Genomic DNA, 57,671 nt, shown 5'->3' with positions numbered 1-57,671 from the left:
CGGGCGGCAGGACCTCTCCACCGCGGCCGTCCGGATCCAGGCGCAGCTGCGGGAGGACCTGCGGCACGCCCGGTTCGGCGGCGTCGAGGTGCAGCGCGAGCTGGCCCGCCGCCGGGACGGCGTCCAGGCCAGGATGCCCGTGGTGTTCACCAGCCTGCTGCGCGAGCAGGACAGCTTCGGCGCGCTCGAGGGCGTGGTGTTCCGGACCGGCTACGCCGTCTCCCAGACGCCCCAGGTCTACCTGGACAACCAGGTGATGGTGGTCGGCAGCGACCTGGTGGTCAGCTGGGACGCCGTCGCGGAGATGTTCCCCGACGGCGTGCTCGACGACATGTTCGCCGCCTACCTCGACCTGCTGGAGCGGATCGCCGAGCAGGACGCCCCGGCTCCCGCCGCTCCGCCGCGGCGTCAGCTCGACGTCCGGGCGGCGGTGAACGCCACCCGGGGCGCGTTCCCGCAGGAGCTCATCCACACCGCGTTCGACCGCCAGGTCGCCGCCCGCGGCGACGCCCCGGCCGTGATCACCGCGGAGCGCACCCTGGGCTACCGCGAACTCGACCGCAGGGCCAACCAGATCGCCCACCGGCTGCGCGGACTCGGCGCCGCGCCGAACACCCTGGTCGCCGTCGTCATGCACAAGGGCTGGGAGCAGGTGGCCGCCGTGCTGGGGGTGGTCCGCTCGGGCGCGGCCTACCTGCCGGTGGACGCGGGCCTGCCGCCGGAGCGGACGGCCCAGCTGATCGCGGCGGGCCGCGCCACGGTGGTGCTCACCCAGCCCGGGGTGCGGCCGCCCGAGGGCGTCACCGCCCTGGTGGTCGGCCCGCAGCCGTGGCCGGATGTGCCGGACGTGCCGGTCAAGGCCCCGTCCACCACTCCGGAGGACCTCGCGTACGTGATCTTCACCTCGGGCTCGACCGGACGGCCCAAGGGCGTGATGATCAGTCACCGCAGTGCGGTGAACACGCTGGACGACGTCACCACCCGGTTCGCGGTCACCCGGCGGGACCGGGTCCTCGGACTGTCGGCGCTGAACTTCGACCTGTCGGTCTACGACGTGTTCGGGGTGCTCGGCGCGGGCGGCGCGCTGGTGCTCCCGGCACCCGGTGAGTCCCGTGACCCCGGCCGCTGGGCCGAGCTGGCCGACGAGCACGGGGTGACGCTGTGGAACACCGTCCCGGCCCTGCTCGAACTGCTGGTGGAGCACTGCGAGGGGCAGCACGGCCCGTTCCCGGCGTCGCTCAGGCTCGCCCTGCTCAGCGGCGACTGGATCCCCGTGTCGCTGCCCGGGCGGGTGTCCGCGCTCGGTGCCGCGGGACGGCCGGCGCTGGTCGGCCTCGGCGGTGCGACCGAGGCCGCGATCTGGTCGATCCACCACCCGATCGACCAGGTGGACCCGGCGTGGCGGAGCATCCCGTACGGCACGCCGCTGCGGAACCAGACCTTCCACGTACTGGACGCCGACCTGGCCGCGAAGCCGGACCACGTGACCGGTGAGCTGTACATCGGCGGTGCCGGCGTGGCCGAGGGGTACTGGGCCGACCCCGAGCGCACCGCGGAGCGCTTCCTCACCCACCCGCGCACCGGCGAACGCCTCTACCGGACGGGCGACCTGGGCCGCTACCGGCCCGACGGCTCGATCGAGTTCCTCGGCCGGGACGACTTCCAGGTCAAGATCGGCGGCCACCGGATCGAACTCGGCGAGATCGAGGTCGTGCTCGGCCACCACCCCGCGGTGCGGTCGACGGTCGTGGTGGCCAAGGACGCCAGGCGGCTGGTCGCCTACGTGGTCCCCGAGCCCGGCGGCGACGTCGCCGAGGACGAACTGCGCGACCACCTCGCCGCCAAGCTGCCCTCGTACATGGTGCCCTCGGCCTTCGTCGCGCTGGACGCCCTGCCGCTGGGCCCGAACGGAAAGCTCGACCGTGCCGCGCTGCCCGAACCGGCCGCCGCCGCCGACGACTTCGAGCCGCCCGCGACCGAGGTGGAGCGGGTGCTGGCCGGGGCCTGGGCCGCGGTGCTGCCCGGCCGGCGGATCGGCCGGCACGACGACTTCTTCTCGCTCGGCGGCGACTCGCTGCTCGGCGTCCGGGCGGTGGCCAAGGCCGCCGAGCACGGGTTGCACCTGACGCTCAGGGACTTCTACGGGCATCCGACGATCGCCGAACAGGCCAAGGCGGTGAGGGAGTTGCCGGCCACGACGGCACCGCAGTCGACGGTCACCGGACGGGTCGGCCTCTCACCCAGCCAACGCTGGTTCTTCGAGCAGGAGTTCACCGCCGCCGACCACTGGAACGGCATGTGGCCGGTCTTCCGTCTGGACCGCCCGCTCGATACCGCCCTGCTCGAGGAGGCCCTCGTCCTGGTGCTCGGCCACCACGACGGCCTGCGCGCCCAGTACCTGAAGGACGACCGGGGCTGGCACGCCCGGTTCCCCGAACGGGTGGCCGAGGACGCCGCCCGGGTCGAGACGGTGGACCTGCGGACGGTCCCGGACGGCGAGCTGGAGCAGGCGATCAGCCGTCACGTCGACCGCCGCAACAGCAGTCTCGACCTGGCCACCGGCAGGACCGTCCGGCTGACCTGTTTCGACCTCGGTCCGGACCGCGGCCCCCGGCTGCTGATCAGCGCCCACTGGCTGGTCATGGACTACTACTCCTCGCGGGTGTTCTACGAGGACCTGCGCACCGCCTACTTCGCCCTGGAGCGGGGCGAGGGGCCGGTCCTGCCGGCCAAGACCGCCTCGCTGCCCCAGTGCATCGGGCAGCTCGACGCCTATGCGGCGAGCGAGGAGCTCGCCGCCGAACTGCCGTACTGGACCGAGATCGCCGAGCTGCCGCCCACGACGCTGCCGGTCGACCACCGAAGGGGACCCAACGTCCAGTCCTCGGCGGTACGCCACTTCGTCGAGATCACCGGCGACACCGCAGCCGCACTGGTCACCGGGCTCCCGCGCCGGCGCGGCGTGGAGGTCCGCGAGGTGCTGCTCACCGCGCTGGTCCGGGCGGTCACGGCCTGGACCGGACGGCCCGACCTGGTGGTCGAGCTGGAGGGGCACGGCCGCCAGCAGGCGTTCGACCCGCTGGACACCTCGCGCACCGTCGCGCGCTTCTCCACCCTGTCGCCGGTGCTGCTGCGCCCGGGCGGGCTCACCGAGGTCCGGGACCAGGTGCGCGCGGTCCCGCACCGCGGCGTCGGGTACGGGGTGCTGCGCCACCTGCACCCCGACCCCGAGGTCAGGGCGCGGCTGGCCGGTGTGCCGGCCCCGGAGATCGGGTTCAACTTCTGGGGCGACGTCAGCGAGTACTTCACCGGCGACGCCCGTCCGGTGGTCGAGTCGTTCGGCCACCACCGCAGCGGCCTCGGCGCCCGGCCCAGGGTGCTCGACGTGATGGCCCTCACCTCCGGCGGGGAGCTGCGGATGGTGTGGACCTACAGCAGCAACCTGCACACCGAGGCGACGGTGCGGGCGCTCGCCGACCGGGTCACCGAGGAGCTGCACGCACTGGCGAAGGACGCCGGATGAACGGGGGAGGAGAGACCATGGCCCATCCGCGGCCCGAGGACCTGTTCGACGCGGTGACCGTGCCCGAGGCGCTGGAGCGGGCCGCCGGCACGACACGCGGGATCACCGTGGTGGACCGCGACCTCGGCGAGACCCCGCTGCCGTACGCGCTGCTGGCAGCCTCGGCCCGCCGGGTGGCGGCCGGGCTGGCCAGGGCGGGGGTCGGCAAGGGCGACCGGGTGGCACTGGTGTCGTCCACCTCGCCGGGGTTCCTGCTCAGCCTGTTCGGCGTGTGGCGGGCGGGGGCCGTCCCGGTGATCCTGCCGCTGCCGCACCGGATCTCCGACCTGCCGGAGATCGTCGCCGAGATCAACCGGCGGCTGGACCACGTGGACGCCCGCGTGGTGGTGGTCGCCGACGCCTTCGCGGCCTTCGTCTCCGACCGGATCGGTGCGGACCGGCCGGTGCTGACCTGCGGCCGGCTGGCGGCGGAGCGGGAGGAGACCACCGAGCCGATCCCGGTAGGCCCCGACGACCTGGCGTACCTCCAGTTCACCTCGGGCACCACCGGCCTGCCGCGCGCGGTGGCGCTGACGCACCGTCAGATGCTCACCAATGCCGCGGTGTGCTGCGAGCGGCTGCTGCTGGAGCGCGACCGCAGCGTGCACGTGAGCTGGCTGCCGCTGTACCACGACATGGGCCTGATCTCCACGCTCGCGGCCATGGCCTACCGGATCACCCTGGTGCTGCAGCCGCCGGAGGCGTTCCTCTCCCGGCCGGACTCCTGGGTGGACGCGCTCTCCCGCTACCGGGCCACCAGCACGGTCGCCCCGAACTTCGCCTACGGTCTGGCCGCCCGCAGCATGCGGCTGCGACCGCGCGAGCTCGACCTGTCCCGGCTGCAGGTCTGCGGCGACGGCGCGGAGCCGATCCGGGCCGCGACCCTGGAGAAGTTCGTCGAGGCCGGTGCCGCCCACGGGCTCAGGCCCGAGGCGGTCACACCGATGTACGGGCTCGCCGAGGCCACCCTCGCGGTCGCGATGGGGACGGTGACCGAGCCGCTGCACTGGGACCACGTCTCCCGGGAGGAACTCCAGGCGGGCGGCGTCGCACGTCCGGTCCCCCCGGACGCGCCCGACGCCAGGGCGCTGGCGGTCTGCGGCCACCCGGTGCCCGGCGTCCTGGTCGAGATCACGGACGAGCGGGGGCGGCCGCTGGGCGAGCGGGAGGTCGGTGAGATCTGCGTGCGGAGCCCCGCGCTGATGCAGGGCTACTGGCGGGACCCGCAGGCGACCGCCGAGACCATGCGCGACGGCTGGCTGCGGACCGGTGATCTCGGCTACCGCACACCGCAGGGCCTGGTGGTCTGCGGCCGGATCAAGGACATGATCATCGTGGCCGGGCGCAACCTCTACCCCGAGGACTACGAGCACGTCGCGGCGAAGGTCGACGGCGTCCGGCCCGCGTGCGCGGCCTTCGCGCTGCCCGACACCGAGCGGATGATCGTCGCGGTGGAGCCGGCCAAGGGCGTCGCGGACCACGCGGACCTCGCCAGGCAGGTCATGACGCGGCTGCGGGAACAGCTGGGCCACGCCCCGGACAAGGTCGTGGTGCTGGGCAAGGACGCGATCCCGCGGACGTCCTCCGGCAAGGTCCAGCGCGGCCGCTGCCGGGAGCGCTACCTGACGGGGGAGCAGACCGTGCTGGCTGAACTGTCCCGCTGAGCCTGGCCCGGCGGTGCTCCCCGGGGGCACCGCCGGGCCGACCGCGTCCGCGACCGGCCCGGGCCCTCTCAGCGGCGCCGGGTGACCACCAGGCGCGCGCCCCGCTCGGGGACCAGCGTGACATGGTGGGCCTTCTGCGCCTCGGGCTGCGGCCGGTCCGGCCGGATGTCGTACCGCAGCAGCACCTCGCGCAGCGCGACGGTCGCCTCCAGCAGGGCGAATCCGGCGCCGATGCAGCGGCGGGCACCCCCGCCGAACGGGATCCAGGTGTGCGCGGGCGGCTGGTCCTCCAGGAAGCGCTCGGGGCGGAAGACGTCCGGCTGGTCGTGGTAGGCCGGGTCCGACTGGACCATGCCGATGGCGGGCATCACGGTGGCACCGGCGGGCAGGCGGTAGCCGCCGACCGTCATCGGCTCGGTCAGCTGCCTGGCCACCTCGTACACCACCGGCTTGAGCCGCAGCGCCTCCTTGGCGACCGCGGTCAGGTAGGCGTCGTCGCCCTCGTCCGCCGCCTGCCGGGCCCGGCCCAACTGCTCGGGCTGCCGGACCAGTTCGTGCAGGGCCCAGGCCAGGCCGGTGGCGGTGGTCTCGTGCCCGGCGAGCAGCAAGGTGATCAGTTGGTCCCGCAGCTCGGCGTCGGTGAAGCCGCCGCCCTCCTCCGCCCGGGCGGCCTGCAGGAGCCGGGAGAGGACGTCGGTGCGGCTGTGCAGGTCCTCGGCGCCGCGCCGCTCGGTGATCTCGGCGTAGAGCAGCTCGTCGAGCTGCCGCTGGAAGGAGACGTGCCGGCGCCAGGGGCCGAAGCGCTGGAGGGCCGGGTAGGGCAGGCCCAGCAGGGTGACCGGGCCGATGTCCGCGATGCCGCGCACCAGCGGGCGCATCCTGGCCAGCCGGGCCTCCTCGGTGACGCCGAACACCACCTGGAGGATCACCTCCAGGGTCAGCGCCTGCATCCGCCGGTGTGCGCTGAACGGCTGCCCCACCGGCCAGCGTTCGACCTCGGCCCGGGTCAGTTCACCGACCATGTCCTGGTAGCCGCGCAGCGCCGCACCGGTGAACGCGGGCATCAACAGGCGCCGTGCCCGGCGGTGTTCGTCCTCGTCGATGAGCAGGACCGAGTGGTCGCCCAGCGCGGGGCCCATGATCGCGTTGCCCTCGCCGGCGTGCAGGACCTCGACCGGACCGCCGAAGACGGTCTTGATGTCCTCCTGCCGGGTGAGGATCACCAGATGGCGGGTCGGTGTGGTGAGCCTGAGGGTGAAGACGTCCCCGTACCGGCGCCGGAGCAGCGGGAAGAGCCGGTGGCGGTACTGCGCGAACAGGACGGTCTGGAGCACCGCGGGAAGTCGCAGACCCGGTGGCCGCGTTGTCCTCGCGATCTCGGGCGAGCGGGCGGCGGACGAAAGATCGGCAATGTCGCTGGACAAAGCGGAATCCCCCCGTAGTCAATTCTTGCCGGTCCTGCGAGTTCGGGGACAGCTCGCCCCTGATTAACATAGCAGTCCAGGCCGACCGGGCTCCAGTGCGTTTTCCGCACGTCCGTGAACAATGGGACGGAAGGAACGGGCCGAGTGGTCTGCGGCTGTGCTGTATTCGATGCCGAACTACCGATTCGGCGGCCCCCGGCGCGCGTCGGCCGCCGGGGGGCGGGCCGCCGGGGTTGTGTCCAAGGTGTGTGCAGGACAAGGACGTTGACCACTGTGCGGACGTCCCGTCAAGAACGCGTGAGCTCCGGCTGGGTGGGCGCCACCGGGCGACAGTGGCGTGGATCACACGTGCGAAAAGACGGGTGTGCGCCGCGCCCGACGTGGCTAGCATCAGGTGTATGGAATGCCCCCTCGGGGGGTCTGCACGGTGCTGCCGCACATGGTCGTGCAATTGTCGGTTTCGTCTGAATTGCTGCGGGCCGGCGGTGGCCTGCATTTGTCGATGGCACGTTGGCCAGCCGGTTCCCGCGCCCGTGAGGTGCACCGGCTCCGGTTCTCGAGAAGCGCGGCAAGAGCGTGAGAAACCTGCGAATTCTTCTGGTCGATAATTATGACTCCTACACGTGGAACCTCTACCAGCTGATCTGGAAGGTGGCCGGTGTGCCGCCGGTCGTGGTGCGGAACGACGAGACCACGGCCGGGGAGCTGCTCCGGCGGGGCTTCACCCACGTGGTGATCTCGCCGGGGCCCGGCACCGCCGCCAGGGAGGCGGACTTCGGCCTCTGCCGGGAACTGCTGGCCCGGGTGGCCGTGCCCTGCCTCGGGGTCTGCCTCGGACACCAGGGGATCGCCCTGGCCTTCCGCGGGACGGTCCGGCACGCGCCGGAGGTCGTCCACGGCCGGACCAGCCCGATCACCCACACCGGGACCGGCGTCTTCGCCGGACTCCCGCAGGGATTCCGCGCGGTGCGCTACCACTCGCTCGCGGTCGCCGAGCCGCTGCCGCCCGAACTGGTCGCCACCGCCTGGTCGGAGACCGGCGTGATCATGGGGCTGGCGCACCGTCACCGGCCGCTGCACGGCGTGCAGTTCCACCCGGAGTCGGTGGAGAGCGAGTACGGCGAGCAGCTGATCGCGAACTTCCTCGCGGTGGCCCCCGCCGCTTCGGCCGCCGCCGCGCAGGCTCCACCCGCCCCGCGCCACGGCACCCTGCGCTGGCGGCAGTTGGACGTCGAATTGTCGGCCGAGGAGCTCTATCTGCGGGCCTTCGCCGACCGCCGGTACAGCCTCTGGCTCGACAGCTCCCGCAGCGCGTACGGGATGGGCCGCTACAGCTACCTGGCGGCCTGCGACGGGGAGAGCCGCCAGGTGCTGCGGGCCTACGCGGGTGCGAACGTGGTCGAGGAGGAGACCGCGCACCGCGTCCGGCGCAGCCCCGGGACGGTGTTCGAGCGGCTGCGGAGCGGGCTGGCGCGGACACCGGTCGCGGCCGGCGCCTCACCGGTCCCGTTCGCCGGGGGCTACGCCGGCTACCTGGGCTACGGCATCAAGGGCAGCGTCGGCATCGGGAAGGCGGGCAGCGGTGAGCGGCCGGACGCCGAGCTGCTGCGGATCGACCGCTTCGCGGCGTTCGACCACGAGACCGGACGGCGCTACCTGGTGACGGTGGGCCTGTCCGAGGCGGAGCACGAGGAGTGGTGCGCGGAGATCACCACCCTGGCCCGCCGCCCACCGGCGCCCCGCCCGCGGCCGGCCGGCCGACCGGCCGAACTCGGTTCGGCCGTGGGCCGGGAGACCTACCTGCGGCACTTCGAGGCGGTTCAGCGGTGGCTGAACGACGGTGAGTCCTACGAGGCCTGCTACACCTACCAGATCACCGGTACCAGCGACACCGATCCGCTGGACACCTACCGGCGGCTGCGGGCGGCCAGTCCCGCCCCGTACGCCGCCTACCTCAGGCTGGGCGAGCGGTCGGTGCTGAGCTCCTCGCCGGAGCGGTTCGTCACCGTCGCCGACGGCGGATGGGTGGAGACCAAGCCGATCAAGGGCACGGCGGCGCGCCACCCGGACCCGGAGGCGGACGAGGCGGCCCGGCGGGCCCTGGAGACGGACCCGAAGATCCGCAGCGAGAACCTGATGATCGCGGACCTGCTCCGCAACGACCTCGGCCAGGTCTGCGAGCCGGGCACGGTCCACGTTCCCAGGCTGATGGCCGCCGAATCCTACGCCACCGTCCACCAGTTGGTGACCACGGTCCGGGGCAGGCTGCGGGCCGGCCACGACGCGGTGGACTGCGTCCGGGCGCTCTTCCCCGGCGGCTCGATGACCGGCGCTCCGAAGCGGCGGACCGTGGAACTGCTCGACGCCCTGGAGCCGGAGGAGCGCGGCGTGTACTCCGGCTGCCTCGGTTTCTTCGGCTTCGACGGCCGGGCCGACCAGAGCATCGTCATCCGCACCATCGTCCGGGAGGGCGACCGGGTGCGGATCGGGGTCGGCGGCGCGCTGATCGTGCTGTCCGACGCCGAGGAGGAGTACCAGGAGACCCGGCTGAAGGCCGCCGCGCTGCTCCGCGCCCTCGGCATCGACGAGCCCTCCGGTGCGGCGGACGGCGGGTCGGGCGAAGCGGCAGGCGCGGCAGGCGGCCCGGCGGACGGCATGCCAGGCGAAGCGGCGGGCGACAAGGCGGACGGCGCGGCGGCCGGTGCACCGTCCGCCGCCGGGACCGACCCGGGGAGCGATGTGGAGGCGGGTACGAGGTGGCGGAGGTGAGCGGACCGGTGATCGAGACCGGGCCGGCCGGGCCGGGCGAGGCGGAGGCGGTGGCCCAGGCGGTCACCGAGCTGCTGCGCGAACTGCGCGGCGACCGGACCCACACGGTCGCCGGGATCGTCCCGGTGGCGGCCGCGGCCATCGCCGGTGCGGACGGGGCTGGCGTGCTGGTCGCGCGGGAGCCCGCGAAGCGCGGCGTGGTCGGCGTCCTGGGGTACACCGTGCAGCCCACGATGCGGCTCGGCGGTCCCTACTGCCTGGTCCAGGAACTCTGGGTGGACCCCGGGCTGCGCTCCCGGGGGGTGGCCGGACTGCTGCTGGCGGAGCTGGACGCGACCTGCGCGGCCGCCGGGATCCACCGGATCGAGGTGTGCCTGCCGTCCCCGGGCTTCGCCGACTACCCGAGGACGCTCGCCTTCTACGAGCGCTCCGGGTTCCGGGCGATCGGCCCCCGGGTGCTCAAGGACCTGCCATGAGCCTGTACGTGGTGGTCTCGGGCGGCTCCGGGGCACTGCCGTTCACCGTCGTGCCGTCCGGCGAGCAGGTGGCCAGCAAGGAGGTGCCCGAGCGGATCGAGCTGATCCTCGCCGGGCTGCTGGACGGCGGCGCGGTGCTCGCACCCGCAGGTGGCCGGGGCCTCGGCCGGGCCGAGCGGCTGGTCGCCGAGGTGCACGAGGCGGCCTTCCTCGACCACCTCAGGGGCGGGGTGCCCGTCGGGGCGGACTCCGCCGTCGACCACGCCTTCGCCGCACCCGGCCTGGAGCAGGAGACCCCGATCACCCGGGACATCTGGGCGACCGCGCTCGCCGCCGCCGCCGCTGCCGTCCGGGCCGCAGAACTGACGGCACGTCAGAATGTCCACGGTTACGCACTGGTGCGCCCGCCCGGCCACCACGCCGGCCCCGGCTGGCACGGCGGCTACTGCTTCCTCAACAACACCGTGGTCGCCGCCCGCACGCTGCGCGAGGAGGGCGCGGCCCGGGTGGGCATCCTGGACCTCGACTACCACCTCGGCAACGGCACGCTCGCCTGCGTGGCGGGCGACCCGACCCTGCCGTACGCCTCGGTCCACTCCGCCGACCCGGTCGACTTCCCCTACCGCTTCGCCCCGGCGCCCGGACTGTTCGGGGTGCGGGGTGCGCCCGGCACCGACGGGTACCTGGCGCTGGTGAAGGACGCCGTGTCCCACCTCCGGCGGGAGACGGTGGACGCCCTGGTGGTGTCCGTCGGCTACGACGTCCTGCGCGGCGACCCCTACGGGTCGTGGTCGCTGCCGCCCGAGGTGTTCGGCCCGGTGGCCGCGCTGGTGGCAGGGCAGCGGCTGCCCACCGTGTTCGTCCAGGAGGGCGGATACGGACTCCCGTCCCTGCGCGGCGCGGCCCGCGCCCTCGCCCTGGAGGTCACCCGATGAACCCGACACCAGGCGCCGTCCTCCAGCCCTTCCGGGACCGGCTCGAAGTTCTGGACCAGCAGCTCGCGGAGCTGGTGGCGGCGCGGCTGGCGATCTGCTGCGAGGTCGCGGAGGTCAAACGCGCCAACGGCATCCCCATGATGCAGCCCGACCGGGTGCACAAGGTCCGGGAGTCGTACGCGGCCCGTGGCCGGCGGCTCGGCCTCGACCAGGACTTCATGCGCGCGCTGGCCACCCTGCTCATCGACGAGGCGTGCCGCCTGGAGGACGAGATCATCGACGACCCGGCCGGCCGGACCGCCACGGGCCCGGCGTCCGCGGACCCGGCCCACGCGGAGGTGCACGAATGACGCTGACCTTCACCACACTCGGCCCGGACGGCACCTGCCACCAGAACGCGGTGGCGCACTACCTCGACTTCCAGGGGGTGGCGGGGAGTTCGAGGATCGACCTGACCCCGGACTTCGACGAGGGCCTGGAGCGGCTCCGCCGGGGCGAGTGCGACTTCCTGGTCCAGTGCAGCGCGCACCCCCAGGTGCACCTGATCACCGAGCGGTACGTCGGCGAGATCCACGTGGTGGACACCTTCGTCTACCCCACCAAGGACCTCGTGCTGCTGAGCCGCAGCGACGTGGCCCACCCCAGGACACTCGGCCTGGTGCCCGCGACCGCCGGCTACGTCGACCTCTCCCGGTGGGAGGAGGTCGTCCACGAGCCCTCGAAACCCGTGGTCGGCCGCCGGCTGCTGGAGGGCGCGTACGACTCGGGACTGACCCACCTGGAGTGGCTGGAGCGCTCGGACGGCGCGCTCCGGCTCGACCGGCACATCGGTGCGGTGACCACCACCTGGGTCGTCTACGGCCGTCGGGCCAGGTTCGGCAAGGACGTGATCGGCACCCGGTGCCGGGAGTACCTGTTGGGAGCGGAGAGTTGAGAGACGGTCAGGAGAACCCGGCGGCGAGGAACATCCTCGTCTGCGACACCACCCTGCGCGACGGCGAGCAGACCTGCGGCGTCGCCTTCCGGGTCGAGGAGAAGGTGCGGATCGCCCGGCTGCTCGACGAGATGGGCGTGGACTGCATCGACGCGGGATTCCCCGCCTCCTCGCAGGCCGACCAGGAGGCCGTACGCGGCATCACCGCCCTCGGCCTGCGGGCCAGGGTGGTGGCGTTCTGCCGGCCGAACCGCGCCGAGATCGACCTCGCCAGGTCCTGCGGCGCCAACGCGGTCTACACCTTCGTGCCCACCTCCGACGTGCACATGCGGGTCAAGTTCGGCGGGGACGGCAGCGAGGTGCGCGAGCGGCTGAAGCGCGAGATGGCCGACGGCGTCGCCTACGCCAAGAGCCTCGGCATGTTCGTCGGCTGCGGCTCCGAGGACGCCACCAGGACCCCCTACGACTACCTGGAGGAGGTGCTGGTGCTCGCCCAGGAGAGCGGGGCCGACCTGGTCGGCGTCGCGGACACGGTGGGATCCAGCACGCCCGACGACTTCCGCACCCTCGTCTCCCGGCTGCGCGCGCGGATCTCGGTCCTGCTCTCGCTGCACTGCCACAACGACTTCGGCCTGGCCACGGCCAACACGGTGGCCGGGATCCTGGGCGGCGCGGACGAGGTCCAGTGCACCGTCAACGGCATCGGCGAACGGGCCGGGAACGCCTCCCTGGAGGAGGTGACGGTCGCCCTGACCCAGCTCTACGGCTTCTCCGCCAACGTGGACCTCTCCCGGCTCAAGCCGATGTCCGACCTGATCGCCGGCCTCTCCCGGATCGAGGTCAGCCCGATGAAGCCGATCGTCGGCGGCAACGCCTTCTCGCACGAGTCCGGGCTGCACGTCTCCTCGGTGATGAGGGACCCCACCGCGTACGAGCCGTTGCGCCCGGAACTGGTCGGGCACACCCGGCGGATCGTGATCGGCAAGCACTCCGGCAAGTCGATCGTCTCCCACGTGCTCGACGCGCACGGGCTGTCCTACGACGACGGGGTGCTCGGCGAGGTGCTGCGGGAGGTCAAGCGGGTCGCGGTGCTGACCAAGTCGAGCGTCACCGAGGCCCAGATGGTCGGGATCTACCACGAGCGAATCGCGAACCCGGTATGACGGCACCGCACGGCGGCACCTCCTGGTGGGACGACGAGACGGCCGGCTTCGCCGAGGTGCGCTGCTTCGGCAGCCACCTCGGCGCGCCCTACGACCAGCGGGCCGAGCGCCTGATCGTCCGCACGACGAAAGGCGCTGACACCGATGGCACCTGAGCTCGCCGTCGTCCGGTCGACCGCGGAACTCGACCGCGAGCAGTGGGACGCGCTGGTCCCGCCGTCCCGGGTGTACCTGCGGTACGACTGGCTCCGGGCGGTCGAGCAGTGCTTCGGCTTCGACCTGGTCTTCTTCCTGCTGCGCCGCGACGGCCGGACCGTGGCCGGCCTCCAGGCCCTGGTGGTCCGCGGACCCGACGAGTTCCCGTACCACGACCCGGCCGGCGCGCTGTTCGGCGACTACGAACTCGACCACCTGCGGCGGGCGTTGGCGCACGGCCGGCCGGTGCAGGAACGGGCACGGGCCGGTGCGCTGCTCGACGCCGTGGCCCGTTCGGAGGCCGCCTTCACCCGGGCGTCCGGCTATCCGGCCCTGGTGGTCACCAGCCCGTACGGGTACGTCGGCGACGTCCTCACGCTGCCCTCGGTCGACCGGCGCTCCGCGATCGACCGGCTGCTCGAAGCCGTCGGCGACCACTGCCGGGAGCAGGGCATCGCCTCCTGCTGCCTGCTGTGGCAGTCCGGCGCGGATCCGGTGCTGCACCGGGCCCTGGCCGACCACGGCTACCTGGAGTTCCTCTCCGACCTGGAGTACGAACTCGACGTCGGGCCGCTCTCCGGCTTCGACGACTACCTCGGGCTGCTCGACAGCAAGCGCAGGGTGGCGGTGCGCTCCGAGGTCCGCAGGTTCGCCGACAGCGGGATGCGGCTGGAACGGGCCGGGGCCCCGGACCGGGCGGTGATCGCCCGCTGCGCGCAACTGTCCGCCGGACAGCAGGAGAAGTACGGCCTGCCGGTCGACCGCGCCGCGATGGAGCGGCTGTTCACCGCCCTGCTCACCGGGAGGTCGCTCGGCGCCGTCCTGCACCTGGTCCGGCGGCCGGCCGCTCCCGAGGGGCAGGACATCGCCGGCTTCCTGCTCTGCCTGCAGGCCGACGGCGTGCTGCACCCGAAGTTCCTCGGCTTCGACGCGGGCGCGGTCGGCGCCAACTACGCCTACTTCAACCTGGTGTTCTACCACCTCGTCGAGCAGGCGATCGCGGCCGGTGCCCACCGGATCGGCTACGGCATGGGCTCGGCGGACGCCAAGCGGCGGCGTGGCTGCGGGCCGGTGGAGGTCCGCGGCTGGATCCGCTTCTGCGACCCGGCCGTCCAGCGGCGGCTGGAGCCGTACATCACCGTCTTCCACTGCCTCAAGAGACAGCTGCTCGCTTCCCCGGATGGAGACAGGGTTCGGCCATGACACTGGTACGACAGCTCTTCGAGCACAAGCTGGGCCGCCCGGTGCGCACCGGCGAGGTCGTCGATCTGCCCTTCGACCTCTGCTGGGGCAGCGAGATGACCGTCAAGTGGGCGCTGGACATCCTGCGGGACAGCGGCCTCGGCGAGGAGCGGCTGGCCGCCGCGCTGGCCGAGCGGCGGGACAGGTGCGTGTTCGTCTTCGACCACGTCGTCCCCACCCACACCGCCTCGATGGCCTCGATCCTGGTCGAGCTGCGGCGGTTCGCCAGGGCGCACGGCATCAGGGTCTTCGACGTCGGCTACGACGGCGGCATCCAGCACAAGATCCTGATCGAACAGGGGCTGATCCGCCCCGGGGACGTCGCGGTCGGCGCGGACTCGCACAGCTGCACCGCCGGTGCGATCGGTTCGCTGGCCACCGGCATCGGCTCGACCGACCTGGCGGTGGCCCTGGTCAGGGGCAGCTGCTGGATGCGGGTGCCGGAGGCCGTGCTGGTCCGGTTCCACGGCTCGCTGCGCCCGCAGGTCCAGGGCAAGGACGTGGCGCTGCACCTGTGCGGTCTGCTCGGGGTGCACGGCGCGGTCTACCGCAGCCTGGAGTTCGGCGGCCCGGGGCTCGCCTCGCTGGCGGTCAACGACCGGCTCTCGCTGAGCAACATGGCGGTGGAGATGGGCGCCAAGTACGGCCTGTTCCCGACCGACCGGGTGCTGGCCGACCACCTGGCCGCCAACCCGGCCGCCCGTCGGGGCGACACCCCGGGTGACGGCCCCGGCCCCGGGGACACCCCGTACCCGCTCTTCACCGTCGACGAGGACGACCCGGAGTACGTGGACGTGATCGACGTCCACCTCGACCGGATCGAGCCCACCGTCGCGCTGCCGTTCTCGCCGGACAACGCCATCGGCATCCACCAACTCCGGTACCTGCTGCGGCACTGGGACGAGTACGGCGGCCGGAGCGACCTGATGAGCGGCGTCGCCCCGCTGGCCGAGGTCGCAGGCCCGGACGGCGAGATCCCGGTCGACCAGGTGTTCATCGGCTCCTGCACCAACGGGCACCTGGAGGACCTGCGGGTGGTCGCCGCCGTCCTGAAGGGCCGGCGGGTCAAGGACGGCGTGCGCACCATCGTGATCCCGGCGTCCCAGCAGGCGTACCGGGCCGCGATGAAGGAGGGGCTGATCGACACCCTGCTGGAGGCGGGCTGCTACGTCGAGTCCGCCAGCTGCGGACCGTGCATCGGGATCAAGTCCGGGGTGCTCGGCAAGGGCGAGGTCGCGGTCTTCACCTCCAACCGCAACTTCCGCGGCCGGGCCGGTGACGTGGACGCCAGCGTGGTGCTGGCCGCCCCCGCCGTCGCGGCGCAGGCGGCACTGACCGGGGTGCTCGCCCCGGTCGGCGAGCCGGGCGACTACCACGGCACCGAGGCCGGGATCAGGAGCAGCATCGAGGAGCTGTTCTCGCTGCACGCCGTGCGCGAGGGCCGCTCGCCGCTGGCCGCCGCCGACCGGCCGTCCGCCCCCGGCACACCGCGGGACGACGGCACCGGCAGCCTCGCCTGGGTCTTCGGCGACCACGTCAACACGGACGTGATCCTGCCCGGCATGCACTGCCAGATCCCGGACCCGGCCGAGTACAAGAAGTTCATCATGGAGAACGCGGGCAACCAGGCGTTCCTGGACCACTACGCGGCCGCCGGCCACGACCTGCGCGGCTCGGTGATCGTCGGCGGGACGAACTTCGGCTGCGGCTCCTCCCGGGAGAACGCCCCGATGGGCATCAAGGCCTCCGGTGCGGAGTACGTCATCGCGCACAGCTTCGCGCGGATCTTCGCCCGCAACGCCCTCAACATCGGCCTGCGGCTGATCGAGGCCGGCGACTTCGCGTACGGCATCCGGGAGGGCGACCGGCTGCTGCTGGACGACGCGGCCGGCACGGTCCGCAACCTGAGCACCGGGACCACGGCGCCGGTCCCGGTGCCGTCCGCCTTCGAGCGGCAGCTGCTGGCCTCGGGCGGCCTGGTCGGCTACGCCCTCGCGCAGATCGAGGCCGGGGCGGCGGCCCGGTGACCTCGCTCGCGGTACTGCCGGGGGACGGCATCGGGCCCGAGGTCATGGCCGAGGTGCTGAAGGTCCACACTGTGGTCGGGGACGTCTTCGGCATCGACCTCGCGGTGGACGTGCTGCCCTACGACGCAGACTGGTACCTGACCCGTGGCGCGGCCGGGTTCGACGCGCAGGAGGTGCGCAGGCGGTACCGGGCGGTGCTGCTCGGCGCGCTCGGCGACCCCCGGGTCCCGGACAACCGGCACGCCAAGCTGATCATCGGCGGCCTGCGCCAGGACCTCGACCTGTGCGTCAACCTCCGCCCGGTGAGGCTGCGCACCCTGCGGCACTGCCCGCTCAGGCACGTCGGCGCCGAGAGCGAGGTCGACCTCGTCATCGTGCGGGAGAACACCGAGGACGTCTACGTCGGCGTCGGCGGCACGGTCCGGAGCGGACAGCCTGAGCAGGTCGCGATGGAGGTCGGCGTGCACACCCGCCGGGCGGTCGACCGGGCGGTGCGGGCCGCCTTCGAGATCGCCCGCGCCCGGCCGCGGCGCCGGCTCACGCTGGTGGACAAGAGCAACGCGATGCCCGCCGCGGGCCCGCTGTGGCAGCAGTGCTTCCGTGCCGCCGCGGCCGAGTACCCCGAGGTGCACACGGACCACCTCTACGTGGACGCCGCCGCGATGGAGCTGATCCGCAACCCGGCCAGGTTCGACACGGTGGTGACCAGCAACCTCTTCGGGGACATCCTCAGCGACGAGGCCGCGCAGCTCGCGGGCGGGCTCGGGGTGGCGCCGTCGGCCAGCTACGACCCCGCGGACACCGGGTTCCGCGGGGTCTTCGAGTCGGTGCACGGCAGCGCGCCCGACCTCGCCGGCACCGGACGGGCCAACCCGCTCGCCTCGATCATGAGTTACTCGCTGATGCTGGACCGGATGGAGCTGCCGGCTGCGCACGCCGCCGTGGAGCGCGCGATCGACGAGGTGCTCCGCGGCGACCTGCTGACGCCCGATCTGGGCGGAACGGCGCGGACCGGGGAGGTCGGCGACGAGGTCTGCCGTGCCATCGCCCGGGGGAAGGAGGAGCGACGGTGAACGAACCCGCGAAGTTCCTGTGGTGGCAGGGGGAGATCGTCCCGGCCGGGGCCGCCGCGCTGACCCTGGCCAACCACAGCCTGCACTACGGCCTGTGCGTGTTCGAGGGCATCTCCGCCTTCCCCGCGGGGGACTCCTCCCACCACGTCTTCCGGCTGACCGAGCACCTCGCCAGGTTCGCCGAGTCCTGCCGCCTGGTCGGCGTCGGCCTGGACCGGTCACCGGCCGAACTCGCCGCCGCCTGCCACCGGGTGCTGTCGGCCAACGGCCTGCGGCGGGCCTACCTGCGGCCGGTCGCCCTCCTCGGGGACGGCGTCCTGGGACTGGCCGCGCCGGGTTCGGCCGTCGAGGTCGCCGTGCTGGCCTTCGACGTCGCGGGCTTCGACGGCGTGATCCGCGAGCAGCGGCCCCGGCTCACCCTCTCCCCGGTCGCCCGGCCGAGCGCGCGGGCCTTCCCCACCAAGGCGAAGGTGTCCGCGGCCTACCTCAACTCCCGGATCGCCTGGCTGGACGCGCAGCGGCGCGGCTTCGACGACGCGCTGCTGCTGGACGACGAGGGCCTGGTCGCGGAGTGCACGGTGCAGAACGTCCTCGGGGTGCGGGGACGCACCGTGCTCGTCCCCGACTCGGCCGCCGCCCTGGACGGCATCACCGTCGCCTCCGTGGCCGAACTCGCCGCCGGCCTGGGCTACCGGGTGTCGCGGGCCGCGCTCACGGCCGGGGACCTGCTCGGCTGTGACGCGGTGTGCGTGGCGAGCACGGCCGGCGGGCTGCGCCCGGTCCGGTGCATCGACGACACCGCCTTCGACCCGGACAACGAGGTCGTCGCCGAGCTGGTGAGCACCTACCGGCGGGCCGAACTCGGCCTGCTCCCGGCCTATGCGCACTGGACGGAGACGGGATGAGCGGCACCCCGGTGGTGGACCGGTGGCCCGCCGTGCCCGAGGAGTTCCGCCGCAGGGCGGCCGTGCTCGGCCGGACCGGCCGGCCGTTCGCCGGACTCCCGGCCGAGGACCAGGAGTTCGTGGCCCTTCATGTTCCCCGCAGCCGGCCGGCGTCCGCGGCCGCGCTCGCCGGTGACCACATCCTCCAGCAGGTCGTCGACGCCGACCGCGTCACCGTGGAGTTCGCGCACCGCGCGAGCGGCGAGCTGCGGACCCCGGACGTGCCCGCCGTGCTGGGCCCGATGACGTACGGGCGCCGGACGGCCGGGCTCCACGTGCGGCACGGCTCGCCGGCCGGTGGTGACCTGATCAACGTCCACCGGGGTGCCGCGGTGAATAGCGTGCTCGTCGTGGAGAGCCCGGGGGACGGCTGATGAGTACCGGCCGGCGTCCCCCGACACTGCTCGACCCGCTTCGGCAGCCCGGCTTCCGCCGGCTGGCGGGCGGGCGGATGGCGAACTACTTCGCCAACGCGATGGCGCCGATCGTGCTCTCCTTCGCGGTGATCGACCTGACCGGCTCGGTGGTCGACCTCGGGATCGTGGTCGGCGCCCGGTCGGTCGCCAACGTGGTGCTGCTGCTCCTCGGCGGTGTGGTCGCCGACCGGCTGCCGCGCAAGCTCGTGCTCCAGGGGGCGAGTTGGGCCGCGGCGGCGGCCCAGGCGGCCATCGCGGTGAGTGTGCTGCTTGGGTTCGCCTCCGTCCCGATCCTGGTGGTGCTGAGCGTCGTCAACGGCACGGTGTCGGCGCTCTCGCTGCCCGCGGCCGCCGCACTGGTGCCGCAGACCGTGCCGCAGGCGATGATCCGGCCGGCCAACGCGGTCGCCAGGATGGCGATCAACGCGGGGACGGTGATCGGCGCCTCGGCGGGCGGGATGCTGGTCGGGACGGTCGGTCCCGGCTGGGGCATCGCCGCCAACGCGGGGGTCTTCCTGCTGGCGGGGGTGTGTTTCGCGGGGATCCGGGTGCCGCCCGCCGAGCCCTCCGACGGCCCGCGCGCCCATCCGCTGACCGAACTGCGTGAGGGCTGGGCGGAGTTCGTCTCGCGCACCTGGGTGTGGGTGCTGGTGCTGCAGTTCCTGGTGATCAACGCGGTGGTGGCCGGCGGCCTCCAGGTGCTCGGACCCACCGTCGCGGACCGCTCCTTCGGCCGCACCACCTGGGGCCTGCTGCTCGCGGCCCAGACGGCCGGCGCGCTGGTGGGCGGGATCGTCGCGGCGCGGACCCGGCCCAGCCGGGCGCTGCTGCTCGGCTCGGCCGTCGGCGTGTTCGAGGCGCTCCCGCTGCTGGCACTGGCGACCACCTCCGACCCCGTCCTGCTGGTGCCGGCGATGGCCGCCAACGGGATCGCCCTGGAGCAGCTCGCGGTCGGCTGGGACGTCTCGCTGCAGGAGAACATCCCGCCGGAACGGCTGGCCCGGGTCTACTCCTACGACGCGCTCGGCTCCTACCTCGCGATTCCGGCCGGCGAGCTGGCGGCCGGTCCGCTCGCCCTGCGCGCGGGCGTGCACAGCACGCTGCTGATCGGCGCCGCGCTCGTCGTCGCGGCCACCGCCGCGGCGCTGTGCAGCCGCAGCGTCCGCACCCTGACCGTCAGACCGGCGTCGCCGCAGCCCACGGCCGACGACATGGCACCTTGAGAGACCGAACGAACGGGGGAGACGCGGTGTCGCACGCGATGTCGCTGATCGAGGATCAGCGCCGGTACGGTGATCCGCTGCCGGCCGGCGAACTGCGGCGGATCAGATCGAGTCCGGCCGCCCAGCAGCCGGCCTGGGAGGGGCACGCGTCGTTCGGCCCGGCCGTCGAGGAGCTGGCCGGCACACCGGGGCTGGCCGACGACCGCGAGGTCGCCCGGTTCGGCCTGCTGGTCGCCGAGGCCGCCGCGGGGAACCTGAACATCCTGCAGGCGGGTGACTGCGCGGAGGATCCGCGGGAGTGCACGCCCGGGGCCGTGGGCCGGAAGGCCGGTCTGCTGGACGCCCTGGCGGGCGTGCTGTCGGACCGTACCGGGAAGCCCGTCGTCCGGGTCGGCCGGATCGGCGGGCAGTTCGCCAAGCCGCGCTCCCGGGCGGTGGAACGCCACGGGGATCTCGAACTCCCGGTCTTCCGGGGGCACCTGGTGAACGGGCCGGAGCCCGACCCGGGCTCGCGCGCGCACGACCCGGGCCGGCTGGTGGAGTGCCACCGCGCGGCGAGGTCGGTGTTCGAGGCCCTGGCCGGACGGTCGGTCTGTGACCTGAGCGCCACCTGGACCAGCCACGAGGCCCTGGTCCTCGACTACGAGCTCCCGCTGCTGCGCAGGGGCGCTTCGGGGCGGACGGTGCTGTCCTCGACGCACTGGCCGTGGATCGGCGACCGGACCCGGCAGCCGTCCGGCGCCCACGTCCGGCTGCTCGCCGCCGTGGACAATCCGGTCGCCTGCAAGGTCGGGCCGAGCATGACGCCCGACGAACTGTGCGAGCTGTGCGGCCTGTTGGACCCGGACCGGCGTCCGGGACGGCTGACCCTGATCGCCCGGCAGGGCGCGGACGCCGTGGAGCGAAACCTGCCCGCGCTGGTCGCGGCCGTGCGCCGGGCCGGGCACCCGGTGGTCTGGATGTGCGACCCGATGCACGGCAACACCGTGACCACCCCGGCCGGCCGCAAGACCCGGGTGCTGGAGGACGTCGTCAGGGAGGTGGTGGGATTCCGGCAGGCGGTGTGGGAGGCGAGCGGGACCGCGGGCGGACTCCATCTGGAGACGACTCCGGACGACGTGCTGGAGTGCCTGCCGGCCGATGCCGACCCCTCCGTCCTCGGTGAGCGCTACACCTCGCTGTGCGATCCCCGGCTGAATCCGGAACAGGCGCTCGGCGTGGTCCGCGCCTGGCAGGAATGAGTGACCGTGATCACCTGTTCGAATTCGCCTCGACAGAGCGCGAGGTGCTGAATGCTCTCTGTCTTTGGAACAGAGGGCGGCGGATTTTCTGTGCTGCTTTTCATTTCGGGGGATTCCTTCATGTTCAGTCATGCCCATCGCCAGGGGACCGCCCTGCGCGGACCGACAGTCGACCATCCTGCGCCGTACGGCATCCCGGGGCTGATCCGGGCGGCCGGCACCCGGACGCCCGACGCGGTGGCCTGCGTCGGCGCCCAGGAGGCTTGGACCTACCGCCAGTTGGAGCAGGTCTCCGACCGGATCGCCGCCGAACTGCTGGGCCGGGGGCTGCCCGCCGACCGGCCGGTCGCGGTGCTGGCCCACCGCAGCCCGTACCTGGTCGCGGCCCTGCTCGGCGTCCTCAAGGCCGGCCTGGCCTACCTGCCGCTGGCCACGGACGAGTCCCCGACGCGCCTGCGGCTGATCCTGGACACCGCCGGGCCCGCGCTGGTGCTCGCCACCACCGAGGCGCTGCACGGCCGGAGCGCACCGGACGGCTCCACCGGCCTGGACGGCCTCGCCGTGCTGGACGTGGTGCCGCTGGCCGACCACCTCGACGACGGCTACCAGCCGGCGCCGTTGCGGCAGGTGACGCCGGATCAGCCGGTGAACGTGATCTTCACCTCGGGGTCCACCGGCACACCCAAGGGCGTCCTGGTCCCCAGCGGCGGGATCACCAACCGGCTGCTGTGGGGGCAGCGGCACTACGGTCTCGACCCGGCGGACCGGGTCCTGCAGAAGACGCCGTACACCTTCGACGTGTCGGGCTGGGAGATCTACTGGCCGCTGATCGTCGGTGCGCGGCTGGTCCTGCTCGGCCCCGGTGAGCACGCAGACCCCGCCGCGATCATGAAGACGGTGATCGAGCACCGGATCACGGTCTGCCACTTCGTGCCCTCGATGCTGGAGGAGTTCCTGCGCTGGCCGGGCGCCGCCGACTGCACCGGCCTGCGGCACGTGTTCTGCAGCGGCGAGGCACTGCCCGCCGCGCTCGCGCGCAGCTGCGTCGCGACCCTGCCCGCCAGGCTGCACAACCTCTACGGGCCGACCGAGGCGTCCATCGAGGTCACCTACTGGGACAGCCCCCAGCAGCCCGAGCTGATCGACGAGGTGCCCATCGGGCAGGCCGTGGACAACTGCGAGCTGCTCGTGCTGAACGACCGCGGCGAGCCGGTCGCCGACGGCGAGAGCGGTGAACTGTGCATCGGCGGAATCCCGTTGGCGCACGGTTACCTCGGCCGGCCCGACCTCACCGAGCGGGCGTTCACGGCCGCACCGCCCGGCAGCGCGGTCGACCGCATCTACCGCACCGGGGACCTGGTCCGGGTGGTGGACGGGCAGATCAGGTACCACGGCAGGATCGACGAACAAGTCAAGATCCGAGGCGTCCGGGTCGAGCCCGGCGAGGTCGAGTCCGTCCTGCGCGAGCAGCCCGGCGTCGCCGAGTGCGCCGTGGTCGCGGCGGGCGGGCGCACCCCGCAGCTGGTGGCCTTCGTCCGCCTGCGGGACGCCTCGGCCGACTGGCAGGAGGAGTGCCGCGCCCACCTTGCCGCCCGGCTGCCCGCCGCCTACGTGCCCACCCACTTCGCCGCGATCGGGACCGTGCCGCTGACCGGCAGCGGCAAACAGGACCGCGTCCTGCTGCGCCGCCGGGCGGACGAACTGCTCGCAGCCCGCAGCGACGGCCCCGGCGCCGGAGACCCGTTGGGGCGGCTCTGGGCCGAGGCCCTCGGGCTCGACGCCGTCGACGAGCACGCCGACTTCCTCTCCCTGGGCGGGCACAGCCTCGCCGCCGTCCGGCTGCGCGGCGAACTGCTGCGCGGCTACGGCCTGCGGCTGTCGCTCGGCGAGCTGCTGCGCGACCGGATCACCCTGGCCGGCCTGCGCGACCGGATCACCACGGCCGACGCACCCGGCGGCACCGCCGGCCTGCCGCGCCGGCCCGAGGGCGACCGCGCGCCGGTCTCCGCCGGGCAGCGCAGGCTCTGGCTGATGGAGCAGCTCTACCCGAGGCTCAGTGCCTACAACGTGGTCGCCGCCGTCCGCCCCGCCGCAGCGCTGGAGGTGCCCCGGCTGCGCGCCGCGCTCGCCGTGGTGGTCGACCGGCACGAGTCGCTGCGCACCCGGATCGTCGCCGACGACAGCGGCCCGTACCAGGTGATCGCCGAGCAGGTGGCGCCGCCGCTGCTGGCCGTACGGTCGGCCGAACCGCTCACCGAAGGGCGCTGCCGGGCGCTGGCCGCCGAGCAGGCCGCGCTGCCGCTGCCGATCGACAGCGCGCCGCTGCTGCGGGTGCTCTACGCCGAGGACGCCGACGGCAACGCCTGCCTGGTGGCCGTGCTGCACCACGCGATCGCCGACCAGCGGTCCGTCGACGTGTTCCTGAACGAGCTCGCCGCCGCCTACGACGGCACCCTGACCGACGCCCGGCCCCCGCAGTTCGGCGACCTGCTGGCGGACCGCGCCGCCCGCGCGGACGCCGCCGAGCAGGAGGCCCACCTGCGGTACTGGGTGGACCGGCTGCAGGACGCCCCGCGCTCGCACGGCCTGCCGTTCCAGGCCCGCCGACCCGCCGTCAGCACCTTCGCGGGCGGCGCCGTCGAGGCCGCGGTGACCGGCTCCGCCGCCGAGCGGCTGGACGCCGTGGCACGGCAGATCGGGGTCACCCCGGTCTCGGTGGTGCTCGCCGCGTTCAGCGCGGTGCTCGCATCCTGGAGCGGGCAGCGCGAGACCGTCGTCGGCGTGCCCTGGTCCTCCCGGGACGGCGGCCCGAGCGAGGACGTCATCGGCTTCCTCGTCGACACCCTGCCGGTGCGGGTGGACGTCGCACCCGGGACGGGCTTCGCCGCACTGGCCCGCCAGGTGTCCGACGCGATGATCGACGCCCGCACCCGGGGCGACGTCGACTTCGAACGGATCGTCAACTCGCTCGGCCTGCCGCGCAGTCTCGGCCGCAACCCGCTCCACCAGGTGTGGTTCAACGACCTCACGCACGCCGCGCCGGCCCCCGGCTTCGGCGGTGCGCCGTCCACCGAGGTGGAACCGGACACCACCGGGGCGCTCTTCGACCTCGGCCTCTACCTGAGGCGGGCCGAGGGTACCGGCTACCGGCTGCGGCTGGTCCACGCCCTCGACGTGTTCGACCGGGAGATCGCCGGGCACCTGCTCGACCAGGTGGTCCGGCTGCTGACGGCGCTGCCCGGCGACCTCGACCGGTCGCTCGCGGTCCCGCCGCCGGACGGCCCGCGGGCCGAGCTCGCCCCGCGTCCGCAACTGCCCGGTGTCGCCGAGGCGTTCGTCCTGGCCGCCGAGCGCTGGCCGGACCGGACCGCGCTGCACTTCCCCGGCGGCGAGCTGACCTTCCGGGCGCTGCACGCCGAGGTCGCGGCCAGGGCCGGCGAACTCAGGGCGGCGGGCTGGACGGAACGGATGCTGCTGCTGCCGGGGGACCGGAGCGTCCGGACGATCGTCGAGCTGCTGGCGGCCTGGCACGCCGGGAACGCGGTGGCCCTGGTGGACGCGGGCCTGCCCGTCCGCCGCCAACGTGCGGCGCTGAGCGGATCGTCCGCCGAAGCGGTGCTCGTCGACGGCGGTCACCACTGGCCGGTCCCGGTGCTCACCGGCCCCGACCTGCCCGGCCCCACCACCGCGCCCGTACCGCTCGACCACGGCCACGCCCTGTGCACCTCGGGCACCACCGGCGAGCCGTCCGTGGTGTTCGCACCGCGCGACGCGCTGCCGGAGGCGCTGCACTGGTACCGGGAGGCGTTCGGGATCGAGCCGCAGGACCGGTTCGTCCTGCTCTCCGCACCCGGACACGACCCCGTCCTGCGCGACGTCCTGGTCCCGCTGACCAGCGGCGCCGCCCTCTACCTGCCCGGGAGCACCGAACCCGGCGCGCTCGTCGAGCTGTTGGCCGAGCACCGGATCACCACCGTGCACGCCACCCCCGGCCTGGCCCGGCTGCTGGCCTCGGCCGCCCGCGGTGCCGGCCGGCGGCTGGAGCACCTGCGGCGGGTGGTGCTCTCCGGGGCGCTGCTCACCGATCCGGTGGCCAGGGAGCTCGCCGACCTCGCCCCGGGAGCCGGGATCCACCACGGCTACGGCTGCACCGAGACGCCGCAGCTGGTCAGCTGGTTGCGCTGGGAGGACCCGGCCAAGGACCCGGCCCGCTGGCGGCGCGACCGCACCGGCGTCCCGCTGGCCGCGCGCAGCCCGTGGCGCGAGCTCCTCATCGAGGGCGGGGGCGAGGGCGGGGGTGCGGGCGCGGCCGTGGGCAGGCTCGGCGAGATCGTGGTGCGCGGTCGCGGGCTCGCGCTGGGCACCAACCCGGCCGCGGAGCCGGGCCGGTTCGCGCCGGATCCGCACGGCGAGCCGGGCGTCACCCTCTACCGCACCGGCGACCTCGGCCGGTACACCCCCGACGGGCAGATCGAGTTCGTCGGCCGCCGCGACCGCCAGGTGTCGGTCGGCGGCCACCGGCTCGAACCCGCCGAGATCGAGGCGGTGCTGCGCGGCCACCACGCGGTCGCGCAGTGCGCCGTGCTGGCCGACGGCACCGAGATCACCGCGTGCGTCGCGGCACCGGGCGCGAGCCCGCTGCTCGGCGAGGAACTGCGGCACGAGCTGGAGTCCGCGCTGCCCCACTGGGCGGTGCCCGGCCGGCTGGTGGTCCTCGACGAACTGCCGCTCGACCACAACGGCAAGGTCGACGTACGGGCCGCCGCAGCGGCCGTGGAGCGGGCGGTGCCGGCCCGGATCCCGGCCTCGGCCGCCCAGGAGCTGATCACCGAGGTACTCGGGCGGCTGCTCGGCACACCGGGAGTACCGGACGCGGGCACCAACTTCTTCGACGCGGGCCTGACCTCGCTCTCGCTGCTGCGGATGCACGAGCAGCTGCGGGCGCGCGGCCTCGACGTCGAGGTGGTCGACCTGTTCAGGTTCCCCAACCCACGCCTGCTCGCCGGGCACCTGCGCGGCGGTGACACCCCCGCGCCACCGCTGGCGCGGCCGGTGCCCGCCGCCCGCCGGGAGCCGCTGTCGGGCGTGGCCGCCGCGCGGCGCGCGGTCCGCAGGCGGCTGAACGACCAGCGCAGCGCCGGTCGGTGACGAACGTGACGAACACGGGGGAGAACGACCAGATGCACGAGCAGATCGCCGAACCGGTAGCGATCGTCGGAATGGCGGGGAGGTTCCCGGGCGCCGAGGACCTCGAACGGCTCTGGCAGGTCCTGTCGGAGGGCACGGACTGCGTCAGCACGCTTGGCGACGACGAGCTGCGCGCGTTCGGCGTGGACGAGCAGGACCTCGCCGACCCGCACTACGTCCGCCGGGTACCGCTGTTGGCCGACGCCGACCGCTTCGACGCAGAGTTCTTCGGGATGACCCCGCGTGAGGCCGCCCTGCGCGACCCGCAGCAGCGGCTCTTCCTGGAGCTGGCGCACGCGGCGCTGGAGGACGCGGGCTACGACGCCTTCGCGGTGCCCGGCACGGTCGCGGTGTACGGCGGCGCGGCCTCCAACCGGTACGCGGAGTTCAACATCCGCGCCGACAAGGACCTCGCGGCCAGGACGGGCGGGCTCGCCCTGGACATCTTCAACAACAACGACTACGTCGCCAGCACCGCCTCCTACCGGCTGGGGCTGACCGGCCCCGCGCTGTCCGTCGCCACCGCCTGTTCCACCTCCCTGGTGGCCGTGCACCTGGCCTGCGAGGCGCTGCGCTCGGGCGAGTGCGAGGTGGCGCTGGCGGGCGGTGCCGAGCTGGAACTCCCGTACGGGCACGGCTACCGCTGGGCGCCGGGCGGGATCTTCTCCCAGGACGGGACGTGCCGGCCGTTCGACGCCCGTGCGAACGGCACCGTCTTCGGCAACGGCGGCGGCGTGGTCGTCCTCAAGCTGCTCTCGGACGCGCTGGCCGACGGCGACCACGTCCGCGCGGTGATCCGGGGCTCCGCCGTCAGCAACGACGGCGCCGACCGGGTCAGCTTCAGCGCACCGGGGGTGGACGGGCAGAAGCGGGCCGTGGTGGAGGCGATGACCGTCGCCGGTCTCGCCCCCGGCGACGTCGACTACGTGGAGGCCCACGGCACCGGCACCGACCTGGGCGACCCGATCGAGGTGGAGGCGCTCAACGCGGCCTACCGGTTCCTGACCGGCGGCAGCGGGCCCGCGGCGGCGACGATCGGCCTCGGCTCGGTCAAGTCCAACATCGGCCACCTCGGCCCGGCCGCCGGCGTGGCCGGCCTGATCAAGACCGTGCTCTGCCTGGAGCACGGCGAGCTGGTGCCCACCGTCCACTACACCGAGCCCAACCCGAAGCTGAACCTGGCGGCGACCCCGTTCTACGTGGTCGGCCAGCGTGACGCCTGGCCGTCGGCCGACCGGCCGCGCGTCGCGGCGGTGAGCTCCTTCGGAGTCGGCGGCACCAACGCGCACGTCCTGGTGGAGCAGGCACCGGCGGCGCAGCCGTCCGCCCCGGCCGACGGGGCCGAGCTGCTGGTCTGGTCGGCGCGCACCGAGGCCGCCGAGCAGGAGACCAGGGCACGGCTGGCCCGGCACCTCGGCTGGCAGGACGAGGCCGGGTTCGTGGACACCGTCACCACCCTGCAGCACGGCAGGACGGCGCATCGGCAGCGCCGGGCCGCCGTCGCCGGATCGGCGCGCGAGGCCGCGGCCCTGCTGTCCGACCCCGAGGGCCGCGGCCTGATCCGCCCGGCCGACGGCGCGGCCGCCCGGCCCCTCGCCCTGCTCTTCCCCGGCCAGGGCGCCCAGCAGCCCGAGATGGCGGCCGGGCTGTTCGGCTACGACCCGACGTTCACCGAGACGATGCGGCAGTGCCTGGAGACCGTCGCCGGCCTCGGCCTCGACCTGGAACCCGCCTGGCGCGGCCCGATCGTGGCCGAGCTGCTCGGCCGCACCGAGTACGCCCAGCCGCTGCTGGCCGCCGTCGGCTACTCGCTGGCCCGGATGTGGCAGGCGTGGGGCCTCGCGCCGACCGCCCTGCTCGGCCACAGCGTGGGCGAGCTGACCGCTGCCATGACCGCCGGGGTGATGACCGTCGAGGACGGCCTGCGGCTGGTCACGGCGCGCGCGCAGGCCATGCAGGCGATGCCGCCCGGCGCGATGCTCGCGGTCTCGCTGAGCGAGCGGGAGGCGCTGGAGCTGGTGGACGGCACCGTGGTGCTCGCCGCCGTGAACGGTCCCGGGCAGACCGTGCTGGCCGGACCGGTCGAGGCCGTCGAGGCGGTCGCCGCCCGGCTCCGGGAGAGCGGGGTGCCGGCCGGCCGGCTGGCGACCTCGCACGCCTTCCACAGTCCGGCGATGGCGGTGGCGGCCGAGCGTTTCCTGGAGGCGTTCGACGGCGTGCCGCTGTCCCCTCCGAGGATCCCGGTGATCTCGGCGGCCACCGGCCGGCCGCTGACCGACGACCAGGCCGTCGACCCGGCGTTCTGGGCCGGACAGCTCACCACCCCGGTCCACTTCGCCCCCGCACTGGAGCACCTGCTCGACCGGCAGCCGGTCACCGCCCTGGAGGTGGGCCCCGGCCGGACCCTGACCGGCCTGGTGCGCCGCCACGGCGCCGGCAGCCTGGCCGTTGCGACGCTGGGCCGGGCCGCGACCGACCGCGCCGCCGTCCTCGCGGCGGCCGGAGCACTCTGGACCGAGGGCCACGACCTGCGCTGGGAGGCCGTCGGCCCGGCCAGGACGCTGCGCCGGACCTCCCTGCCCGGCTACCCCTACCAGCGCGAGCGCCACTGGATCAGCCCGCCCGCCCCCGCCGCCGGACAGCCGCAGCAGCCGGCCCCCGAGCAGCGGCAGCCCGAGCCGGTCCCGGCCGCGACGGACCCCGTCCCCGCGCCGGAGCCCGACCACGCACCGCTGTCGGTGCTGCGCTGGGACGAGCTGCCGGTCGGACCGCGCGCACCCCGGCACCGGGCCACCACCGCGCTGGTCCTGCTGCCGGAGGACCCCGCCGCCGCCCGGTCCGTGACCGCCGTACTGGGCCGCGCCGGACACCGGGTGGTGCCCGCCCGGCCGGACAGCCTGACCGCCGTACTCGACGCACTGCTGGCCGTCGGCGACGAGCCCGCCGTGTACGTGCACGCGCTCGCCGCGCAGCACTGGCCGGACGCCACCCCCGACACCGTCGCCGCCCAGAGCGCCGACGGCATCGAGAGCGCCTTCGCCCTGGTCCAGACCGTGCTCCGGCACTCCCAGCTGCGCCAGCCGCACCGGTTCGTGCTGCTCACCACGCAGGCCGCCGACGTCTCGGGCGGCGAGCCGGTCAACCCGGCCAAGGCGGCACTCGCCGGACTCGCCAGGACCGTTCCGCTGGAGGCGCCCGGCGCCACCTGCACCCTGCTGGACGTTTCCCGGGGCACCGACGGCGACCTGATCGCCCACCAGCTCCAGGAACCGGGCGCACCGACCGTGGTGGCGCTGCGCGGTGACCGCCGCTGGGTGCCGGTCGAGGTGCCGATCCGGCACGAGGCTGCGGTCGACGCCCCGGTCCGCCCCGGCGGCACCTACCTGATCACCGGCGGCTTCGGCGGACTCGGCCTCGCCGTCGCCCGCGGCCTCGCCGAGACCGGGCACCTGCCGACCCTGGTGCTGGTCGGCCGCTCGGGGATGCCCGAGGCGGCCGCCGGCCAGGTGGCCGGGCTCGAACGGCTCGGCGCCCGGGTGCTGGCCGAGCGGGCCGACGTGGCCGACGAGCCGGCCATGCGCGAGCTGCTCGACCGGGTGACGGGTACGGTCGGCCAGGTGCACGGCGTCCTGCACACCGCCGGACTCCCGGGCGAGGGCATGATCGCGTTCCGGACCCCGGAGCAGGTCCGGGCGGTGCTGCGGCCCAAGCTGCTCGGCACCCTGGTCCTGGAGCGGATCTTCGCCGACCGTCCCGAACTGGACTTCTTCGCCTCCTTCTCCAGCCGGGCCTCGATCGGTGGGCTGGTCGGGAGCGCCGACTACGCCGCGGCCAACGCCTTCCTGGACGCCCACGCCTCGGTGTCCAGGCAGCGGTGCGTCAGCGTGAACTGGCCGAGCTGGTCGGCGGTCGGCATGGCGGCCCGCTCCACGGTGGACCCCGGCAGCGGCGAACCGCTGTCCGCCTGGACCGCCGGGCCGCGCCTGCCCGACGGCGCGCTGGTCCTGGAACAGGAACTCTCCGAGCAGGACTGGCTGCTCGACGAGCACCGGTTCGGCGGGCGCGCGGTCCTGCCCGGCACCGGCCACCTCGACCTGGCGGTCCGCGCCGCCCGGCAGCTCTGCCCGCAGCTGGCCGGCGTCCCGGTGCGCCTGCGCGAGGTCGCCTTCCGGCGTCCGCTGCCGGTCGACGGCACCCGGCAGGTCCGCGTCGTACTCGAACCGGCCGGCCAGGAATGGGAGTTCTCCATCCGGACCGGCTCGACCGTGCACTCCTCGGGCCGGGTCGGCGCCGCCGAGGGCCCGGCACCCACGGTCGACCTCGCCGAGGTCGCCGCCCGGATGACCGAGACCCTCGACGCGACCGGCGAGGGCGACCTCGCCGAACTCGGACCGCACTGGCACAACATCGCCGAGCTGCGCCGCGCGCCGGACGAGCAGCTGGCGACCCTCGCACTGGACCGGCGCTTCCACGCCGAACTGGACACCCACCCGCTGCACCCCGCCCTGCTGGACAGCGCCACCGCGCTCACCCGCCGCCGCGAGGACGACCACCACCTGCCGCTGCTGTACGGGGAGGTGATCGTCCATCAGAGCCTCCCGGGCGAGTTCTCCGCCCACGTCAGGCACCTGAGCGGCGGCAACGGCGTCCTGGTGGCCGACGTCGACCTGGTACGCCCCGACGGGGTGGTCGCGGTGACGGTGCGCAGGTTCACCATGCGCAGGGTCGACCGGCAGCCGTTCGCGGCCGGTGACGAGCCGGAGCGGTCAGGCCTGCCGACGGCGGACGGCATCCCGCCCGCCGAGGGGGTGGCGCTGCTCTTCGACATCCTCAGCAGCCGCCCGGGACGGCAGGTCGCGGTGCGCCCCTACCACGACGGGGTACCGGTGCCGCTGGAGACCGCCCGGGCAGCCGCCGTCCCCGCGGCCGCCGTCGCACCCGCACCCGCCGCCGTCACCGCCGGGCCCGCTCCCGCGTCCGCTCCCGCACCGGCCGAACCGGCGGCGGCCCCGGCCGGGGGCGCGGCCGACCAGGACGTGACCGAGGTGCTGCACCAGGTGTGGCGGGCCGCGCTCGGCGTGACCTCGATCGGCCACGACGACGACTTCTTCGCGCTCGGCGGCGACTCGCTCAGCGCGATGGGCCTGATCGCCGAGGTCAGGGACCGGCTCGGGGTCGAACTGAGCATCGGCATGCTGTTCGAGTTCCCGACCATCCGCGCCCTCGCCGGGCAGCTGCGCCCATGAGTTCCGAGAACGACCGGAACGAAAGCCAGAACGAAAGCCAGAACGAAAGGACGTCGAGCCGAGTGTCCACGACCCAGCGGGACGACGAGCGCTGGCTGGTGCGCGGTGAGCGCCGCGAGAATCCCGCCCAGCGGCTGTACTGCTTCCACCACGCCGGCGGCAGCGCCGCCGAGTTCACCCCGTGGAGCCGGTACCTGCCGGACACCGTCGACGTGTGCGCGGTGCAACTGCCCGGCCGGGGAGCGCGGGTGCGGGAGCAGCCGCACACCAGGATGCGGCCGCTGCTGGACGAGCTGCTCGGCCGGCTGGACCTGGACCTGCCGTTCGTCTTCTTCGGGCACAGCTTCGGCGCGCTGGTCGCCTTCGAACTGGCCGCGGCCCTCGACGCCGCGGGCGCCCCGCTGCCGCGCCACCTGTTCCTGTCCGCCCGGCCCGCACCCGGCCTGGTGGCGGCCGACACCGGCACCATCCACGACCTGCCCGAGCAGGAGTTCCTCGACGTGGTGGACCGCCGCCACGGCGGGGTGCCGGCCGAGCTGCGCGAACACCGGGAGCTGCGCGACCTGGTGCTCCCGTACTTCCGCGCCGACTACGAGGTGATCGAGACCTACCGGCCGGGCGGGCACGAGCCGCTCGCGCTGCCGGTCACCGTCCTCGGCGGCACCGACGACGAGATCGGCGTCGACCAGCTGGAGGCGTGGCAGGAACACGTGGCCGGGCCGTTCGAGGTGCGGATGTTCCCCGGCGACCACTTCTACCTCCGGCCGCACCGGACCGCCGTGGTCGACCTGGTGCGCGCGGCGACGGTATGAGCACCGGGCTCCGGGCCCGCGCCGGCCGGCGGCTGGGCGCGCGGTACGAACTGCTGCTGTTCGCCTTCGTGGTGTCCGGCCTCGGCAACTGGATCTACCGGCTCGCGCTGCCGCTGATGGTGTTCCGGCTGACCGGGTCGGCACTCAACACCGCCGTGGTGTCGGCCCTGGAGTACGCCCCGCTGCTGGTGCTGTCCCTGCCGGGCGGGGTGTTCGCCGACCGGTTCGAGCGCAGGCGGATCCTGGTGGCCGGCGACCTGACGGCCACCGTGCTGGCGGGGCTGCTCGCGGTGATCGTGACGGCGGGCACCTCGTCGGTCTGGCAGGTCTACCTGGTGGCGTTCCTGCTCGCCTGTGTGGAGCCGCTGTACTACCCGGCGTTCCAGGGCCTGGTGCCCGACCTGGTGGGGGACCGGGACCTGGAACGGGCCAACGCCTGGATGCAGATGGGCGACAACGTGATGAGCCTGGCCGGCCCCGCCGTGGCCGGTCTGCTCATCGCCGCCCTCGGCTACCAGGGCGCCGTCTGGGCCGACGCCGGGACGTTCGCGGTGTCCGCGCTGGCGATCCTGGCGATCAAGGCGTCCTCCCGGCCGCCCGCCGACCCGGAGCAGCGCGGCCTGCTGCGGGAGGTCCGCGAAGCCCTGGCGCACATCACCAGGGAGAACCGGGCCCTGCTCAGCGGCGCGGTGCTGTTCGCGCTCGCCAACCTGGGCACCTGGATGGTGCAGGCCAACCTCGTCTACTACCTCAGCGACTACCACGGCATGTCCCCGACGCTGATCGGCGTGGTGTTCGCGGCCCAGGGCGCCGGGGCGGTGCTGGGGGCGGCGGTGTGCCCGTGGCTGGGCCGCCGCTTCGCCCCGGGCAGGGTCATCATCACCGGCACGGTGCTGGCGGGCGCCGGGATCGTCGCGCTGATCCCGCTGCGGGACGTGGTCGGCATCTCGGTGCTCTGGGCGCTCATCTACGGCATCGGCATCGTGAACATGGTGAGTTGGTTCGTCCTGCGTCAACGGACCGTGCCCGCGAGGATGCTGGGCCGGGTGGTCGCCACCACCCGGATGGTCGCGTTCGTCTCCATCCCGGTCGCCTCGATCCTGGGCGGCCTGCTGGAGCAGCGGCTCCACGACATGTATCTGATCATCGGTGTCGCGGGCGTGCTGCGGCTGCTGGTCGGCCTCGGTGCGCTCCTGACGCCGCTGAACTCCCGGGTGGGCCGCCGGGATCCGGCCGCGCCCTGAGCCCCGGGCGGGCACCCGAACGGCCCGACCCCCTGCGGGGCCGGGCCGTTCGGCTGATCCGCCGCGTCAGCGGGCGGCCGCCTGGGCGGCCAGGCCGTTGGCCCACAGGGAGTCCACCCGGCGCTTCTCGGTGGCGTTCGGGTAGGGGTTGGTGCAGGACGGGCCGGGGCCGCCGCCGGACATCAGCTCACTGCACGGACCCGAGTAGTGGTCCGGCAGGCCGAGCACGTGCCCGGTCTCGTGGGCGACGATCCGGACCGGGCTGTACTGCTGGGCCTGGCTGTAGTCGAGGAAGACGTAGCCCCGGCCGTGGCCGTCCGTGCTGGCGTACGAGCCGCGCGAGTCGTTGCCCTCGTAGTAGTCGAAGTCCGCGTTGCTGCCCGCCCGGAGCTGGATGTTGCGCTCCGAGCTGTTCCAGATCTGGGCGCTGCTGGCTATCTGGCTGGCGAAGGACGGCGCGTTGCTGGGGTCGTAGGTGACGACGACGGCCTTGACCCACGGGTTCGCCGCCTGCTTGGCCAGGGCGGACTTCATCACGGCCTGGTAGAAGGCCTTGTTGTTCGCCTGCTCGGCAGCAGAACCGGTGTACGAGGACGCGGTGTACCCCTGGCGCGGAGTGGTGTCGGCGGTCGCCGCGGCGGCGGGCACGGCGGCCAGACCGCCGGCCAGGACGAGTCCGAGGGTCGCGGACAGGGCAAGCTTCGAGAGCTTCATGTGGGGGAACTCCATTCGCGAGTTCCACGATCGCTGTGGGGCAACGACGTGGACATCGGGTGAACCGGTGTTGCACAGAGCTTCGTTCAGTTCTCCGATCGAGCGGATGATGTCAACCGGCGATAGCTCGACCCAATACCCCCTGTTGGTGATTCAATGGTGAAACGTTTCACTATCTGGCATGTCCCTGGCGGATAATCTGACGCCTCGTTATGCTCCGGTCGTGGAGCTAGATGTGAGGCATCTCCGGGTGGTGTGCGCCATTGCGGACACCGGCAGCGTACGAAAGGCCGCGCTGCAGCTCGGCATGACCCAGCCCTCCCTCACCACCCAGCTGCACCGGATCGAACGGACCATCGGCGGCGCCCTGTTCACCCGCGAACAGACCGGCAGCAGACCCACCGCCCTCGGCCACTCCGTCGTCTCCCGCGCCCGGCCGATCCTCACCGAGATGGCCGCCCTGGTCACCGCCGCCCGGCAGGAGGCGGCCGGCGGCGAACGGAGACGGCTGCGGATCGGCAGCGTCGGCAGCCGCGCGGTCGCGGGCTGGCTGCGCCGGGTCCGCGACCGCTGCGCCGAGACCGACCCCACCATCCACATCGACATATCCGCCATCGCACTGCTGCGCATGGTCGCCGCCGACCAGCTCGACATCGCCTTCGTCCACGAGAGCGAGGGCTTCCCGCTGCACGTCCCGGCCGGGGCGGAGCACCGCGTCCTGGTCGCCCGCGAACCGCAGTTCGTCGCCCTGTCCGACGGGCACCCGGCCGCCGCACGGTCCGTGGTGCACCTCGCGGACCTCGCCCACGACACCTGGATGGTCGACCCGACGGCGGACCACGAGTACGCGGCGATGCGCCGGGTGTTCAGCGAGGCCGGACTCGACCCGCGCGTGGTGCAGGTGCGCGACCACGCCACCGCCACCGAGCTCATCGCCTCCGGCGAGGCCGTACGCCCCTGCCAGCCCACCGCGGTGGTCGGGCCGGGCACCGCCGTCCGCCCCGTCCACGGCGACCCCCTAGCCGTCCGCCTGCTGCTGATCTGGAGATCCAGAGCGCTCAGCGCAGGCACCCTGGACGCCCTCTACGCCGACCTCCGCTCCGCCTACGTCGACCTCGCCCGCGTCAACCCCGCCTACTTCTCCTGGCTGCTGCGGCACAACCGTACGCTGCTCCCGGCGGAAGCCCGCGCCCACGCACTCCGGCACACCGTCGGCTGACGGCCGGTCGGACCGGGGTGGCGCACGGCCGTGCTGGGCCGAAGAGGTGATCTCTCCCCGTCAGGCGAAACGGATCTTCAACGGGCGCGTTCTCTCAGGACGTGTCCCGTTCGCACAGCGGTGCGGGCGGGCACGGTCCGTGTCGCCTGCTGGAAGGAAGAGATCGTGGTCCCGATGACCGCTCGGCGTGAACCGGCCGTTCCCGAGGCACCGGGGGGCATTCCGGGTCTGGGTCATGTCCCGGCGTTGCTGCGGGATCCGCTGGGATTCCTCGGGTCGCTCTCCCGCCTGGGCGAGGTGGTGCGGATCCGGCTCGGGCCGCGCGCGGTCTGGGTGGTCACCGACGCGGCCCTGGTGCACACGCTGCTGGTCGCGCTCGCCCGGGACTGCCCGCGCGGCGCGGTGCAGTCCACGCTCAAGACGGCGTTCGGAGACGGCCTGCTGATGTCCGAGGGGCAGGCGCACCGCGACCGCCGCCGGACGATCCAACCGGTCTTCGGCCCCGACCGGATGGCCGCGTACGTACCCGTGATGCAGCGGGTGGCCGAGGAGCGGGTCGCCCGCTGGCAGGCCGGCCAGACCCTGGACGTCGCCAAGGAGATGAACCACCTCGCACTGGAGATCGTCACCCGTACGCTGTTCGGCGCCCGCCTGGAGGAGGAGGCGACGCTCGCCTTCCACCGGGCGCTGCCCGACATGGTGAAGGGCCAGATCGTCCAGTCGCTGTATCCGCACCCGGCGTTCGCCCGGGTACCGCTGCCGGTCAACCGCCGCTTCGACGCCGCCGTCCGGGTCCTCAACCGGGTGGTGGACCAGGCCGTCGGCAGCACCGGCGGACCGGCCGCCGCCGACGGCACCCTGACTGCCCTGCTGCGCGGCGCCGTCGACCCGGCCTCCGGACTCCCGCTCACCGAGGCGGACGTGCGCTCCGAGGCCATCACCATGTTCGGCGCGGGCACCGAGACCGTCTCCTCCACCCTGACCTGGCTGATCCAGGAGCTCCTCGACCACCCCGAGGTGGCGGACCGGGTACTGGCCGAGCTCGACGAGCAGTTGGAGCCGGACGCCGACCTGACCCCGGAGGCACTCGACCGCCTCGGCTACACCCGCAGCGTGGCCCGGGAGGTGCTACGGCTGCACACGCCCAACGCGTTCCTGATGCGCACCGCGACCAGGCAGGTCGAGCTCGGCCCGTACACCGTCCCGGCCGGGACCGAACTCCTCTACAGCCTCACCGCCCTGCACCGCGACCCGGACCGCTACCCCGACCCGCTGCGCTTCGACCCCGAGCGCGGACGGCCCGGCTCCGCACCCCCGGCCGGACGGCACGCCTTCCTGCCGTTCGGCGCGGGCAAGCACAAGTGCATCGGCGAGGCCTTCGCTTGGGCGGAGTTGACGGTGGCTGCGGCAACCATCCTGCGGCGCTGGCGGCTGTCTCCCGTCCCCGGCGCGCGCGCCCGCGAGGTGGTGTGGACCGCCGTCCAGGCCCAGGGGCTGCAGATCCGGATCGCGCCCCGCGCCGGTGACCGGCGCCGCGCCGATGAGGTGCAGGCCGCCGCGCCCGCCCTGGCGGCCCTCCCCGGACAGGCCGCGCAGGCCGGATCCGTCGCACCGGCCGGACCTGTCGGAGCGGCGGAGGTCTCGCGGTGAACCTCCCCGCACCGGGCTCGGTGTTAGCTCCGGCGGACCGCTCCCGCAGCGGCCGGATCCCGCGCACACCCGAGGAGTTCGCCGCCGCCGTCGTCCGCCACACCGGCTGGGTGGTCGCCCGTGGCCTCCTCCCGCCGCAGGACGTGCCCCGCTACCAGGTCTTCGCACTCCACGAACTGATCGGCCACTCCTACCCCCGGGCCCGTGGAGCCGAACTCGACCTGCTGCTGGACATCCTCGGCTGGTTCACCATCCTCGACGACCGGTTCGACGGACCGACCGGCCACCGCCCGGCCGAGGCCCACGCCCTCATCGACCCGCTGCTCGCCGTGCTCCCCGGCCCCCGATCCGACCTGACCGCACCGGACACCGCACCGGACCTCCCCGCGCTCGGCCTGCCGGCCGCTGCACCGGTCACCGCTGCACCGGACACCGCACCGGACTCCGCGCTGATCGCCGCCTGGCAGGACCTCTGGTACCGCCAGGCCGGTCCGATGACCGACAGCTGGCGCCGCCGGGCCGCTGCGGAGTGGCGGGTCTGCCTGACCACCTTCGTCACCGAGACCCGCCACCGCGCCAGGGGTACCCTCCCCGACCTGTCCGGGACGGCGCTGCTGCGCCGGCACGCCAGCTGCCTGTACCCGTTCATGAACATGCTGGAACGCGTGCACGGCGCCGGGGCCCCGGCACAGCTGCACGCAGAACCGTCCCTGCACCGGCTGCGGGCGCAGACCGCCGACGCGGCGACGCTCATCAACGACCTGTTCTCGCTGGAGCGCGAGGAGCGGCAGTCGGCGGCGCAGTTCAACATGGTGATGGCCCTTCAGCGCACCCGGGGCTACCGCCGGGACGAGGCCATCGCGGCGGTCCGTACCAGGGTGCGGCGGCTCCAGGACGACAGCGACGCCCTGCGCAGACAGCTCGTCCGCCGGCACCCGGCCGGCCACTGGTACCTCCACGGCACCCGCGAACTGGTCGACGGTGTCTACGCCTGGACCAGTACGTCCCACCGCTACCACGGCCACTGACGGCGTACGCCCGGTCCGCGGGCGGCGTACTGCGGGCGGCCCCTGCGGCCCCTGCGGACCCGGCGGGACCCGGCGGGGCCGGCGGTCGCGCCGCAGCGCCGGGGGCCGCCCCGAACCACCCGGCGGCCCCCGCGCGTCAGCGGCGCAGCTCCCACACCACGTCGACGCCGTCCCGGGCCGGGGCGGACGGCCCACCCGGGCTGGGCCTGCGCTCGACCTCGGTGAAGCCCAGGCGCCTGGCCACCGCGATGCTGGCGGTGTTGGCGCTGTCGGTGCGGATCACGACCCGCTCCACGTCCGGCAGCGCGAACGCCTCCCGGACCAGGGCGGCGGCGGCCGTCGTGACCAGCCCCCGGCCGGCCCAGCCCGGGTGGATCCAGTAGCCGATCTCCAGCGCGCCCGGACCGGACTGCCGGGTCAGGGTGCAGTTGCCGACGATCTCGCCGTCCATGGTGATCGCGTAGTTGTACGCTTCGCCGGCCAGCCACCACTGCTCGCTGCGGGCGGTGTAGTCGGCCACCGCGGCGAAGTCGTGCTCGGCGGCCCAGGGCATCCACGGCAGCAGGTGCGGCAGCGACTCGGTGACCAGGCGGTCCATGGCCTCGGCGTCGTCGGCGCGCCAACGGCGCAGCTCGACCTGGTCGTTACTGATGAACTCGGCGGGTCGTTCCATGCCGGTGATCCTCGACGCCTCCTGACCGATCGACAAGCCCTTTTACCGTGTGACCGCCTGGCCGTACGACCGCCCTGCTGCGGACCGTCCTGCCGTATGACCGTCCTGCTGCGGGACCGGCCGGTGGGCGGCCGGGCCCGCACCGGGCTCAGCTCGGCGCGCCGAAGTCCTGGGTCCACCAGGGGCCGCCGCTGCCCTGGTGGACACCGACGCCGAGCTCGGTGAACGCGCAGTTGAGGATGTTCGCACGGTGCCCCGGACTGTGCATCCAGCTGTCCATCACGGCGGCAGGGTCGCTCTGGCCGCGCGCGATGTTCTCGCCCCAGGTGCTCCACTGGTAACCGGCCGCCTCTATCCGGGCCTGCGGCCCGGCGCCGTCGGGGTTGGTGTGGTCGAAGAAGTTCCGGGCCGCCATGTCGTCCGAGTGCCCCTGTGCGGCGGCCTGCAGCTTGGAGTTGTTGCGCACGGGGCCGCAACCGGCCTTCGACCGCTCGGTGTTGACCAGGTCGATGACCTGCTGCTGTATCGAGGAGGGCGCCGTCTGCCGGATCGCCGGGGCGGCGGTCGGGCTCGATGCGGTCCGCGTGGCCGTCCGGGTCGGCGACGGCGTCGGGCTGGAGGCGCCGGCCGAGGAACTGGGCGAACTCGTCGGGGAGGGCGCTGCCGAGGAGGGGGCCGCCGAGGACGGGGCTCCGGAGGGGGACGGCGAGGCCGAGGCGGAGGACGGTACGGCGGAGGGCGCGGCGGCCGGCCCCAGCGCGAACGCCGGGACGGCATCCGGGGGCGCGGCGACCGCGTCGGCCTGCGTCACCGACCCGTTGGGGTGCTCCTGCTCGGCACCCACCACACCGACGGCGGCTGCCGTGACGGCCGCCGTGCCCAGCGCGGTCAGCAGCAGCCTGCGGGACCTCGACGACTTCGGCGACTTCGGCAGCGCCCGCCGACCCCGTCCGGCGGCATGCCGGTGGGCCCGGTGGCCTGCGGAGTGGCCTGCGGAGTGGCCGGCGGGGCCGGCGGAGTCGCCACCGGTCGGTGCGCCACCGTGGGCTGCTGCGGCGGTGTCGGCCGACCCGGCCGGGCCAGCCGACCCGCCGGCGGGCGCGGAGCCGCCCACGTGTGCCGCCGTCGGCTGTGCCGAGAAGGCGGCCGTGAGGGCGCCCGAGGCGAGCTGACCGTGCGGGACCGGGACCAGGGCGAGCCCGGCGAGCAGCCCCTCGGCGGGGAAGAGCCCGTCCCGCTGCTGCGCGCAGTACCCGCACTCCCGGGCATGCCGGGCGATCCGCTTGCGCCACAGGGTCCCCGGTGAGCCGTCCCAGGTGGCGGTCGTCTCGGCGAGCTGCCAGCAGAGCGGTGCGGCGGACAGGGCCCGGACCACCACCCGGGCGTTCTCCAGCTGGTTCTTCATCCGCTGCACCCGGACCGCCGCGTGCTGCGGAGCCATCCCCAGTGCGGCGGCCAGCTCGGCGCGGGTGAGCTGACCGGCGGCCTCCTGCCACCACAGGGCCAGCAGTTCGCGGTCGTCCTCGTCCAGCCAGCGGGTGGCCTCCGCGACCTCCCGGCGCTGGCCGGAGAGGCCCAGCCGGACGATGGTCAGGTTCACGAAGTCCGCGCCGGGATCGGCCGGTTCGGTGCCGGCCGCGCCGTATCCGCCCGCGCCGTACTGGCCGGCGTCGCCCGCGCCCGAGCCGGTGGCGTACGCCTGCTGCGCCTGCTGGGCCTGGGTGCTCTGGTGGCGGCGACGGATCTGGTTCATCGCGATGGCGACCAGCCACGACCGGAAGCTGGCCGGTTCGCGCAGCGAGGGCAGGCCGTCCACGGCGTGGAGCATGGTCTCCTGCACGACGTCGTCGGTGTCAGGGTGGCCGGAGAGGGCCCGGCCGACGATGTTGTACACCAGTGGGAGGTGGCTGCCGATCAGTTCGTCCGTGGCGTGCCGGTCCCCGGCCTGCGCCTGCACCACCGTTGCCGTGCCGCAGTCCCTGTCCATCGTGTGGTCCACCTTCTCCGTCGGCCTGTCCGTTCTGCCCTGTCGTGATGGGAGATCCGGTGGCCGGTGTTCGATAACAGAAAACCGGGACGGAATTCGGACGGGTGTTTCGGCGGCTCGGTCTCCGGCCCCCGGCCGCACCGTATCCACGGAGGGTGGAAGAAGGACCTGCTGTGCCCCAAGTCCTCACCAGGGCATCACAGTTGTGCGTGCTGCTGGCTGTGCTGCGGAGTTCCGGCGGACGCCGCCGCACGGGCCGTGGCGACGGTGGGTGCGGTGGCCGCCGGTGGAGCTGTGACGCTGGCCACAGCTCCACCGGCGGCCCGTTCGAGGTGCTCGGTGGGCAAGGCTCCGGAGCTGGTGGGGACCCGGTGGGGCCGGTGGGGGCCGGTGGGGGAGGAGAGCCGGTGGTGGCCGTCAGGGCCAGAGCAGGGTACGGGCCCAGGCGCCCGAGGTGGCCCCGACCTCGTTGCGGGTGTAGTGCACCCGGACGTGGCGGCGGGTGGCATCGCCCTGCCAGAACTCGACCTCGGACGCCCGCAGCGTGTAGACGGTGTGGCCCGGCGCGACCGTCTTCGAGTCGGTCTCCAGGCGGCGCCTGGCCTCGCGTGCGGCGTTCTCGTACACCTCCAGGGAGGTGAGCGGCTCGCTCTGGTGGCCGACCAGGGCTGCGGCCCGGGACCAGGGGGAGCGGCCGAGGAAGTCGAGCGCCGACTCCTCCGGTGACGCGGTCTCGACCAGGCCCCGGACGCGGACCTGCCGGCCCAGCAGCGGCCAGTAGACGGAGATCGCCGCCTTCGGCCGGACGGCCAGCTGCCGTCCCTTGGGGCTGTCGGCGTCGGCCGCGAAGACCCAGCCGGCGTCCGCCGCGTCGATGCCGCGCAGCACCAGCACCCGGGCGTCCGGGCAGCCGTCGGTGTCCACCGTGGACAGCGTGACCACCTGCGGATCGAGCACCCCGGCCGCGAAGGCCCCGGCCAGCCACTCGCCGAAGAGCTCGGCCGGGTTGGCGGGCAGCCGGTCGGTGGCGAAGCCGGGGAGTTCACGGGCCATGGGCGGGTGCCCCAGCAGCAACTCCGCCAGTGCGCTGCGGTCCTCGGCCTGTGCTTGCTCGGTCACCGTGACTCCCGTTCAGAATCGTGCCGACCTCGCGCCGGCCGGCGCCAGGCCCCTGTTCGGTCATATCCGGTCCTGCTCCGTCAGGCCCGGTCGGTCGGGTCGACAGGAAGGTCAATTTCCGGTATGTACCAGGTCAAGTCTCACCCTACCCGGCCCGGCGGGCGGATCGGACGGCCCGTCAGGTACGACTGCGGCCGCACTCCCCCGAGCCGGGTGCGCACGCTGCCGCGGGGGCGGCCGGCGAGGCCTCCTGCGGCCGCTCCCGCTGCCGTTGCCACTCGGCCGATCGTGCGTCGATCGCGCGCCCGGCGCGGGTGGCGACGGCGGGCCCCGGCCGGTCGTTCGTGTCCCGCGGGGGTCGGCTATTCTCCGAACAGGCTTTCACGGGGGAAGGTGCGGGGGATGGGGAAGAAACGGCCGGACGAGTCCGCGGAGCAGGTCGGGGAGATCCTGCTGGACCCGGAGCCGGGCATGGAGCCGAGTCCGGACGTCCTGGCGGATTCCCGCCCCGACCCGTCCCGGCCGGACGGCGGCGAGCCGCCGCCCTATCGAACCGGCCTGACGAGACGTCAGATATTCGCGGGAGTCGGCGCGCTGGCGCTCGCAGGCGGGGCGTGGTGGCTGAACGAGGGCTCCCCGGGTGTGCCCGGGCTGACCGCGAATCCCGCCGTCCCCACCGCTCCCGCGGTCCGTCCCGGCCCCCGGCCGCTCTGGGTGCACCGCGGGGTCGTCGCGCAGTCGCCCGAAAGCCTCGTCGGCTACACGTCGCTCCCGGTCTTCGCCGACGGCGACACCCTGCTGGTGCTCGATCCGGCCACCGGGGCGGAGCGCCGCCGGATCGACCTGTCCGACGGTAAGGACCGGGAGGGGGCACCGTCGAGGCCGTCCCTTTCCCCTCCGGCGCTGGCGGGTGCCGACCGGGTCTTCGACTCGTGGATCGGGCGGATCAGGAGCGTTCACCTCACCGACCCGTCCGCCGACTGGCAGCTGCCCTGCCCGCCGGAGCTCGGCGGCTCCGACGAGCAGGTGCAGCTCCAGACCTGCGTCGACGGCGTGCTGTACGGGACGACCGGCCCCACGGGGCAGGGCGAACCGACGACCGTGTTCGCCCTCTCCGCGGAGGCGGGCCGACTGCTCTGGATCCACCGACTGGCCAGGGAGGACTGGCTCTCGGGTGTGCTCCCGGCTCCCGGCGGTCGGTTGCTGGGCCTCGAGGGGGCAGGGCAACTCGTCATGCTCAAGGCCGCCGACGGCTCGCGCGAGTGGTCGGTCCCGGTCGGCGAGCAGTTCTCGGTCCGGGGTCTGGGGCCGGAGCACGTCTACACGTCGGACCGGGTGGGCGGCATGCAGGCGATCCGGCTCGGGGACGGCGGTACGGCATGGACGATCACGCCGGAACAGGGTGACACCTGGCGCTACCTCTGGGCGAGGGCCGTGGACGGAGACGTCCTGCTGCTGCGGGACGACAGCCGGCTGGCCCGCCACGCCGCGGCGGACGGCGCGCGGAAGTGGTCGGTCAAGGTGCCGTTCCGCTTGGACTACCGCAGCATTCCGGTCCTGGTGCGCGACACCCTCTACGTCCCCGGCCCGGCCGACGCCGGCGTCTGCGCCGTTGACGTCCACACCGGCGAACTGCGCTGGCAGTTCCGCGACTCCGGTCCCGGCGTGCAGGTCTGGAACCTCCGCACCGACGGTGAACGCCTCTTCGCCGGCCGCGACCTCCAGCTGTACGCGCTGCCGCTGTAGCCGGCCGTCAGCTCCCCGCTGCGGCAGCCTGCTTGATCGCCTCGCGGATCCGGAAGTAGGTGCCGCAGCGGCAGACGTTCTCGATCCGGTCGATGTCGGCGTCGGTCGGGTCGGGGGTGCGGCGCAGCAGGGCGACGGCGGTCATGATCTGTCCGGGCTGGCAGAAGCCGCACTGCGCCACGTCCTGGTCCAGCCACGCCTGCTGGACGGGGTGGAGCCGGTCGCCGTCCGCGAGGCCCTCGATCGTGGTGACCTGACGGCCCGCGCAGTCCTGGACCGGAACCGTGCAGGGCTGGATCTCGGCGCCGTCCAGGTGGCTGGTGCAGGCGCGGCAGACGCCCACCCCGCAGCCGTACTTGGGGCCGGTGACGCCCAGCTTGTCGCGCAGGACCCAGAGCAGCGGCATGTCGGCGGGTGCGTCGACCGTCACGGACCGGCCGTTGAGGACGAACTGGTAACTGGGCACGACTGATCGACCATCCATCATGGAGAGCGGGAGCCGGGAACCGGGCTCCCGGGATCGGGTTCGGGGATCGGGTCCGGCGGGCGGGCCGCGATCAGAAGTTGATCGGGAAGCTCCGCGGCGAGGTTCCGGTGGCGCGGGCCCAGGCGTTGGCGACGGCTGCGGCGGCGGCCGGTACGCCGAGTTCGCCCGCGCCGCCGGGCGACCCGCTCGGCGGCATCAGGTGCACCGCGAACTCGGGCGGGCTGTGCCGCTGGCGGGCGTACCTGAAGTCGGCGTAACTTCCCTCCCGCACGGCGCCCTTGTCGATGTGCACCCCGGCCTGCAGGGTGACGGAGATGCCGTCCATCAGCGCACCCATCAGCTGGGCCTCCAGGCCGCGCGGGTTGATCACCCGGCCGACGTCGGCGACGGCGACGGCCCTGGTGACACGCGGGTTGGCCCGGTCGGTGGCGTCCAGCTCGACCAGGTAGGCGACGCTGGAGCGGTGTTCGGCGTGGAAGGCGATGCCCTGGGCGTGTCCGGCGGGCATCGCGCGGCCCCAGTCGCCCTCCTGGACCAGCCGGTCCAGCACGGCCCGTCCGGCGGCGTCGGACAGCCGGCTGCGGCGGAAGGCCGCCGGGTCCTGGCCGAGGGTGCGCGCCAGCTCGTCGACCATGACCTCGTCGGCGACCCGGACCAGGCCGGAGTAGACCGAGCGCCAGCTGCCGGTGTGCATCTCCAGCGGTACCTCGGCGAGCAGCTGGGTGCTCAGCCCGAGTTCGTAGGGAAGCTTCTCGGTGAGCAGGAAGAACGCCTGGGAGAGGGTGATCCCGGCGACCGACAGGTCGAAGGCGGCGGCGGTCAGCGCCTCGCCGAGGCCGTGCCGGAAGTCGGTCCGCACGGTGGCGACCCGGTGCTCGTAGGTGAGGACCCGGCCGAGTGCGTGGGTGGCCCGGATCCGGTGGTGGCTGGCGGGGCGCATCCGGCCGTGGCGGACGTCGTCGTTCCTGGTCCACATCAGCTTCACCGGCCGTCCGGCCGCCTTGGAGATCTGGGCGGCCTCCAGGCCGGCGTCGAAGAACAGCCGGCGCCCGAACGAGCCGCCGCCGCGCACCACGTGGAGGGTGACGGCGGACAGCGGCAGGCCGAGTTCGGCGGCGATGGCCTGCTGGGCGACGATCGGTGCCTGTGCGCCGAACCACAGCTCCGCCCGGTCCGCCCGCACGTCCGCGACGGCGGTGAGCACCTCCATCGGCGCGTGGCTGACGAAGGCGAAGTCGAACTCGGCATCGACGTGCTGGGTGAGCAACGACGGTGCAAGGAAGGGTGGTTGGGCGTCCCGCAGCCTGCCGCGGATGTCCTCGTCGGAGAGTGCGGCCAGCGGGCCGGGATTCCACTCGACGTCGATCCCGGCCTTGGCCTTCATCGCCTGGTCGAAGGTCTCCGCCAGGACGGCGATCCCGGTGGGGATCTGCACCACGCCGAGTACGCCGGGCATGGCGAGCGCGGCGTCGGCCCGGTACGAGCGGACGGTGCCGTTGATGGTCGGCGGCCGGGAGACGACGGTCGGTACTGCACCCGGGATGTCCAGGTCGCCGGTGTACTTGGCCTTGCCGGTGACGATGTCGCGGGCGTCGATCCGCCCGGTGGCCCGCCCGACCAGCTGCTGCTGCGAGACCGGCTTGGGTGTGGCCGGGACGGCCGGCACGAGCACGGCGGCGGCCTCGACGGCGAGCGAGGCGTACGAGGCGCTGCGGCCGTCGGGCGCGAGCACGGCGCTGTCCTGGACGCGCAGCGAGCCTGCGGACAGCGACCAGCGGCGGGCGGCGGCGGTGACCAGCCTGGCGCGGGCGGCGGCGGCAGCGGCCCGGACCGGGTCGTAGAGCGAACGGACCGAGTTGGAGGCGCCGGTCAGCTGGTTGAAGAGCAGCTCGGGCCGGGCCGGGGCGAGCGGGACGTCCACGTCGCCGAGCCGGGCCCCGAGTTCGTCCGCCACCAGCATCGCCATCGCGGTGGTCAGCCCCTGACCCACTTCCAGGCGCGGGAGTTGGAGCACCACCCGGCCCGCCGCCGTGACCTCCAGGACCAGCAGGTGCGAGGTCGGCAGTCCGGCCAGGATCAGTGCGTCGCCCAGGTCCAGCACGTCGGGGATGCCGGGCAGTGCCTCGGCCGGCTCGCCGTCGAGGGCGAGTTGGGCGCCGACCGCGAGTGCGGGCGCGGCGACCAGGTAGGTGAGGAACCGCCGACGGCTGACGGAACGCGGGGTGGTCGGCGTACTGATGGGGGAGGTCCCTTCCCGGACGGCTGCCGGGCGCGGCCCGGGAGGACGGAGCAGACCGAGCATAGGGAGCCGGAGTTGACAGGTCAACAACAGTGATCAAGCCCCGCCGCCGATGGCTCGACGGGCTCGTTCCGTTGCCGGATAGCCCAATTGACGGCACGTCGGACGACCCCCGGGCGTCGCGGAACCGGACGCGGCACGAGCCCGGCTGCGGCCCGGGGCCGCGTCGCGACCGTGCCGGGACCGCGTCGCGACCGTGCCCGGAGCTTCGCGGTGAAACGGTCACCGCGCCGGGGGCGGGCCCGTTCGGTACCGCCTCCGGCGCCATGGCCACCGGGGCGCAGACCCGGATCGCTGCCCGCGAGGACGTCACCCGCAGCATCCCGGGGCACCCGGGAAGCCGGCCGGCGAGCCGTCCTCCGGTCACCCCGAGGACTTCGCCGGCCTGGTCCTGCGGGTGGTGGCCGCACCGCCCGCCGACACACGGGTCCGTGCCCCGGTGGGCGACCCGGCCCACGCGGTGATCACGGCCACCGAACGGTGCGCACGGCAGGAACTCGCCCTGACCCGGGCACTCTCCGGCAACCTGACCCGCCACGGCCCGGCAGCGGGGTTCGGTCCCCGTACGACTCGTCGCACCCCGGAGTGAACGGGGCTCGGGAGGGGGTGGGGTGCTGTCGGTTCCGCCCGGGTGGTGCGAGGCCTCCCGTGCGGGTCCTCGTGTTGCCGGGGGCACTGCCGGGGTTGTGCGGCCGGGGACGGTGCCCGGTTGACACCGTTCCGGGGCCGGGCGTACAGAGAGATTGTGCGCCAGGGTGTCCCGGCGGGCCGGCCAGGCCCGCACGCCAGGGGCGGTTCGGGAACGAAGCGGACCGTGTGGGAGCACCCGGCCGCTCCCCGGGCGCCCGTCGCCACGGCTTCGGCCGAGGAACTGCTCGCACACGGCCTGCGCCGGGCGGTCCACAGCACCGCGGCGTACGGCGGCATGGTCTACCTCCGCTCACCCGATCGGCGCTCCCTGGTGCTCGGTGCCGTGGCCGGGGTGCCGCTGCCCCTGCTCAGCGGGTTCCGCCGGGTCCCGGTGGCCGGGCAGCTGCCCGCCGCCGTCGCCTACCGCACCGGCCGCACCGTCAGCCTGGCCGGCGCCGAGGAGACCATGCGGCGCTTCCCCAGGCTCTCGGTGGGGATGCCGTACGCCTTTGCCCTGGCCTGTGCGCCCGTCGGTGTCGGCGCGGAGGTCTTCGGGACACTGTGCGTGCTGTGGCCCAGCCTCGACCAGGGGGTGCCGCTCGCCGCCCGCCGCCACCTGCGGACCTCGGCCGGACGGCTGGGCAGCGCGCTCGCCGGACTGCCCGGCACGGGCGCGACCGTCGAGGCGTGCGGTGAACCGATCGTGGTCGAGCTGCCGGGACCGGTCGGCCCGGCCGTCCAGGTCGGCACGTTCGACTGGGACCTGATCGCCGGTACCGTCACCGTGGACGACGGACTCCAGGCCATCCTCGGCCGCTCCGCCGCCGAACTCGGCGCCGGCGCCGCCACCCTCGCGGACCTGATCGCCCCCGAGGACCGGCCCGCGCTGCGCCTCGCGGCCCTCGTCGCCGCCCGTACCGGCACCCTGCCCACCCGCAGGGTGCGGCTGCGCGACCGGCACGGACACTACCGGCCGGTCAGGATCTGGGGCCGGGTGCCGGACGGCCCGATCCGCACCCACCTGATCGGGGCGGTCCTGGACACCGGCCACGGTGCCGCCGCGGTCGCCGCCGTCGAACGGCTGCGCGAGGGCATCTTCGCGCTCACCCCCGACGGCCGGGTGGACTACGTCAACCGCAGCATGGAGCTCCTCCTGGACACCCCGCGCGAACAGCTGCTCGGCCGCCACCCCTGGACCGTTCTGCCCTGGCTCGCCGACCCCGCGTACGAGGACCGCTACCGGGCCGCCATGCTCTCCCAGCGGCCCACCGCCTTCCTGGTCCGCCGGCCGCCCGACCAGTGGCTCGCCTTCTCGCTCTACCCCGACACCCAGGGCGTCACCGGCCGGGTCATCCCGACCGCACCGCCCCGCGAGCCCGACCACCCGGACACCTCGCCGCCGGCCGCCGGCACCCCGACCGTCCCGGCCGCGCCGACCGCCGCGAGCATGCCGGCCGCACAGACCGCACAGACCGCACAGACCGCACAGACCGCACCGGCCGTCCCAGCCGTCCCGAGCCTCGACCGGGACACCCCGCAGCCGCCCATCGCCGGGCCCGGCGCCACCTACTACCTGCTCCAGCTGGCCAGCGCCCTCACCGAGGCGGTCAGCGTCCGCGAGGTCTGCTCGGCCGTCGCCGAGCAGATCCTGCCGGGCTTCGGCGGCCAGGAGCTGGCGATCTACCTGGTCGACGACGGCCGCCTCTACCTGGCCGCCCAGACCGGCTACCCCGACGGCTTCCTGGACGCCTTCGAGGGCATCCCCGTCCACGCCAGACTCCCCGGCACCGAGACCCTGACCGGCGGCGCCCCGATCTTCTTCGAGTCCGCGCACGAGCTCCTCGCCGCCTACCCGGGCATCCCCCTCGACGAGATGCGGTCCTGGGCCTTCCTGCCGCTGATCGCCTCCGGACACCCCGTCGGCAGCTGCATCCTCGGCTTCGACCACCCCAGGACCTTCACCACCGAGGAACGCTCCGTCCTCACCGGACTCGGCGGTCTGATCGCCCAGGCCCTCGAACGCGCCCGCCTGTACGACGCCGAGTTCGCCCTCGCCCGCGGCCTGCAGCAGGCCCTGCTCCCGCACCGGCTCCCCGACGTCCCCGGACTCGCCATCGCCGCCCGCTACCTGCCCGGCACCCAGGGCATGGAGATCGGCGGCGACTGGTACGACGCCATCGTCACCGACCGGGGACTCTGCCTGGTCATCGGTGACGTCGAGGGCCACAGCGTCGGCGCCGCGGCCACCATGGGCCAGCTGCGCAGCGCCGTCCGCGCCTTCGTCACCGGCGGCATCCCGCCCGGGGAGGTGCTGCTCCGCACCAACGGGCTGCTCGTCGACCTGGATCCGGGACTGCTCGCCAGCTGCTGCCTGATCAGCCTCGACCCCGTCGACGACCGGGCCCGGGCCGCCCGCGCCGGACACCCGCCCCCGCTGCTGCGCCACCCCGACGGCCGCACCGAGGCACTGGACCTCGCGGGCGGCCCGCTGCTCGGCATCGACCACACCAGCGACTATCCCGTCAGCAGCTTCGCCGTACCGCACGGCTCCGTCCTCGCGCTCTACACCGACGGACTGGTCGAGGAGGCCGGTACCGGGATCGACCAGGGCATCGACCGCCTCCGGGTCTCGCTCGCCCACAGCCCGGCCACCGGATCCCTGGAAACCCTCGCCGACCGTCTGCTGGGCGCCGCCCGCCGCTCGGCCCACCGTGCCGACGACGTCGCCCTCCTGCTCACCGCCCGCCGCCCGTAGCGCGTCCGCGGACGGTAGTTCGCCCACCGCCCGTAGCGAGCCGGCCCCGGAGCGAGCCGGCCCCGGAGCGAGCCGGCCCCATAGCGAGCCGGCCCCGGAGCGAGCCGGCGCCGCTGCTCCGGGAGGACCACCGGTGGTGACTTTCGTCGTGTCCGGGCGAGACCAAAGACAACGGCGCAGGCCGGGCCGGTCCGAGTACCCTCGCCCGAGTGGCGAAGACAGCAGAGCCCTGGACAGCAGCACGCAGACGTGCCCTCCCCGGCCCCTGGGGCAGGCGGGAGTACCTGCGGGAGGTGGGCCCCGCGCTCCTCCTCGCGGTGCTGGGCGGGCTCACCGCGCTGACCGACCCGATCGGACCCCTCGGCGCGGCGGCCGTCGCGCTGGCCTGCGCCGTGCTGTACCTGCTGCGCCGCGGGCTGCCGATGGTGGTCCTGCTGCTCACCGCGGGGGCCGTCGGCGCGTTCGGCGGATTCCTCCCGGTGCTGGCCGTCGCCGGCTGGTCGGCCGGCTACCGAATAACCAGGGCGTGGACCCTCGTGGCCGCCTGCGCGGGTGTCCTCGCCCTGAGCACCGCGACCTCCTTCTGGCACAACGTCGACGAGCTGCCGATCAAGGGACTGGTCGGGGTCAACCTGGCGATGTTCCTGCTGGTCGTCGTCCTGCCCGCGGTCTTCGGCCGCTACCGGGCGCAGCGCCGCACCCTGCTCAGCACCCTGCAGGAGCGCAACGACCAGCTGCTGCGCGAGCGCGCCATGATCGCGCACCAGGCCAGGCAGCGCGAACGCCAGCGGATCGCCCAGGACATGCACGACAGCCTCGGCCACCAGCTGGCACTGATCTCCGTCCACACCGGCGCGCTGGAGGTGGACCGCAGCCTCACGGATCGCCAGCGCGAGGCGGTGACCGTGCTGCGGCAGGCCGCCGTGACCGCGATGCGCGAGCTGCGGGAGACGGTCGGGCTGCTGCGGGACGAGAACGCGATCGGCGCGTCCGGCGCGCGGGGCGTGGCGGACGCGGCCGGGGACACCGGGGTCGCGGGGGGCGTGGAGGCGATCGAGCGGCTCACCGACGCCTCCCGCGCCGCCGGAACCGCCGTCCGGCTGACCCGTTCCGGTGAGATCCGTCCGCTGGCCGCCGCCACCGGCCACGCCGCCTACCGGATCGTCCAGGAGGCCCTGACCAACGCCCACAAGCACGCCCCCACCGCGCCGATCGACGTCGCCCTGCGCTACGAGCCGGACGCGCTGCTGGTCGAGGTGGTCAACGGGGCCTCGCCCGCGCCCGCCCCGGAGCCGGTGGTCAGCGGCGGCCAGGGCCTGACCGGTCTGCGCGAGCGCGCCCGGCTGCTCGGCGGCATGGTGCACAGCGGCCCCACCCCGGGTGGCGGCTTCCGGCTCGCCGGAGTCCTGCCGTACGAGGGGACCGGCCGGCCGCCCACGGACGACCCCGACCTGCCGGAGGCACCGCCGCCGAGACCGAGGGCGCGGCGCAGTCCGGCCCTCGGCTGCGCGGTCGTGGCGGGTCTGGTGAGCATCGCGTTCCTGGCGCTGCTCGGCTTCGGCGGCTACATGCTGGTCAAGTCGAGCGACAACGCGACGCTCGACCGCGACGTGTACGACTCGATCGAGGTGGGCCAGCCCGAGCACGTGGTCAAGGCCAGACTGCCGTCCGGCAGCGACTTCATCACCGGTGGGTACCGGCGGAAGGGGCCCGACGTCCCGGCCGGGGCGTCCTGCCTCTGGTTCACCGCGGACGGGGCGGCCAGCGACCCGGACGGCGAGTACGTGAACCGGCTCTGCTTCCGCGATGGCGTGCTGATCGAAAAGGTGCACTACCGTGCCTAGGTGCAGCCGCTGAACCAGGACACCCAGGAGGCAGAGCAGTGATCCGAGTCCTCGTCGCCGACGACGAGCCGCTGATCCGCGCGGGGATCCGGCTCATCCTCACCTCCGCCGACGACATCGACGTGGTGGCGGAGGCCGCCAACGGCCGCGAGGCACTCGACCTGGCGCGGGCGCACGGGGTGGACGTGGTGCTGCTGGACATCCAGATGCCGGTGATGGACGGTCTCACCGCGCTCGCCGAGCTGCCCAGGGTGGTGCCCGGAGCCCGGGCGCTGATCCTGACCACCTTCGGGGAGCGGGAGAACGTGCTGCGCGCGGTCGCCGCGGGCGGCGCCGGCTTCCTGCTCAAGGACACCGCGCCGGGCGAGCTGATCCAGGCCGTGCGGGCGGCGGCAGGCGGGCACGCCTTCCTGTCGCCCGCCGCCACCCGGCACATCGTGGACAGCCTCGCGGCCGGCCCCGCCGCCGTCCGCGGCGACGCCGCCAGGCGGCGGCTGGCCGCGCTGTCGGCGCGCGAGCGGGAGGTCCTCGACCTGCTCGGCGAGGGCCTCTCCAACGCGGACGTGGGCAGTCGGCTGCACATGAGCGAGGGCACGGTGAAGACGTATGTGAGCCGGATCCTCGCCAAGCTGGCGTGCGAGAACCGGGTGCAGGCCGCACTGCTGGCCCGGGACGCCGTGCTCTGACGCCCTGCGGGCGTGCCGCGGGCCGGTCCTCAGTGCCAGTAGGTGTAGGTACCGCTGTGGCTCTGGTGCCAGGCCCAGACGACCAGCGAGGTCAGCAGCGCCAGCAGGATCAGCAGGAACAGGAAGCCGGCCAGTCCGCTGCGGCGGGAGGGCTCGCGGGCGGCGCCCGTCAGCCGGGGAGCCACCCGGCGCACGTCGTCGGCGTGGTAGCGGACGACGGTGTGCGGCCCCCAGACGCTGTCGGCGGTGTCGGCGCGGAACCGGACCCCGTGGGCCACCGCCGTCTCGTGCACCGGTCCGACCCCCGGCCACAGGGTGCGCACCTGCGGCACCGTCAGCCAGCTGATCTCCTCGCCGTCCACCCGAAGTCCCCTCCGCCCGGTTCGCCCCCTCATGTCATGACAGGGCCGGCGCACTTCAGCGTCAAGGGGGCGCAGTCTCAAATCCTCACGCCTGGAAGGCGGTTGGCGGCCAGGTGGCGGCCGGCCGGCCGGCCCGGGCCCGGCTCCCGAGCGGCCCCGAACGGCACGCGTCCGGCCCCGAACGGCCGATGTCGGCCTTGACGCTGGGCCCGCCGGTGCTTCCGGCCGGTGGTCGCCGCGGCCGGCCACGGGGCGGTCCGCTCGGCGGGCACCGGGACCCGAGTAGCCCTGTCGGGCGGGCAGATGCCCGCCGTGTGCGCACACGATGGGGAGGATGCCCACGGTCGGCTCGGCCGACAGGACCCTCGGGAGTGAACATGGCTGAGCGATCGGAGCAGGCGTCCGGATGGGGGTTGGTGGGTGAACTCTTCGCGGAGTTCACCGGCACCATGATCCTCATCCTGTTCGGCGTGGGCGTGGTGGCCCAGGTCCTCGCGGCCGGCCTCGGCGACCACGACAGCATCGCCTGGGCCTGGGGACTCGGCGTCACGCTCGGCGTCTACGTCGCGGCCCGGCTCAGCGGCGGCCATCTCAACCCCGCGGTCACCGTGGCGCTGGCGGCCTTCAAGGGCTTCCCGTGGCGCAAGGTCGCCCCGTACGCGCTGGCGCAGACGGCGGGCGCGTTCGTCGCGGCCCTGCTGGTGCGGTGGAACTACACCGAGGTGCTGGCCAAGTTCGACCCGACCCACTCGATCAAGAGCCAGGGCGTGTTCTCCACCCTGCCCGGCAACGGCGGCTTCCCGGTGAGCGAGCTGGGAGCGCTGCGCGACCAGGTGATCGGGACAGCGATCCTGGTGCTGCTGGTCTTCGCGGTCACCGACGCGCTCAACGACCCGCCGCGTGCCAACCTCGGCCCGTTCATCGTGGGCCTCATCGTGGTCGCGATCGGCATGGCCTTCGGTACCAACGCCGGGTACGCCATCAACCCGGCCCGCGACTTCGGCCCCCGGCTGGCCAGCTATCTGACCGGGTACGGCACGGCCTGGCGGGACCAGTACGGGAACCTCTACTTCTGGGTGCCGATCGTCGGCCCGCTGATCGGCGGTGTCGTCGGAGGTGCCCTCTACAAGCTCCTGATCGGCCGGTTCCTGGTCAAGGGCGGGGTGCAGGAGGTGGGGCGGGCGCCGGCCCCCGACACCGCCGAGTGATCCGGGGCGGATCGCGGCTCGGGCGGTGTCGCGGGCCGGCCGGAGGGTCCCGGCCGGTGGGCGCCGACAGCTGAGCGCCGAGTGCCGACTGCCGAGTGCCGGTCAGCCGGCGGTGGCCGCGGCGCGGGTCAGGGCGGCCTGGACGGTGTCGAGCTCGACGGTGAGCTGGTCGCGGAGGGTGGGCAGCAGGGCGAGAGCGGCGCGGGCGGCGTCCGGGCCGGGGGCCGGGTCGGACCGGGCGGCGGTGATCGCGGCGCGCAGCGGCATGGTGGTCAGCGCGGTCTCCCAGGCGGTCCGGTGGACATCCTGCGCATAGCGGGCGGTCAGGAACTCCAGCGGGTCGAGGGCCAGTCCGACCGGCTCCCCGGGGGCGGCGAGCCGGCAGTCGGGCAGGAGCCAGGCGATGCCGTCGCGGGCGATCAGGTCGAAGGCGCGGCTCTCGTCCGGTACGGCCCAGGGCCCGTCGCCGGTGGTGGCCTCGGTGAGCAGCCGCTCCAGCATGGCCTGTTCGCGGGGGTCGGCGGCCCGCTCGGGGTGCGGCTGGTCACCGATCACCTGTTCCAGGTGGTAGCGCTGGCCCCAGCTGCCGACCCGGCGCCGCATCGCCCCCGCGCGGGTCTCCCGCAGAGCCGCCAGTGCCAGCGCCCGGGTGGTGAGGTCGCGCCGCACCAGCACCGGCGTGGCCGCGGTCCCCTCGCGGTCGAGTTCGGACCTGATGGCGGCCGCCGGAGGACCGTCGTACCACCGCAGGGTCCAGCTGCTGCGTTCGGAGTCGTACCAGGTCTCGATCGGGGTCCGGTGACGGGTGCCGAGCCGTTCGGCGAGGCGGCGCAGGCGTACCTCGAGGGAGGGGGTGGGGGTGGACATGGGCAGCACAGTAGCGATCGGTGGGGTGCTGGGCGCGTAACGCCGCCGGGGGTCGCCCGGGGCCAACCCGTGGTGATCGCTCCAACGGGTGAGACGCGGCCGGAAGGGGACCGGGCCGTCGGTTGTCCGCCCGATTCGGTGAACCGCCTTGGTGCGGCGTGACCTTGGCGCGCTCCGGTAGTTGCCCCGGGTGTTGTCCGAGTGCATATGCGATGGAGTGATTCCGTGGATCTGCCCACCAGTCAGCCGCCGACGGCCCAGGAGCGCGGCGGGGTCTCCCGCCGTACGCTGTTCGGTTCGGCCGCCGCCGTGGCCACCGTGGCCGGCGCCGCCGGGTTCGCCGGGCGGGCGGCGACGGCCGCGACGCCGATGGCCGCGCCGAGCGGCGGCGCGGACGAGGGCCGGTCGCGTGACCTGGCCCGGAAGATGCTGATGGTCGGCGACGACGAGCGGCGCGACCTGACGCTCGACTACCTGAAGATCCTGATCGACGGCAAGCTGCCGCCCCGGGCCAGGCGCAAGAAGGTGCTGGTGGTCGGCGCCGGGGTGGCGGGCATGACGGCCGCGTACCTGCTCAAGCAGGCCGGACACGAGGTGGTGGTGATCGAGGCCAACGCCGGTCGGACCGGCGGCCGGGTGAAGACCTTCCGGAACGTCTTCGAGGACAAGGCGCTGTACGCGGAGGCCGGCGCGATGCGGCTGCCGGACTTCCACCCGATGGTGCTGTCGCTGGCCGACAAGCTGGGCGTCGGGCGGCGCCTGTTCTACAACGCCGACGTCGCGCCGGGCGCCCGGCCCACGGGCGACGTGCCGCCGGTGGTCTACCGCTCCTTCACCGGCGAGGTCTGGAGCAACGGGCCGGCCGCCGACACCTTCAAGGCGCCGACGGCCAACTTCCGCACCTGGATCTCCGTCAACGGGTCACGCAGCACCCGCGCCGCCTACGCCCAGTCCCCGAACGCGATCAACCGCACCTTCGGCACCGATCTGGACAGCACCACCACGGCGGCCGTCAACGAGGCGTTCAAGAACGTCACGGTGCCCGACGGCCCGATCGCCGACCGGCTGGGCGCCTGGACGAAGATCTTCCAGAAGTACGCCGACTACTCCACCCGCCGCTTCCTGACGGAGGAGGCCGGCTGGGACGACAACCGGATCCAGGCCGCCGGCACCCTGGAGAACATGACCTCGCGTCTGCACTACTCGCTGGTACCGACGCTGATCGACCATGCGGTGATCAGCCCGACCAACCGGTACTGGGAGCTGGAGGGCGGCACCGCGGTCCTCACCGACAAGCTCGCCGACCTGCTCAAGGGCGAGCTGCGGATGGGCCGTCGGATGACCCGCCTGGTGCAGACGGACAGCGGGGTGCGGATCGAGACGACCGCCGAGAGCGGGGACGAGGAGTCCTGCGACGGCGCTCCGACCGCTCCGATCGAGGTCTTCCAGGGCGACTACGCGATCGTCACCATCCCGTTCAGCGCACTGCGGTTCTGCTCGGTCGAGCCGCTGATGTCGTACCAGAAGCGGCGTGCGGTGACGGAGCTGCACTACGACTCGGCGACCAAGGTGCTGCTGGAGTTCAAGAACCGCTTCTGGGAGCAGGGTCCGGGCGGCTTCACCGGTGGTGGCTGCGTCTCCGACAGCGCCAGCCGGTTCACCTACTTCCCCTCGCACTCGCCGCAGGGGTCGAAGGGCGGCGTGGTGCTCGCCTCGTACACCTGGTCGGACGACGCGATGCGCTGGGACTCGCTGACGCCGGGCGAGCGGTACGCCTTCGCGCTGAACGACCTGGAGCGGATCTTCGGTCCCCGGGTGCGTACCGAGTTCACCGGGGTCGGCGCCACCCAGTCCTGGGCCAGGGCCCGTTACGCGCTCGGCGAGGCGGTGATGTTCACCCCCGGTCAGGTGCACGAGCTGCACCCGGCGGCCCGGACCGTCGAAGGCCGGGTGCACTTCGCCGGCGAGCACACCAGCCTGAAGCCGGCCTGGATCGAGGGCGCGCTCGAGTCCGCGGTGCGGACCTTCCTGGAGGTGCACCCGCGGTAGCGGTGGCACCCGGTCGTGCACGGAGGCGGTGAGCGGGGGCGACCCCTGGCTCACTGGTCTTCTTCGGCCGCGAGCGGGCACGGTGCGTGCGGGCGCGACGGACATGGTTCCTCCCCTCGGTGAGCGGACGCACGGCCGGGCAGCCATGCGCATGACACGCTAGCCAGGTTGGCGGGCCGTGGGGAAGGGGGCCTGACCGCGAGCAGCACTTCGGCCGACCGGAGCGCTGCTCGCGGGGTCAGGCGAGGGTTCCCACGTGCAGGCTGCCGTCGCTCAGCGCGGTGCTGCAGAGCGCGAAGACGCCCCGGTTGTCGTCGATGTTGTGTGCGTGGGCCTGCCAGGTGCCGTCGGGGTTGCGGGTGCGGTCCCAGACGGTGCCGTTGGTGAGGGTGAGGATGTGGAGGGTGCCGTCGGGGAGTGCGGCGGTGGTGATGGCGGTGATGGTGCCGTTGTCGTCGATCTCGCGTGCGTGGGCCTGCCAGGTGCCGTCGGGGTTGCGGATCCGGTCCCAGACGGTGCCGTTGGTGAGGGTGAGGATGTGGAGGGTGCCGTCGGGGAGTGCGGCGGTGGT

At 73.9% G+C, this 57,671-nt stretch carries 39 protein-coding genes (1 of these 39 cut by a window edge); 29 read left to right on the top strand and 10 right to left on the bottom strand.

What is annotated here, in order from left to right; genetic code table 11:
- Both ACFC1R_RS04620 and ACFC1R_RS04615 read left to right on the top strand, forming a co-directional pair.
- Positions 1–3,523, top strand: partial view of an amino acid adenylation domain-containing protein gene (locus tag ACFC1R_RS04620; protein WP_375932609.1) — the 3' portion only. It extends 1,193 nt beyond the left edge of the window; the window shows 3,523 of its 4,716 coding nt (coding positions 1,194–4,716); its start codon lies off the left edge, out of view; the stop codon is at positions 3,521–3,523.
- Between the two features lie 17 nt (positions 3,524–3,540).
- Complete coding sequence (locus ACFC1R_RS04615) at positions 3,541–5,226, top strand: AMP-binding protein (protein ID WP_375932606.1); 1,686 nt, start codon at positions 3,541–3,543, stop codon at positions 5,224–5,226.
- 68 nt (positions 5,227–5,294) lie between these two features.
- Here ACFC1R_RS04615 and ACFC1R_RS04610 read toward each other — a convergent pair whose 3' ends face one another.
- Positions 5,295–6,650 carry a cytochrome P450 gene (locus tag ACFC1R_RS04610; RefSeq protein ID WP_375932603.1) on the bottom strand — a complete coding sequence of 452 codons (1,356 nt, stop codon included), beginning with the start codon at positions 6,648–6,650 and terminating at the stop codon, positions 5,295–5,297.
- A 576-nt stretch (positions 6,651–7,226) separates the two neighbouring features.
- Between ACFC1R_RS04610 and pabB the strand changes: the two genes are divergently transcribed.
- The 18 genes from pabB (at position 7,227) to ACFC1R_RS04520 (ending at position 33,777) form a co-directional block, all read left to right on the top strand.
- Positions 7,227–9,419 carry an aminodeoxychorismate synthase component I gene (pabB, locus tag ACFC1R_RS04605; protein WP_375932601.1) on the top strand — a complete coding sequence of 731 codons (2,193 nt, stop codon included), beginning with the start codon at positions 7,227–7,229 and terminating at the stop codon, positions 9,417–9,419.
- Positions 9,416–9,895, top strand: coding sequence for a GNAT family N-acetyltransferase (locus ACFC1R_RS04600; protein ID WP_375932598.1), 480 nt, complete (start codon positions 9,416–9,418; stop codon positions 9,893–9,895). The genes pabB and ACFC1R_RS04600 overlap by 4 nt, the downstream gene beginning before the upstream one ends.
- Positions 9,892–10,830 carry a hypothetical protein gene (locus ACFC1R_RS04595; protein ID WP_375932595.1) on the top strand — a complete coding sequence of 313 codons (939 nt, stop codon included), beginning with the start codon at positions 9,892–9,894 and terminating at the stop codon, positions 10,828–10,830. Before ACFC1R_RS04600 ends, ACFC1R_RS04595 begins: the two co-directional genes overlap by 4 nt.
- Complete coding sequence (locus ACFC1R_RS04590; RefSeq protein ID WP_375932593.1) at positions 10,827–11,180, top strand: chorismate mutase; 354 nt, start codon at positions 10,827–10,829, stop codon at positions 11,178–11,180. The genes ACFC1R_RS04595 and ACFC1R_RS04590 overlap by 4 nt, the downstream gene beginning before the upstream one ends.
- Positions 11,177–11,764, top strand: a complete 588-nt coding sequence (locus ACFC1R_RS04585; protein ID WP_375932590.1) for a hypothetical protein — start codon at positions 11,177–11,179, stop codon at positions 11,762–11,764. Before ACFC1R_RS04590 ends, ACFC1R_RS04585 begins: the two co-directional genes overlap by 4 nt.
- Entirely contained in the window at positions 11,761–12,927 is a 1,167-nt protein-coding gene (locus tag ACFC1R_RS04580) for a LeuA family protein (RefSeq protein ID WP_375932587.1), read from the top strand. The genes ACFC1R_RS04585 and ACFC1R_RS04580 overlap by 4 nt, the downstream gene beginning before the upstream one ends.
- On the top strand, positions 12,924–13,082 hold the full coding sequence (locus ACFC1R_RS04575; protein ID WP_375932584.1) for a hypothetical protein: 159 nt from the start codon (positions 12,924–12,926) through the stop codon (positions 13,080–13,082). Before ACFC1R_RS04580 ends, ACFC1R_RS04575 begins: the two co-directional genes overlap by 4 nt.
- Positions 13,072–14,325, top strand: a complete 1,254-nt coding sequence (locus tag ACFC1R_RS04570) for a GNAT family N-acetyltransferase (RefSeq protein ID WP_375932581.1) — start codon at positions 13,072–13,074, stop codon at positions 14,323–14,325. The genes ACFC1R_RS04575 and ACFC1R_RS04570 overlap by 11 nt, the downstream gene beginning before the upstream one ends.
- Positions 14,322–16,391, top strand: coding sequence for an aconitase family protein (locus ACFC1R_RS04565; protein WP_375932578.1), 2,070 nt, complete (start codon positions 14,322–14,324; stop codon positions 16,389–16,391). The genes ACFC1R_RS04570 and ACFC1R_RS04565 overlap by 4 nt, the downstream gene beginning before the upstream one ends.
- Positions 16,388–17,464: an isocitrate/isopropylmalate dehydrogenase family protein gene (locus ACFC1R_RS04560; RefSeq protein ID WP_375932575.1), complete on the top strand. Its 1,077-nt coding sequence runs from the start codon at positions 16,388–16,390 to the stop codon at positions 17,462–17,464. Before ACFC1R_RS04565 ends, ACFC1R_RS04560 begins: the two co-directional genes overlap by 4 nt.
- A complete protein-coding gene (locus ACFC1R_RS04555) occupies positions 17,461–18,369 on the top strand; it encodes an aminotransferase class IV (protein ID WP_375932572.1) in 909 nt (302 codons plus the stop codon). The genes ACFC1R_RS04560 and ACFC1R_RS04555 overlap by 4 nt, the downstream gene beginning before the upstream one ends.
- Positions 18,366–18,782 (top strand): hypothetical protein, encoded by a 417-nt coding sequence (locus tag ACFC1R_RS04550; RefSeq protein ID WP_375932569.1) that lies wholly within the window; start codon positions 18,366–18,368, stop codon positions 18,780–18,782. Before ACFC1R_RS04555 ends, ACFC1R_RS04550 begins: the two co-directional genes overlap by 4 nt.
- A complete protein-coding gene (locus ACFC1R_RS04545) occupies positions 18,782–20,047 on the top strand; it encodes an MFS transporter (protein ID WP_375932566.1) in 1,266 nt (421 codons plus the stop codon). Before ACFC1R_RS04550 ends, ACFC1R_RS04545 begins: the two co-directional genes overlap by 1 nt.
- A 26-nt stretch (positions 20,048–20,073) precedes the next feature.
- Positions 20,074–21,288, top strand: coding sequence for a 3-deoxy-7-phosphoheptulonate synthase (locus ACFC1R_RS04540; protein ID WP_375932563.1), 1,215 nt, complete (start codon positions 20,074–20,076; stop codon positions 21,286–21,288).
- A 120-nt stretch (positions 21,289–21,408) separates the two neighbouring features.
- Positions 21,409–26,436: an amino acid adenylation domain-containing protein gene (locus ACFC1R_RS04535; protein ID WP_375932560.1), complete on the top strand. Its 5,028-nt coding sequence runs from the start codon at positions 21,409–21,411 to the stop codon at positions 26,434–26,436.
- Positions 26,437–26,441: 5 nt separating this feature from the next.
- A complete protein-coding gene (locus tag ACFC1R_RS04530) occupies positions 26,442–31,721 on the top strand; it encodes an SDR family NAD(P)-dependent oxidoreductase (RefSeq protein ID WP_375932557.1) in 5,280 nt (1,759 codons plus the stop codon).
- Between the two features lie 62 nt (positions 31,722–31,783).
- Positions 31,784–32,533, top strand: a complete 750-nt coding sequence (locus ACFC1R_RS04525; RefSeq protein ID WP_375932554.1) for a thioesterase II family protein — start codon at positions 31,784–31,786, stop codon at positions 32,531–32,533.
- Positions 32,530–33,777, top strand: a complete 1,248-nt coding sequence (locus tag ACFC1R_RS04520; RefSeq protein WP_375932551.1) for an MFS transporter — start codon at positions 32,530–32,532, stop codon at positions 33,775–33,777. Before ACFC1R_RS04525 ends, ACFC1R_RS04520 begins: the two co-directional genes overlap by 4 nt.
- Positions 33,778–33,843: 66 nt before the next feature.
- Here the strand turns inward: ACFC1R_RS04520 and snpA are convergent, their stop codons facing one another.
- Positions 33,844–34,491, bottom strand: coding sequence for a snapalysin (gene snpA, locus ACFC1R_RS04515; protein ID WP_375932548.1), 648 nt, complete (start codon positions 34,489–34,491; stop codon positions 33,844–33,846).
- A gap of 223 nt (positions 34,492–34,714) precedes the next feature.
- On the opposite strand from snpA, the gene ACFC1R_RS04510 reads away from it, so the two are divergent.
- The 3 genes from ACFC1R_RS04510 (at position 34,715) to ACFC1R_RS04500 (ending at position 38,388) form a co-directional block, all read left to right on the top strand.
- Complete coding sequence (locus tag ACFC1R_RS04510) at positions 34,715–35,710, top strand: LysR family transcriptional regulator (RefSeq protein WP_375932545.1); 996 nt, start codon at positions 34,715–34,717, stop codon at positions 35,708–35,710.
- A 174-nt stretch (positions 35,711–35,884) separates the two neighbouring features.
- On the top strand, positions 35,885–37,360 hold the full coding sequence (locus ACFC1R_RS04505) for a cytochrome P450 (protein ID WP_375932541.1): 1,476 nt from the start codon (positions 35,885–35,887) through the stop codon (positions 37,358–37,360).
- On the top strand, positions 37,357–38,388 hold the full coding sequence (locus tag ACFC1R_RS04500; RefSeq protein ID WP_375932538.1) for a terpene synthase family protein: 1,032 nt from the start codon (positions 37,357–37,359) through the stop codon (positions 38,386–38,388). Before ACFC1R_RS04505 ends, ACFC1R_RS04500 begins: the two co-directional genes overlap by 4 nt.
- Before the next feature lie 136 nt (positions 38,389–38,524).
- Here ACFC1R_RS04500 and ACFC1R_RS04495 read toward each other — a convergent pair whose 3' ends face one another.
- The 3 genes from ACFC1R_RS04495 to ACFC1R_RS04485 form a co-directional block, all read right to left on the bottom strand.
- On the bottom strand, positions 38,525–39,061 hold the full coding sequence (locus ACFC1R_RS04495; protein WP_375932535.1) for a GNAT family N-acetyltransferase: 537 nt from the start codon (positions 39,059–39,061) through the stop codon (positions 38,525–38,527).
- Positions 39,062–39,209: 148 nt separating this feature from the next.
- Positions 39,210–41,048 (bottom strand): sigma-70 family RNA polymerase sigma factor, encoded by a 1,839-nt coding sequence (locus ACFC1R_RS04490; protein WP_375932532.1) that lies wholly within the window; start codon positions 41,046–41,048, stop codon positions 39,210–39,212.
- Positions 41,049–41,465: 417 nt separating this feature from the next.
- Positions 41,466–42,167, bottom strand: coding sequence for a pyridoxal 5'-phosphate synthase (locus tag ACFC1R_RS04485; RefSeq protein WP_375932526.1), 702 nt, complete (start codon positions 42,165–42,167; stop codon positions 41,466–41,468).
- A gap of 402 nt (positions 42,168–42,569) precedes the next feature.
- On the opposite strand from ACFC1R_RS04485, the gene ACFC1R_RS04480 reads away from it, so the two are divergent.
- Positions 42,570–43,913 (top strand): PQQ-binding-like beta-propeller repeat protein, encoded by a 1,344-nt coding sequence (locus ACFC1R_RS04480; RefSeq protein WP_375932524.1) that lies wholly within the window; start codon positions 42,570–42,572, stop codon positions 43,911–43,913.
- 7 nt (positions 43,914–43,920) lie between these two features.
- Here the strand turns inward: ACFC1R_RS04480 and ACFC1R_RS04475 are convergent, their stop codons facing one another.
- Positions 43,921–44,379, bottom strand: coding sequence for a (2Fe-2S)-binding protein (locus tag ACFC1R_RS04475; protein ID WP_375932521.1), 459 nt, complete (start codon positions 44,377–44,379; stop codon positions 43,921–43,923).
- A gap of 91 nt (positions 44,380–44,470) precedes the next feature.
- Positions 44,471–46,702: a molybdopterin cofactor-binding domain-containing protein gene (locus ACFC1R_RS04470; RefSeq protein WP_375932518.1), complete on the bottom strand. Its 2,232-nt coding sequence runs from the start codon at positions 46,700–46,702 to the stop codon at positions 44,471–44,473.
- 811 nt (positions 46,703–47,513) lie between these two features.
- Here ACFC1R_RS04470 and ACFC1R_RS04465 point away from each other — a divergent pair.
- From ACFC1R_RS04465 to ACFC1R_RS04455, 3 genes are all read left to right on the top strand, one after another.
- The gene (locus ACFC1R_RS04465) at positions 47,514–50,084 is read left to right on the top strand and encodes a SpoIIE family protein phosphatase (protein ID WP_375932515.1); all 2,571 of its coding nucleotides are present in this window, start codon (positions 47,514–47,516) and stop codon (positions 50,082–50,084) included.
- Between the two features lie 209 nt (positions 50,085–50,293).
- Positions 50,294–51,928, top strand: a complete 1,635-nt coding sequence (locus tag ACFC1R_RS04460; protein ID WP_375932512.1) for a sensor histidine kinase — start codon at positions 50,294–50,296, stop codon at positions 51,926–51,928.
- A 38-nt stretch (positions 51,929–51,966) separates the two neighbouring features.
- Positions 51,967–52,614, top strand: a complete 648-nt coding sequence (locus ACFC1R_RS04455; protein ID WP_375932509.1) for a response regulator — start codon at positions 51,967–51,969, stop codon at positions 52,612–52,614.
- A 29-nt stretch (positions 52,615–52,643) separates the two neighbouring features.
- Here the strand turns inward: ACFC1R_RS04455 and ACFC1R_RS04450 are convergent, their stop codons facing one another.
- Positions 52,644–52,976 carry a hypothetical protein gene (locus ACFC1R_RS04450; RefSeq protein ID WP_375932506.1) on the bottom strand — a complete coding sequence of 111 codons (333 nt, stop codon included), beginning with the start codon at positions 52,974–52,976 and terminating at the stop codon, positions 52,644–52,646.
- Positions 52,977–53,353: 377 nt separating this feature from the next.
- On the opposite strand from ACFC1R_RS04450, the gene ACFC1R_RS04445 reads away from it, so the two are divergent.
- Positions 53,354–54,184, top strand: coding sequence for an MIP/aquaporin family protein (locus tag ACFC1R_RS04445; RefSeq protein ID WP_375932503.1), 831 nt, complete (start codon positions 53,354–53,356; stop codon positions 54,182–54,184).
- A gap of 102 nt (positions 54,185–54,286) precedes the next feature.
- Here ACFC1R_RS04445 and ACFC1R_RS04440 read toward each other — a convergent pair whose 3' ends face one another.
- Positions 54,287–55,051 (bottom strand): hypothetical protein, encoded by a 765-nt coding sequence (locus tag ACFC1R_RS04440; RefSeq protein ID WP_375932500.1) that lies wholly within the window; start codon positions 55,049–55,051, stop codon positions 54,287–54,289.
- Between the two features lie 225 nt (positions 55,052–55,276).
- Between ACFC1R_RS04440 and ACFC1R_RS04435 the strand changes: the two genes are divergently transcribed.
- Positions 55,277–57,100, top strand: coding sequence for a flavin monoamine oxidase family protein (locus ACFC1R_RS04435; RefSeq protein ID WP_375932497.1), 1,824 nt, complete (start codon positions 55,277–55,279; stop codon positions 57,098–57,100).
- A gap of 238 nt (positions 57,101–57,338) precedes the next feature.
- On the opposite strand, the gene ACFC1R_RS04430 is transcribed toward ACFC1R_RS04435, so the two are convergent.
- The coding region (locus ACFC1R_RS04430) for a hypothetical protein (protein ID WP_375932494.1) at positions 57,339–57,671 on the bottom strand (333 nt) is incomplete at its 5' end.

This window comes from Kitasatospora sp. NPDC056138 (assembly GCF_042264695.1).
Taxonomy (GTDB): Bacteria; Actinomycetota; Actinomycetes; order Streptomycetales; family Streptomycetaceae; genus Kitasatospora.
This window is presented reverse-complemented; position numbering and strand designations above follow the sequence as displayed.

What these genes read in the sequence shown, in the direction of transcription:
- ACFC1R_RS04615 (WP_375932606.1), top strand. Translation starts at nt 3,541, where the DNA reads ATGGCCCATCCGCGGCCCGAGGACCTGTTCGACGCGGTGACCGTGCCC.
- ACFC1R_RS04595 (WP_375932595.1), top strand. Translation starts at nt 9,892, where the DNA reads ATGAGCCTGTACGTGGTGGTCTCGGGCGGCTCCGGGGCACTGCCGTTC.
- ACFC1R_RS04590 (WP_375932593.1), top strand. Translation starts at nt 10,827, where the DNA reads ATGAACCCGACACCAGGCGCCGTCCTCCAGCCCTTCCGGGACCGGCTC.
- ACFC1R_RS04585 (WP_375932590.1), top strand. Translation starts at nt 11,177, where the DNA reads ATGACGCTGACCTTCACCACACTCGGCCCGGACGGCACCTGCCACCAG.
- ACFC1R_RS04575 (WP_375932584.1), top strand. Translation starts at nt 12,924, where the DNA reads ATGACGGCACCGCACGGCGGCACCTCCTGGTGGGACGACGAGACGGCC.
- ACFC1R_RS04570 (WP_375932581.1), top strand. Translation starts at nt 13,072, where the DNA reads ATGGCACCTGAGCTCGCCGTCGTCCGGTCGACCGCGGAACTCGACCGC.
- ACFC1R_RS04565 (WP_375932578.1), top strand. Translation starts at nt 14,322, where the DNA reads ATGACACTGGTACGACAGCTCTTCGAGCACAAGCTGGGCCGCCCGGTG.
- ACFC1R_RS04550 (WP_375932569.1), top strand. Translation starts at nt 18,366, where the DNA reads ATGAGCGGCACCCCGGTGGTGGACCGGTGGCCCGCCGTGCCCGAGGAG.
- ACFC1R_RS04545 (WP_375932566.1), top strand. Translation starts at nt 18,782, where the DNA reads ATGAGTACCGGCCGGCGTCCCCCGACACTGCTCGACCCGCTTCGGCAG.
- ACFC1R_RS04535 (WP_375932560.1), top strand. Translation starts at nt 21,409, where the DNA reads ATGTTCAGTCATGCCCATCGCCAGGGGACCGCCCTGCGCGGACCGACA.
- ACFC1R_RS04520 (WP_375932551.1), top strand. Translation starts at nt 32,530, where the DNA reads ATGAGCACCGGGCTCCGGGCCCGCGCCGGCCGGCGGCTGGGCGCGCGG.
- snpA (WP_375932548.1), bottom strand. Translation starts at nt 34,491, where the DNA reads ATGAAGCTCTCGAAGCTTGCCCTGTCCGCGACCCTCGGACTCGTCCTG.
- ACFC1R_RS04505 (WP_375932541.1), top strand. Translation starts at nt 35,885, where the DNA reads ATGACCGCTCGGCGTGAACCGGCCGTTCCCGAGGCACCGGGGGGCATT.
- ACFC1R_RS04495 (WP_375932535.1), bottom strand. Translation starts at nt 39,061, where the DNA reads ATGGAACGACCCGCCGAGTTCATCAGTAACGACCAGGTCGAGCTGCGC.
- ACFC1R_RS04490 (WP_375932532.1), bottom strand. Translation starts at nt 41,048, where the DNA reads ATGGACAGGGACTGCGGCACGGCAACGGTGGTGCAGGCGCAGGCCGGG.
- ACFC1R_RS04480 (WP_375932524.1), top strand. Translation starts at nt 42,570, where the DNA reads ATGGGGAAGAAACGGCCGGACGAGTCCGCGGAGCAGGTCGGGGAGATC.
- ACFC1R_RS04470 (WP_375932518.1), bottom strand. Translation starts at nt 46,702, where the DNA reads ATGCTCGGTCTGCTCCGTCCTCCCGGGCCGCGCCCGGCAGCCGTCCGG.
- ACFC1R_RS04445 (WP_375932503.1), top strand. Translation starts at nt 53,354, where the DNA reads ATGGCTGAGCGATCGGAGCAGGCGTCCGGATGGGGGTTGGTGGGTGAA.
- ACFC1R_RS04440 (WP_375932500.1), bottom strand. Translation starts at nt 55,051, where the DNA reads ATGTCCACCCCCACCCCCTCCCTCGAGGTACGCCTGCGCCGCCTCGCC.